Source organism: Vreelandella glaciei, assembly GCF_013415125.1.
Lineage (GTDB): Bacteria > Pseudomonadota > Gammaproteobacteria > Pseudomonadales > Halomonadaceae > Vreelandella > Vreelandella glaciei.
In genome coordinates this window covers 1-55,028 of sequence record NZ_JACCDE010000025.1, presented here as the reverse complement: position 1 = coordinate 55,028, position 55,028 = coordinate 1, and the positions used below count along the sequence as shown (strand labels likewise).

The window sequence follows — 55,028 nt, the reverse complement described above, 5'->3', positions numbered from 1 at the left end:
AAAAATATCCCAACCCATGCCCGCGTCATAAGAGTAAACACGGCGCGGCATACCCAGCAGCCCGGTCCAGTGCATAATCAGGAAGGTGGTATTAAAACCGATGAATGTCAGCCAGAAGCCCCATTTACCCAGCGTTTCAGAAGGCATACGGCCTGAAAAGAGGGGCAGCCAGTAGTAAAGCCCGGCGATCAGCGGGAAGAACATTCCGCCGACTAAAACGTAGTGCATATGCGCCACCACGAAGTGGGTATCGTGCACTTGCCAGTTAAACGGCACCAGCGCCAGCATTACCCCCGTTAAGCCGCCGCACACAAAAATGATCAAGAAGCCTAATATCCATAGCATCGGCAGCTTCATCTTCGGCTTACCCAGCCATAACGTCGCCAGCCAAACAAATACCTGAATCGCCGTGGGCACCGCGACCAGCATACTGGCGGCTGAAAAGAAGGCTTGAGCCAGCTGGGGAATCCCCACGGTAAACATATGGTGGACCCATAATCCAAAGCTGATAAAGCCGGTGGTGACAATGGCAAAAACCACCCAGCCATAGCCCACAATCGGACGGCCAGCGAACACCGGTATCAGCGTAGACACTATCCCCGCCGCCGGTAAAAAGATGATGTAAACCTCAGGGTGACCGAACAGCCAGAAGAGATGCTGCCAAAGAATGGGGTCTCCGCCCCCGGCCACGTCAAAAAAAGGCATCCCCGCGGCACGCTCGAGCTCAAGTAAAATACTGCCCAGAATCAGCGGCGGGAAACCGACCACTATCATTAAAGCCATCGCGAGAATGTACCAGGCAAACAGCGGCATTTTATGCAGCGCCATTCCTTGGGTACGCGTACGCAGTATTGAAACCACCAGTTCTACACCTGCAGAGAGCGCGGAGATTTCAACAAAGGTGATCCCCAGTAGCCAAAAGTCCGAACCTAAACCCGGTGAATACTCGCTACTACTGAGCGGGGTATACATGAACCAGCCACTGTTCGGTGCCATCTCTAACACCAAACTAAACGTTAAAATAATGCCGCCGAACAGATAGCACCAGTAGCCCAGCGATGTTAGCCGTGGGCAGACCAGATCGCGGGCACCAATCATCTTGGGAATCATGTAAATCGCCAGCCCTTCCAGCATCGGGATAGCGAACAGGAACATCATCACCGTGCCGTGCATGGTGGTGACTTGGTTATAGATATCCGGCGTCATGAAATCTTGATCAGAAAGCGCCAGCTGGGTGCGTACCAGCATGGCCAACAGACCGCCGATCAAGAAAAATACCATCCCCGTGACCATGAATCTCAGGCCTAGGGTGGTGTGGTTTACAATGGTCAGTGCTTTTAAGCCGCGCGGGTTTCCCCAGATCTCATGCAGATCGTTGTGCAACCGCTGAGGATTTTCGGGTAAATCGCCCGGTGGCGTCACTTCACGATTAATGGTCGTCATGGTGTCAAGCTCTCCAGCCAAGCACCCAGGGACGCCAAGGTAGCGGTGTCAATATCATCGTGGGGCGGCATTTTATTGCCTGGTTTTAAACGTTGATGGTGTTGCAGCCAGTGGGTCACCGCGCCCTCTTCCATGGCCATAATGCCCGCTCCTAAGCTGGTACGGCTGCCTAAATCAGAAAGGTCAGGCCCTTCTCCAGCCGTTGAGAGCCCGGCTACCCGGTGGCAGCTCGCGCAATGGGTCATAAATGCCTCCCTGGCAGGTTCATGCTGTTGCTCGTTTGTCGCTAGCGACGACAATTCATCCGTTTGACGGTCAGTCAACCAAGCGTCGTACTCGTCGCGCTCGACAGCTTCTACATAGAGCTGCATCTGGGCATGCTGGGCGCCGCAGAACTCGGCGCATTGAGCGCCAAATACCGCTGGCTCATCCGCTTCCAAGCGTATTTTATTGATGCGCCCTGGAACCATATCAATCTTGCCACCTAACCGCGGCACCCAAAAGGCATGGATCACATCGGCACCGGTAACATGAAAATCAATGGGCTCACCCGCCGGCATGATGAGTTGATTAGCAGTCACCACTTCGCCGCCTTCCGCTCCTGGGTAGCGCACTTCCCACCACCACTGATGGCCGATGACTTCAATCACTTCCGGTGGATCGCTTAAAGGCAGCGTTAACATACGTTGACCCGTCGGCACACCAAAAGTTAACAGCGCGATAATACTGGCGACTGGCAGTATTATCCCGCCGCCGACAATCCAACGCCGTGCCACCCGGCGCTCTTCTACCGGCGTGCGTGCCACCTCTTTACGCTTAAAGGTAGACAGCCAAAAAACGGTGACCATGACTAAAACCACGGTGCCAAACCCTAGCATCACCCACCAAATCATCACCACATCTCGCGCAGCTTGGCCTGCTGGGTCTAGAATAGACTTATCGCCCGCGCAGCCGGTTAGCAGTAATCCAGCTAATAGTGCGAGCAGAATACCCAGCCGGTTGACCCTCTGCTGGGTTAAGCGTTGAATACTTGTTAAGCGCTGGATACGTGTTAAACATTGAAGACTAAGCCTCATCCCTGAACCCCCTTTTCTGCCCACAGGAAGTGACCATGGCAAAAACTCGCCAACTCTCGATCGTAAGCCGCGCCTCTATCGCCGGCCACCCATTGCATCCAGTGATGATTCATTTCCCGGTCGCCGCGCTGTTGGCGCTGGTGGCCAGCGATATCGGCTTTTTGCTGAGTGGTGATGAATTCTGGCTGCGCGCCAGCCTGTGGCTGGCTGGCGTCGGTGCGTTTGGGGGCTGGATTGCCAGTACGGCGGGGATTATCGACTTGGTCACCGTGCCGCGTATTCGCCGCCTGGTTACCGGCTGGAGTCATGCCATCGTAGCGGTCGTAATGCTCTCGCTGGCGTCGCTGAACTGGCTGCTGCGCTTTAACGACGCCAGTGCGATTTTGCCCTGGGGATTGGCCGTATCGCTGATCACCGCTGGCTTGATCGCCGTGGCGGGTCTGCTGGGCGGCCAGTTGGTGTATGAACATGCGGTAGGAGTCGACGTTGAGGACTAGAGCCACAGTGTTAGCTCCAATCCAGCGGTTTTGCTAATACAAAGCCTAGCACGCTGAGAATGGCCACTAACGCAACGCATAGCGCTGTCCAGTTGGCTGGCTTCACCCAACGGTAGTGGCCCTGCTCAAGGCGCAGTATTAACCAGCCAAAACAGCCATGAGCGGCCACCATCGCCACCACGGCCCCAAGCTTTAAGATTAACCAGCCGCCCAATATGCCATGAGTGAGAAACAGCAACGTACCCGACGCTATCGCCACCAGGGCGGCTGGAGTAGCAACAGAATTATAAAAAAAACGCGGCATCGGTGGCGTGCCCTGAGCAAAGCCCGAGTCTTTACGTAGCTGCAGCGTTTGGCTGAGCAAAGCGGGCAAATACAACAGCGAGCCGCACCAGATCACTAGCGCGGCAATGTGAAGCAGTTTAAGCCAGGGCATCGGGGCTTCCTTGCATTGCTTAAGGCGAGATAATGCGACCCCCTAACCTTAGCCAACTCACCGCACTCTGGCTAGCCGATTAACTCACCTGGATCTCGTAACCTGTGAATTTGCGGAGATTAATAACGCCGCTATCAAGTAGCAAATACTGGCCTTTGACGCCTTGCAGCACGCCTTCCACCACCGGTTGCTTATCAAAATTATGCGACACCACTTTTTTTGGGAAGACGCTGACCGGGTAGTGAAATTCTTGTGCGGGCTGCTCCAGGGTGCGAATGGCATCTGCCCCATGAGTCTCGCGGAGTTGATTCAGCCCGCCAGCTAAAAGGCTCAGCAGCCGGTCACGCTCAGCGGCTAAATCCATTGCTGTAACATCACCTTTAAGCATGGCCCGCCAGTTGGTGCGATCGGCCACCTGCTCTTTGAACAGCATTTCGACAAACCCGGACTGCTGCCGGGTATCGACTTCCAGAATCGGCAGCGCCTGTATCGCACCTTGATCCAACCAACGGGTCGGCATTTGGGTTTTACGCGTAATACCTACTTTCAAGCCAGAAGAGTTAGCCAAGTAAACGATGTGAGGCTGAAAACAGTGCTTCTCACCCCACTCCGGCTCACGGCAGGTGCCTTGGAAAAAGTGGCAGGTTTCCGGTTTCATAATGCAGGTATCGCATTGTGCTAACCGCTTAAAGCAAGGATAACAATGGCCTTGGGCAAAGCTCTTCTTGGTCGCCCGCCCACAGTGGGTACAGGCAATCGCGCCTGTCCAACGCAAACTAAGCGGCTCACCGATACGCTCATTAAGCGCGACACGGTGCTCCCCTGCACGCAAATGGTAGGCTACCTGCTCATGCTGACGATCAGGCAGCGCTGCCGCCATTTTGCTTAAACAACCTTGCACTACCGCTTCAATCACGCGCGGCATCCCGTGCCAAGCCGGCCATTTCTGGTGTTACACCAGCGCCGCTGGCAGCTGCCCCACAGGTACGCTGCTCTAAATAGCCTACGCGGCTCTCTTCCGGCACGTTATTCTCGGCTTCATAGCGCATCACCGCTTCCAAACAGAGCTCGGTCTGCTCGGGCGTTAAGCGACGACCATCAGGCCATTTGCGCAGCGATACCGCCTGTTTTAGGCTCTCATAGATCGCTGGGGTCATCTGGTTAATCATTTTCTCGAACGTCATTTCGCTCATTGCGGCCTCTTAATGTTTTTTCAAACGGCGGGATGAATAATACCAGCCTGTGATGAGCCCCACGAGTAGGCCACCCAAATGCGCTTCATTAGCGACATTGCCAAAACCAACGCTGCCCGCCATATCGGTCATGGTGAACACCATCCACCCCAGCATGAAGACCACCAGCATTTGCGGCACAAAGAAACCGCTTCGGGGCACCCGCCGCGACATTAACCAAACGTGGGCCAGCAGCGCATAAACCACACCGGACATACCGCCAAACAATACGGTACCGGTCAGGTACTGAGCAATGTTGGCCCCTATGCCCGCCACAATAAGTAGCAGTAGCATAGTGCGGCTGCCCTGCAACGCTTCAATCTGACGGCCGAAGTACCACACCCACATCAGATTAAATATCAAATGCATCCAGCCAAAGTGCAGAAATGCAGGCGATAGTAAGCGCCACACCTGCCCTGACGAGAGCGTTTGCGACAGCTGACCGAAAACCAGCTCACCCCCTGAAATACCGATGGGCACGATGGTCAACGTCACGATCAGTTGATCACCGAACACCCCTATCAGGGCAAACACCACCACGCTTATCGCAATCATCAAGGCCGTCACCGGCACTTGTTTGAGAGAAGTCAGGGAAGAAGTCATGTTCCGTGAACGCTTGGCTGAGTGCTGAAGCTCCAGGGGTTCCCCCTGTTTCCAGCGCTCTACCAGTGATGTTAGTTCATCGTGTTGACGAGGGTCAGCAATCCATAGCAGCTGGCCGTCGGCCTCGTCGGTAATGCGGTGACCAATGCGGTGGCGCCAAAGTGCCTTGCGCAGTTCGCTTGTATCCGCGTGATCGGGCAAAAGCATCACTGGATGCATAACATCCCTCTAATCAATGCGCTAACGGCATGCTGACCGCAGCGAGTAGGTATTGGGCAAGCTATCGGCTGCCAACAAGCAGGCAAAAAAAACCGGCGGTGGGGACCGCCGGAGAATAAAAGCAAGGGATCATTCAAGGGAACACTTACTCTGATAGCCGACAGCAGCGTTAGTTCAGCCGTTTTGCAAAAATTATGTAAAAAAAAGTAACCAAAGAAATAATCACCTAATCAAAATCAATTTCCCAGGGTTTAGGCAATGCCCGCTCCTCTTTCGGCACCTTAATCCATACAAAGTGGTCGGCATTTAGCGTCGTCTCCCCGCTCCAGCGATAAGCGACTAACCGGCCATATTTGACCGCGCTGTAGTCTAAACAGGCGATATTACCAGCAGGAAGCGACGGTATCCCTTCGCACCAGTAGTGACCAATAAATAACGGTGGCTGTTCTGGCCCATAATAACTCAATTGCTGCCGCTCTTCGGCCGTGAGTTCGCGGGTTTCAAGATCGCCGGGCAGGTTATCCGGTTGGAAGACCACATCACCCCACTGTTGCGGGTCTTGAGCCCAAAAGTGAGCGCGAAAACTTTTCCGCGTAAAGCCATCGCCAGAGTGTATCGCAATACCTTCGGGCAGCGAGACATGCGGGCCTCGAGTGAGGCGATCCAGTATTTGATACGCTTGGGTAGTGGGGTCGGTGGATTCAACCAAAAACTCGGTGTCCATACATTGATCAGGACGTCGCTGCTTTAGCTCGTCAATCAGTTTCTGATCCCAACAGGCATGCACCACCCGAATCCCATCTACCTCAAGGCAGAGCGGGATAGTTTTAAACCACGCCAACGTATCTTCCCACTCGTTGGTGTAGTCGCGATACTGCTCTAGGGTGTCTTGAATAATGCGATTATGACGGGGTGTATGCTCACGCAGCCAGCGCTTGTGGCTACCTGCAGGCCCTGGATGGGTATACGCCAGGGCGTTGTACTCATGGTTACCCATCACAATGTAGGCCTCGCCCTGCTCTACCATCCGCCGGGCAATGGTCACAGCCAAGCGAATACGCGGCCCGCGATCAATCAGGTCGCCAAGGAAAATCACCTTGCGGTGTGGATGGCGGTATACACCGCTGCGCTGATGATAACCCAGCTTTTCGAGTAATGCGGCTAACGTAGCGCCACAGCCGTGGACATCACCAATCAGGTCATATCCTTCCAGCTGAGGCCTGCCTTGCGTTTCACGCTGCATGCTTAATCCCCCAACCGGTGGCTCCAGCCTAATTTGCTGCGCAGCACTTCGTAGAAATTATGTCCGATGGGGTGCACCAGTTGAACGCGTTCAGGCTTACGGGTAATCACCAACACATCGTTGGGCTTCGCTACCGCCCGCGTTTGCCCATCGCAGCTTATATGCGGATAGGTTTGGTTAGTTTCGCCAATATGAATACGGATTTCGCTGGCGGCATCAATCACGATTGGCCGACTCGACAGCGTATGGGGAAACATCGGCACCAGCGTCACTACATCAAGTTTGGGGTGCATGATCGGCCCGCCACCCGAGAGTGCATAAGCCGTAGAGCCGGTAGGCGTGGCGACAATCAAGCCATCGCTGCGCTGGCTATAAACAAACTGACCATCAATAAACAGTTCAAACTCAATCATGCGCACCGCTTTACCGGGGTGCAGAACGACCTCATTCAAGGCATCGCCGTTGCCCACCGCAACACCGTTACGGTAGAGCACGGCGTCTAACAGGAAACGCTGTTCAATCTCAAATTCGCCCGCGAGCACTTCACTAACACGGGTTTCCAGCTCATCTGGCGAAATGTCCGTGAGAAACCCTAAGCGGCCACGATTGACCCCTAAAATAAGCGTTCCGCTTCGGCAGAGCGTACGCGCCGCGCCAAGCAAACTGCCATCGCCACCCACCACGATCACCAGATCGCACAGCTCCCCCAACATGCGGCGGCTTGCTTCCGGTTGACCATGGTGCGGCAAGGCAGTAGCCGTGCGGTCTTCCACCAGCACCGAATACTCATGGGCGACGAGATAGGTCACCAGACGCTGCAGAGAATCGATTACTTTATCGCTACCCAACCGACCAATCAGCCCGATGGTTTTAAAGGGCCTGCCTGATTGATCGCTGGAGTGCGACCTAGTCTCTGAAGACATAGCCTCTGAAGATTTGGCATCTGGCGGTAAGGTGTTGCTCATGGGCCGACTCTCGCTAACAGAAGCCGCCATTATGGAGACACCTGAGGTATCGGGCAAATAGGCTTAGCTAACGGCCACTTGACGACGCTGGCACCACCAATGGTTGAGCCACAGCGAGGCCGCAATGATAAGCGCGCCCAGCAGCAAGCGCGGGATATCCGCATCGCGGTTCCAAATTACCAGGTTAACGATAAGCCCTGCTGGCACCAGCGCATTATTCATAATCGCTAGCGTGCCAGCATCCACTTTAGTGGCGCCCTGATTCCAGGCAAAGTAGCCAACGCCAGACGCCACTAACCCCAGCCAGGCCAGTACGCCCCACTGCAGCGATGTGGTCGGTAATGCAGCGCTGTTGCCGAAGAGTAAATAAGCGGGTAGTGCCACTAACATTGCGCCAACGAAGAACCAGCCAAACACATTGTGCCACGCCAGCGTAGGAGGCAAATCAGCCGCTAATCGACGATAACCTACCTGACCAATAGCAAAGCAAAGGTTTGCCCCTTGCACCACTAAAAAGCCCATCCAGAAGCCGCTATCGACACCGTCATAGCGGATAACGCCTGCCCCGAGAACTGCAAGCAGTGCCGTCACGAGATAGATGGGGGTAAAGCGGCCAAACAGAAGGTCATCCAGCAGTGCGATATAGATAGGCGTAAAGATCGTGAACAGCAGTACTTCTGGCACCGACAACAGCAAAAAGGATTGGTAGAAGAAGGTGTACATCACTCCCAATTGGATGGCACCTAATCCCATGAGGGCGAGCCGCTGCTTACCGCGCAGCAGGCTGGGGCGTAAAAACGGCAGGAACACCAGCATGGCAAGCGTTACTCGTAGCAGCACCGCAAAGTAGCTGTCGACCTGCCCAGCCAGATAAACCCCTATCAACGAAAAGGAAAATGCCCACAGGGCGGTAACGCCCATTAGATAACCCATAGTAAACCCCGGCTTATAAATTAGTTTACGAGGATTATACGCACATGGATGAAGCTGCCAAGTCGTAAACGTAATAACAACCGTTGGTTAACGCCGCTGCAACCACCAAACCGCATACACCACACCCGGCAACCAACCCGCCAGTGTCAACACCAACGCGAGAATCACACGCTTTTGGCCGCCCTGTGTTAAGCCGACTGCGAGGGGTGGCAGACATATCGCCAGGGCATAATAGGCGAACTTCAACGCGGCGGGCTCGGGTGTCACTGGTTCTGCCTGGCTCACTGATGCCGTTTTGGATGATGCAGCCGGAGTCGCGTCTAGCGCCGCCTTGGGCGGTGGAGTGAAGTGTTCTACGGCGTCAGGAGCTGACTCTTTAGCGGCCTGAGCTGCCCGCTCCTGGGTAGGATGATGGGCTTCTTTATCGATTTTTTGCTCAAGGGTTTCAGCCCCTTCAGCCAAGTCATCGTGATGGCGCTCCCAGTCTTCCCAATCATGGGGTGTGCCCGATTTAGGCCGTTGGTGACCAGAGCCCCTCGCCCGTTCCCAGGCTTTCTCTTCTAATGTATTGGGTCGATCCGGGTCACGTTCACTCCCCACGCCTTTGCGGTTTAAATATTCACGTGCATCCATGGAAGGCTCCTTGATGCCTTAATTAACGGTCAGGTGATGCCATTAGAAAATTAACAACACAGAAAATTCAGTACTTATAGCGTTGAATAAAGATAGCTTGCAGGACGCACGCCATGAACAAATCACCTACAGTGAAAGAGTTGATATTACCTTAGTGCCTACAACAACGAACAATCAGAACGCACTGCCTGCGACAGCTTTATTATTGTCACAGCGCTGAATACGATGATCGAGGAGTGTCCATGATGAGTAGAGCTGCACCCAACATCGTTCGCGACATCATGTCCCGCGATTGCTACCGTGTTTCACCCGACGCATCAATCACCACATTAGCCAAGGGCCTGGCACTGCACCGCTTGCCAGGCGCACCGGTGGTTGATGCCGCCGACCGCTTAATCGGCTTTATTTCGGAGCAGGATGTATTGGGCCGTGTGCTTGATAGTATCTATCACGATGATGAGGCGCCGCTCGTTAAAGAGTTGATGCGCCACGAAGTACTCAGCGTATCACCGAATAAGAGCATTACCGACTTGGCACAGGAAATGCGGTCAGCGAAACCCAAGGTATACCCGGTCGTGGAGCAACAGCGGTTGATAGGCATCGTGACACGACGTGATATCCTAATTGCGCTGCTAATGATTCGCCGCCATTAGCCGTTATGCTGGCTACGCTTTCTTTAAGCGGCGATATAACAGGCAAGCATCAGGCAAAAAAAAACCGCTACTCAAGGAGTAGCGGAAGCAAGGGATCAAAACAAAGAGCCAGAACAACAACTTTAGCGACTGCTATCGCGCTGTTGTCTGTACATACTCAGACACGCCGCGCTGGAAAAGTTCGCAAAATAGTAAAATTTTCGACCTTGGCGGCGTCAAGCGTATAATTAAATGACAATTTGTGAACTGATGACGCCTAGGAGCCCAGCGAATGGCGCTGTATTTATTGGTATTTGGAGTGTGCTTGCTGGTGATTGGCGCGGTAATGCTGGTGTTGATGACCTCAAGCACGCCGCGCTACCGCACTGAACCTAAGGATTTACTGGCGCTGTTTGATAAAGCGCTCAACAGCCAGGTAAGCGAAACCGAGTGGAACGCTATTATCGGCTACCCTATTCGGCATAATGAGTATTTGGATGGCATTCGTCGCCGAGCCGCGCATTTAATGGAACAGCATGGCCGACGCTGGATGGTAGCCCAGGGTAAACCATTGCTCAATCAAGAGGGCCAGGCTGAACTTAAGGCCCTTCGCGATCATTTGTCCGCACATACAGCCCTCCGCCAGCAGTAGCGGTTCAGCAGACCTATTGCGATTAAGGAGACCTGCATGCCCAGTACCATTCGACAAATTCCGCTAGCCAGCGCAACGCATCATCATACCCATGACTTTCATCAGATTGTGATTACGCTGTGTGGCTCATCAGAATTTGAAATTGAAGGCTTAGGTGGCAGAGTTAATGCCTTTTCGGGCTGTATCGTGCCTGCTAATCACGAGCACTACTACTCGGGTTACGGCCACAATCGGCAATTAATTTTTGACCTCCCCGAAGACGCCCCCGCGCTCACCGGTGAAAACCGCGAACTGGTAGCGCTGTTTGATGCACCGCGTTTTTTTGGCCTAGATAACGCGCTGCAACACTATTTAGCATTTATGCAAAGCGAACTTGCTCAAGGGTTTGACACCTCGACTAACTCCTTTCAGCAAGACCGCTTGGCTGCCACGCTGCTGGGCTCACTGAAAGCGCGATTAGGCACCACCGCCAACAGCAACCAGCAGCGCCTGGACTTGACGCGCATTAACCGCTTTATTCGTCAGCACCTCGCCGAAGACCTGCGCGTCGCCGATTTAGCCCGGCTAGCCTGTTTAAGCGAAGCGCATTTCTCCGACTGCTTCCGCGCCCAAACCGGGCTGTCGCCCTGGCAGTACGTTAAGCGCCAGCGTCTGCATGCGGCCCGCCAACTGGTCCTACAAAGCCGTCTTCCCCTCACCGATATTGCCATTCAAACCGGCTTTGCCAATCAAAGCGCGCTCTCCCATGCATTTCGCCGTAGCTACGGATTGTCGCCGCGCAAACTGCGCCAAGCGGATGTACCACCGATCGCCATGAGCCCGTCAAATGCTGCTTTAGGGCCGCTAGCAGGCCAGCAGAAACTCTACTAAAGTCGTATAATTGCTGCTCTTGCCGCGAAATTGACACGTTTTGCCGCGGAACCAACATACACTCGAGGTGGCGGCACTCTACATTCAGTTATTGGTTTGGGCGAAACGCCTTGTTACTCATTTGTTCTTTATCTGCAACGCTTTATGACTGAAAAAACGATTACTAATAACACCGCTGCGTTAGGCGGGAACGCGTCGCTGTTGGCGCTAGGCGATGAGTGAGTAGCTCATCAACGACAAACCAAAACTCCTGAACAGGGAACTACCACATGGTCGAAAATAATAGTGGGATCATTGCTGATAAACGTGCCATCAACTTTTCTGACACTATCTCTAGTAGGCGCTCGTTAGGCCTCGTAACGTAATAGCAAACGAAGTTAAAAAAATAATGCGGGCCACTACCGGATTCTACACGGTAACGGCGCTAACCGGTCGGAGCTAATTCCGTCCTGACGAACCGGAGAAATTACATGGCTATTGGTGTTTGGATCAGTCTCATAGCGTATTTTGCGCTCATGGTCGCCATCGGTATTTATGCGATGCGCAAATCCACCTCTTCCTCCGAAGATTACATGCTGGGTGGTCGTACCCTCAGCCCAAAAGTAGCGGCCCTGTCGGCCGGTGCGTCGGATATGAGCGGCTGGTTGCTGCTGGGCTTGCCTGGGGCAATGTTCGTATCTGGCTTGGGTTCCGCCTGGATTGGCATTGGTTTGCTCGTGGGGGCGTTATTCAACTGGATTCTGGTCGCCCCTCGTCTTCGTGAACAGACCGTTCACTACGGCAACGCGATCACCATCCCTGCTTTTCTGGCAAACCGCTTCCCCACCCGTTCCATGTCACTGCGCACAGTGTCTGCCATCGTTATCGTGATCTTTTTCGCAGTCTATACCGCCTCAGGCCTGGTGGCAGGGGGCAAGCTGTTTGAAAGCGCGTTTACTGGCATTTACAACTTCGGCGACATGAGCAACTACGCCATGGGTGTCATGATCACTCTGGGCGTGGTGCTTATTTATACGGTTGTCGGCGGCTTCCTGGCCGTGAGCATGACGGACTTCGTGCAAGGCTGCATCATGATGCTGGCACTGGTGATCATGCCAGCGGTGGTGCTGTTTGGCGAAGGTGGCGGCGGTTTATCGCAGGCCACGCAGACCCTGAATGAAGTCGATCCCACCCTGCTTTCCTGGACGTCGGGGCTGACCTTCATCGGGTGGCTGTCGGCTGTGACCTGGGGCCTGGGTTATTTCGGCCAGCCGCACATCATTGTGCGCTTCATGGCGATCCGTACACTCAAGGATGTGCCCATTGCCCGCAACATTGGCATGGGCTGGATGCTTATCTCGCTGATTGGTGCCGTTTCTTTGGGCATCTTCGGCCGGGCCTATGCGATCCGCAACGGTATTGATGTCCAAGATCCGGAAACGATCTTTATCATCCTGGCAGACCTACTGTTCCATCCGTTGATTACCGGCTTCCTCTATGCGGCGCTGCTCGCAGCGGTTATGAGCACCGTTTCAAGCCAGCTTCTGGTGGCGTCTTCGTCACTGACCGAAGACTTCTATCGCCTGTTCCTGCACAAGAATGCAACTGAAGCGCAGTGTGTCGCCGTAGGCCGCGTCTGTGTAGTACTTGTGGGCATTGTGGCAGCGATTATTGCCTCTGACGAAAACTCCCAGGTTCTGGGGCTGGTCAGTAACGCTTGGGCAGGCTTCGGCGCCGCGTTTGGTCCGCTGATTATCTTGTCGTTGATGTGGTCACGCACCAATGGCAATGGCGCCATCGCAGGCATGGTCGTGGGTGCTCTCACCGTCATGATCTGGATCTCACTGGGCTGGAACGGTGAATTCCTGGGTGGCCCTGGCGTGTACGAGATTATTCCTGGCTTCATCGCGTCCTTTATCGCCATCATCGTAGTCAGCAATGCGACTGACGATGCCGGTGAATATCAGCATATCGAACGCAAGTAAGCGCTCAACCACATTGAGCGTATCAAGAGGGCTCCCGCGGGAGCCCTCTTTAGGTTAGTTATTTTGTGTTAACTGCAAAAAGTATGACTACACCCTAACCGACGCGGGAATGCCTAAGTGTCGGCTAGCAAGGAGAGACCCTGTATGAACGACCATCTGCATAGCGACGTGAGTGATCTACGCTCACGCATTCGCACCAACTACGACGCCAACGAGGCAGATGTGCTGCACGGGCTGGTCGAGCGTATCAAGCTGTCGGAGGATGACCGCAAGAAGGTCGCCGCCGTTGGCGCCAACTACGTAGCGCGTGTGCGTAAGGAAAGATCGCCTTCAATGATGGAGGCATTCCTAGCCGAGTACGGGCTCTCGACCACCGAAGGCGTTGGCTTGATGTGTCTGGCAGAAGCGCTGCTCCGCGTGCCCGATGCGGAAACCATCGACGACCTGATCCACGACAAGATTGAGCCCTCCGACTGGGGCGCCCACCTGGGCAAGTCTTCGTCTTCAATGGTCAATGCCTCGACCTGGGCGCTGCTGCTGACCGGTAAGGTGCTGGAAGAAGACCCCAAGGGCCCCACGCGGGCGCTGCGCGGCCTGGTTCGCCGCATGGGCGAGCCGGTGGTACGCAAGGCGGTTGGCCAGTCGATGAAGATTCTCGGCCGCCAGTTCGTGCTTGGACAGACCATCGAAGAAGGCATGAAGAATGCCCGCGAACTTGAGAAACAGGGTTATACCTACTCCTACGATATGCTGGGTGAAGCGGCACGCACCGACGAAGATGCAGTCCGCTATCACCAAGCTTATTCAGAGGCGATCACCGCGATTGCCGAGCAGGCCAAGGGCGACGTGCGCGGAAGCCCCGGCATCTCAGTAAAGCTCTCGGCGCTGCACCCGCGCTATGAATACACCCACCGCGACACGGTGATGGCAGAACTGGTACCGCGCGCCAAGGAACTAGTGCAGCAGGCAGCCAAGGCCAATATCGGTTTCAATATCGATGCCGAAGAGCAGGATCGGTTGGATCTCTCCCTCGACGTGATTGAGGCTCTAATGGCCGACCCCAGCCTGGACGGATGGGATGGCTTTGGGGTCGTCGTGCAAGCCTACGGGCGCCGCGCCGCGCCGATGATAGAGACACTCTACGAGCTGGCCGAGCGGTTTAATCGCAAGATTATGGTGCGGCTGGTTAAGGGCGCCTACTGGGATACTGAGATCAAGCTCTCCCAGGAAATGGGGGTCAAGACCTTCCCGGTCTTCACTCGCAAGGTCAACACCGATGTCAGCTACATGGCCTGCGCGCAGATGCTGCTCGACCGGCGCGACCGCATCTACCCGCAGTTCGCGACCCACAACGCCCACACCTGCGCCGCCGTTGTAGAAATGGCGGGCAGCGACAAGGACAGTTACGAGTTCCAGCGCCTGCACGGTATGGGCGAATCGCTGCACCACATCGTTAAAGAGTCGGAAGGCACCCACTGCCGCATTTACGCCCCGGTCGGCGCGCATCGTGACCTGCTGGCCTATCTGGTACGCCGCCTGCTGGAGAACGGGGCCAACTCCTCGTTCGTCAACCAGGTAGTGGATAGCTCGATTCCACCAAGCGACGTTTCAAAGGATCCCATTGAAGCGTTTAAGCAACTCGGCAACGACGTCTCAAGCCCGCTGATCCGCCAGCCCGGCGAGCTGTTTGAGCCTGAGCGCAAGAACTCCAAGGGCTACCGCATCAACGAACCCGCTTCGATTTTGCCGCTGCTCAATGCCCGCGAAGCATTTGCCGACGCCACCTGGACCGCAGGCCCCATGCTGGTGGGCAGCCCCACTCCCCAGGGCCCAGCGCGCGATGCCATCTCCCCCGCCGACGGCTCACGGGTGATCGGCAAGGTGCATGAGGCCACCCCGGAAGAGGTCGCCACTGCCCTCGACGCCGCCGAGCAAGGCTTCAAAGAGTGGTCGGCGCGCCCGGCAGCCGAACGCGCCGCGGTACTCCGCCGCACCGCCGACCTCTACGAGGAACACATCGCCGAGCTGACCGTGATCACCACCCGCGAAGCGGGCAAGATGATGTTCGATGGTATTGCCGAAGTTCGCGAAGCGGTGGATTTCCTGCGCTACTACGCCAACGAAGGCGAGCGGTTGGAAGCGGAAGAGCCCGGCAGCGCCCGCGGCATCTTCGTCTGCATCAGCCCGTGGAACTTCCCCCTGGCCATCACCACCGGCCAGATCGCTGCCGCCTTGGTTGCTGGCAATGCGGTACTCGCCAAGCCCGCTGAGCAGACACCTCTGATCGCCGCCCGCGCCGTCGAACTCATGCGCGAAGCCGGTTTGCCGGAAGCGGCCCTACAGCTATTGCCTGGCGACGGCCCAACGGTAGGCGGCCCGCTGACCAGCGACCCACGCATCGCCGGTGTCTGTTTCACCGGTTCAACTCCGGTGGCCCAGATCATCCACAAAACGCTGGCCGAGAACGCCGGGCCTGATGCCGTGCTGATCGCCGAGACCGGTGGTCTCAACTCCATGATCGTGGACTCTACGGCACTGACCGAGCAGGCAGTGCGCGATATTCTGATTTCCTCCTTCCAGTCGGCCGGTCAGCGCTGTTCCGCGCTGCGCATGCTGTATGTCCAGGAAGAGGCGCGAGACCGGTTGCTCAACATGCTTTACGGCGCCATGGACGCGCTCACCATTGGCGACCCCTGGAACACCGATACCGACGTATCGCCGGTGATTGATACCGATGCCCAGACCGAGATCAACGACTACGTGGCGGCACACGAGAAGAACGGCAAGGTACTGAAGAAATTGGCGGCGCCGGACACAGGCACCTTCGTTACCCCGGCGGTGATCGAAGTTGGGGGCATTGAAGATCTCGAACGTGAAATCTTCGGCCCGGTTCTGCACGTGGCCACCTTCAAAGCGCGGGATATCGACAAGGTCGTCGACGACATCAATGGTAAGGGGTACGGGCTGACCTTCGGCCTGCATACCCGCATCGACGACCGCGTGCAGCAGATCGTCGAGCGCATCCATGTTGGCAACGTCTACGTTAACCGTAACCAGATCGGCGCCATCGTTGGCTCTCAGCCGTTCGGTGGTGAAGGCCTCTCGGGCACCGGGCCCAAGGCCGGTGGCCCACTCTACGTAACGCGTTTCCGCCGCACCGCGGAGGCTGAGCACGTTGAAGCGCCAGAAGGCAAAGCCGTACCACTTAGCGATCTCCAGTCGGCCCTTGATGGGCTGGACGCCCGTAACTGGGCGGTACGACCCAATCGCATCGAGGTACTGCGCAAGGCACTCTCAGGCAAAAACGGCGTGATCCGCAAGGCGCTCGCCGAAACAGCAGCCTTGGATATGACGTCGCAGACGCTGCCAGGGCCAACGGGCGAAAGCAACCGCCTGGCAATGTATCCCAAGGGCGTGGTGCTGTGCCTTGGGCCAACCCTGGATATCGCCATTGCCCAGGCTGCGCAAGCCCTCGGCGCAGGCTGCGGGGCCGTCGTAGCCGCCCCAGGTGCCGAGCAGGCTGTGAAACCGCTGCTCGATGCCGGTGCGCCGATAGCCGGCCTTGATGGCAGCGTTTCAGCCGAGTCGTTGAGCGAGGTCAAAGGCATTGCAGCGGTTGCCGCCGCGGGTGACAGCGACTGGACACGTGAACTGCGCATTGCGCTGGCCAAGCGCGACGGCGCGATAATACCGCTCGAGACCCAGACCATCTCGCCGGATCGTTACGTGGTGGAACGCCATCTGTGCATCGACACCACCGCAGCGGGCGGCAACGCCAGCCTGCTGGCAACCGCCGAGTAGATCGGCGCTAAGTGTTGGCTTAGGAGGTGAGCGGGCGGATTAATGCCTCTCGCCCTCCTCCTGGGCTAAGCAAACGCTGATCAATGTCTCAGCGATCATTATTTAGCCGCTACTCGTTAGCGGCTTTTTTATTAGGCAGCCGGGTTCTCTGGCTGCCTTTTATTTTGCTAATCGCGTCGCGCCCGTCACTCTCTTGAACTAAGTTCCCTCGCGCATGAATAGGTTTAGAAAGACGCTAGCAGCGCCTTGTTAGGCACCTTGCCGACAGCCCAACCCTATACCATAATCAGGTATATTCTGGTATCACTGGAGACCTAGGACATGGCTAAAAATACAAGCATCACACTTGGTGACCACTTTGAAAATTTTGTTACCACTCAAGTACAAAGTGGTCGATACGGTTCTACGAGCGAAGTCATTCGTTCAGCCCTACGTCTACTCGAAAACCAGGAAACCAAACTACATACACTCAGGCAACTGCTTATCGAGGGTGAGCAAAGCGGTGACGCTGACTATGACCTCAGCAGCTTTATCAATGAGCTTGATAGTGAAAAAAGTAACTAATGACGCTATTCACACTTTCGCTAGCTGCCAAAATGGATTTAAGAGACATTGCTTTGTTTACTCAGCGCCGTTGGGGTAAGGAGCAGCGGGACGTCTACTTAAACCAGTTTGATGACTCATTCTGGTTACTGGCAGAAACCCCTGATATCGGAAAATCGTGTGACGAAATTCGCCAGCATTACCGCAAGTTTCCGCAGGGCAGCCATGTTATTTTTTACCAACAAACCGGAAGCCATAAAATAAGAATAATTCGCATATTACACAAGAGCATGGATGTGAACGCCGCCTTTGGTGCATAGCGCCTAAAGTACGCGCGGGATTGGATATTGAGCTTCCGCCTAGCGCCGCATCATACGCGTGTATTATGCAGGCAGTTAAGTGGTGCCCCAAATAAGGCCTCATAGACCTCATCAATGGAACTGATATTTTTGAACCAACCCTTTGGCAAAACCCTTATGTTAGGGCGCTCGGCTTTGAATCCGCCCTGGTCACCCTTGGTATGTTTTGCAACCTTAAGCTCGTCAAGGCTAGGCAATTTCTCGCCGGGAAGAGAGCCAAAAAAGAGAAATGGCCCCAGCTCCAAGGTATCTTCGTTGAAATAAATCCAAATAACACACCCAGAAGGCTTTCCAAAAAGCCTCGTATGAACTTTCTGGCTGGCTGTTTTGCCACCAACGTATGAAGCTTTAAGCTGTATATGCCTCACGACCCCATTATCTTCCGCTATTAGATCGTAGCCAGCGTTATCAACTTCTGGACTCGCCACCTCTAGCGTGCGGCCAAATCCCTTTCAGGAAAGCTTTAGCAGTTCGCCAATGAAAAGGTGCTCAATGAGCTTTTCTCGAAAAGACGAGTATTCACTATGGTTCAATGCCTTCTCTCTATGTAACGCAGAGCGCACCTGCAACCTTGACGCAGCGGAGACAAGGGCGTCCGAGTGCCGCGTTTGGTTAACTGGTTTGTTCGATATTGGCGCGGCGCTTCCGCTCCTGCTCAGTCATTTGCTCCTGGCGCTCCTCGATGGAGTTCAGCCCAAGACGCGCACGGCGTTCATTAACCGTAGCAGAATCCTCAATAGGAAAAGGTGCTGGCCAACCGTTTTCATCAACATCAAACTGGGTGCCATAGTATTGAGGCTTGCCAGAGAGCGTACGCACTCGATCTTGCAGGAATGCCAACTGCCAGCCCGCCACATCCTCTCTCGCAACGGCATCTTCTAGTAGGGAGACACACCCAGCCATGAACTCGGGATCTGAAACAGAATGCTGAACGACCAGCCATGCAGCTTTGGCACCCTCTACCCCAACTAACGAAATGCTGGGCCAACCGTATGCACCAATAATCTCTTTCAGGCGAGAAGCATTCTGCTCATGCAGGGCTTTCATCCGGGGATGATAAGACTCAGATGGAAGTTCTCCGGAATAGAAGAGTTGCTGCAATAACAGCTGGTCTTCTTTCATCATCGTGACCAGCTCATCCGCAAAATTCTGATTCATGGGCTCCTTTCCAGTTAACGCTCCGCTAATGTGTGCCGCCTGTGGCATCACCATTGAGCGGCTTGTTAGCAGATTCTGCCTGAAGACGCTCCACCAGCCACACCTTGATGATCGATTGGCGAGTAACGCCTATGCGCGCAGCCTCACGATCCAACGACTCGACAACCCAAGCCGGGAAATCGACGTTGATTCGCTTTTGTTCCTGATTAACGCGGCGAGCAGAGGACAGATCGAGGTCATCGACGATATCTTCCTGCCCTTCTTCAAATTTCTTGTCGAAGTCTTTAGCTTTCATAGAGCTCAACCTCCTTCTTACGGGAACGTCTGACTGAAATCAGACGAATACCAGCATCCCTGTATGTGACGACAGCCGACCAGTGCTTTTCACCAATCTTGCCTATCAGCAAAAACCTCTGCTCATCCTCTGATTTAGCGCGGATCTCCAGCAGGTATGGATCTTTCCACAGCCCTTGGGCAGCAACGAAATCTATGCCGTGCTTGTCCAGATTGGCCTTGCTTTTGGCTTCGTCGAATTCAAATTCATCCATGAGTACAAATTATTCCTTTTTTACTCAATGCGCAAGATTTGGCAGGAAGCTGTAGCTGCTAACGCGGAGCTTTGCGGCAATTTTGTAGCTGTGTAGCGGTGAAGAAATTGTCCGACAAAAGCGAATGGTTATACGGTTTAGCCATCAGTCAGCTTCCGTCACTTGATAGTGCCTTTCGACATTCGACGCGACTCTACCCCAGTCGGACAACCTTACGCGGCGCTGATGGGCTTCAAATGCGGCCTGGTCAATAAATACTTCAGAGACAAAAAAGACGTTTCCGGTGCCCGGGCTTTGGGTAACGTCGAAGCGCAAACACCCCTCTTCCTGGCGAGTCAGCTGGATATGGATGGGTAGCTCTGCCTTAACCGCTGGCAGGTCAGCGTCGGAGACCATAATATGGCCTTCCAGAATGATCTTAGACATAGCAGACACTCAATCCGTATAACGCCCGCCATAAACGGGCGAGTGAAACGAGGTCCGGCGACCGAAGGGAGCGAATTTAATGGCTTTGTTAGTCATCTTCGCCTTCGAAGTACAAACGAGATATGGTAAGGATAAAGCCATTTCCCATTCCCCAAGGTCGCTTCCTATCTTCTATTGAATTTCCGATTCGGTTACCCGCCCCCATGTTGGTGACATTTCCGTTTGGTCGAAGGGTAACCCAACCTTTTTGCACATATGGTTGTAGCTCAGACACTGTTTCACCATTCAAAATTACAGGAATGTGAGCTTCTTCTGAGACGGAAGAAATATCTAGGCCTGTTATCTCGCCGATTAGGATGGCAAGGTGAGCTTTTGTCGGTTCCCTGAGTTGGTCTCCAAGCACTTCTAATAACTTTGCAATATCAGTATCAGCTTGGGATGCCCACTCAGTAATTCTCTCATTAAACTTTTGCTGCTCCCTCTCACCCCAAGTACTACCTACGCCTGCTATTGCGCCACCCACAAATGGTATTCCTCCCATTGCATTCAGAAGATACCTTACTGCCTGTTTGCCGCCCGGCTTTTCAATGATCTTGTTTAACTCGTCAATTAGACGGTCTTCTTCCTGCATGGGAATCTTCCTCGTTATCTTGAGTGACTAACAGTTTATTCATGCGCATGCGCGTTTTCCCAGGGAACCCCACATCACCAAAAGCTGCAATGCATTAATAGTAATGAAAAATCATCACCCTTAACTCACAAGCACGCTAGAAAAATGCGCATGCCCATTATCATTTCTGACTATCTTTTCGCAGTGCCTATAAACATGAAAAGATTCTTCACAACTCACTGTTTTAAATTGCTTTTTATAATAATTCCGGAAATCTTGAGCACGCCTATTGTTGAGCGTACCAGAAAATATGCATCACAAACTAAAAGTACTTCATGAGAACGAGTGCACATCGACCCCAAGGGGGCAACCCAAATAGCCAGTAACCCGCTCCTGAATTATGCCTCATCGGTCGGTTCTCCCAATAACATTTGTCTAATAACCTTTGCCCTGGATCAATAATCCACTCCCTGGGTCTCGTTACACTGGCTTCATCGTTAAGCAGCTATCAAAAGCCGTCTAATCTTACTATCTGCTTTAATCTCAGGAGTGATCCCATGCGTAAAGCCGCCCTGCCTACCCTACTTGTATCCACTGTTGCCGCTGCGGCGATGATGACCAGCAGCCAGGCATTTGCCTACGGCGCTGGTGATTTTTTTACCCGCGTGGGTGTTGCCAAAGTCGCCCCTAAAAGCGACAACGGCTCACTGGCCAACGGTGCGTTGTCCGTGGATGTACAGGATAAAACCGATTTCGCGTTCACCTTGGGCTATCGCTTCCACGATAAAGTCGGCGTTGAGCTGCTGGCGGCGCTGCCGTTTGAGCACGACATCCATTTGAACGGCGATAATATCGCCTCAACCAAGCACCTGCCGCCGACCTTAACGCTGCAGTACTACCCGCTGGGCGGCACTCAGTCCCGCGTACAGCCCTATGTCGGTGCGGGCATTAACTACACCCACTTCTCCGATGAAGAGCTGACGATTGGTGATTTAGACCTGGATGATTCCTGGGGGGCGGCGGGCCAGGTAGGTGTTGATCTGCTTATTGATGATCACTGGGCGCTGAACGCCGCGGCTTGGTACATCGATATTGATACCGATGCCAGCGTTAACGGTGCGGGAGTAGGTACCGTTGAGATCGATCCTCTCGTGGTGATGGCAGGCCTCAGTTACCGTTTCTAAGCCGCCTGCAAAACCGTTAGCGGATGTTATACACAAAGCCTGCCTCACGGTGGGCTTTGTGCGTTTAGCCGCATGCCGCTTTAAGTGCTTTCAGTGACGATCTGGTCGACCTTCTCTACCGCACGCACAATCAGCAGCTGGTGGTGAGCGGGTGTTTTTTCCTGCTGCAAGTAGGCTGCCACGGCGGGAGCTACCTCGCACTTTGCGGGCATGGCTGCACGCGCATCCATCAGGGCATTCAAGCGGGCAATAAACACAAAGCGTATCCATTGCGGCAGCGACATGGTGTCGATGCAAAACGGCTGCTGGCTGGCGAATGCTTCTGCATCGGGTGTTGGCATACGCCATAGATCAGCGGCTTTCATCGCGGCTTCAAGTTCTAGAAGTGCTGTCTGTAGCGGTTGAAAAGTACTCATAACGTCGTTTGTAACTACCTCGTAAAATTAAAAATCGTATCTTATTACCATTATCCCCATTCGGCTGGCTGCTTGCCAATCAAGGTTACTTGTAAAGAGTTATCCATAGACCCACAGAAAACCTGCACGAGTCTGTGGATAAACTATGGAAAGGTGTCGCAGCGCTCGCTCTCATGGGCCTTTCACCCAGTTGTTTACTTTTTAACCACACTGTCATGTAAGGCATCCCCATTGGCCGGTATTTATCCGCCTTTGCGGCTGACAGTGACCCATCATCAAGGTAGAGTGCAGGCTTGCAACGCGGAAGGATGTCATGCAACCGATTCAAACCCTTGATGAGTTTTTTACCCGTAGCGGCGCAGAGGTTTCCCTTTACCATATGGGGCGCCATGTGGTCGCCTGCCCACGGGAGTCCCTCGCCGCCTTTGAGCGTGGCGAACTGGCGTGGCCAGAACCTTGGCAAGGCCAAGCACGTTTAGCCATTCTATTCCGTTTGGGGGATATGCCCGAACCTGCCATTTGGTTTTTAGCCCTGCCACTCGATGAACAGGGGATACTTGCCCCAGCTCAGCGTGATGCGTTTTTAAATCGTCTGCTGGAAACATTAGGTCGAGCTGTTTCTCAGGTGGGACGTGAAGAAACAGCGGACGTAGACCACTTAATGAAGGATAATCCCCTCGCCTTTACGCCCAGCGTTACCTTTCAAGCAATGTTCAATGCCCGTGCAACTTATGACGCAGGGCTACCTGCCAGCCAGCATTTTGAGCCGGTTGAGGATTACTTGAGCGGCCAGCAGGCGATTGATTGGCAGGCATTAGGGTTACAGGGAATTGCCGATTACGTCGTTCGTATGGAGTCGCCTGACGCTGACACGTTAGCCCTGAGACTGCCTGACCTACCTACCGCCGTTATTAACTCCGTGTGCTACTGTTTAGAGCACCAGCCATTGCCACAGGCATTAGTCGCCGCGCTGCAACGTCGTGGCGAAGCCGCCGCACAAGCGGGCGATATTGAAACCTTATGTGCTTGTCTGCGCGCCGTGGGTAATACGGATACAACAGCGGTGGGCAATTGGTACTCCGCCTTACTTAAAGACACCACCGTTTGTGGGCCGGATGTGCTGGCTGCCATTGCCGGGCGTGGCTGGGTGTATCTTGAAGACGCGGAACGCTTACCTCTTTTTCTACAGCGTTTGGCGGAAGATGAGCGTACTGATTTTGCCGCGGTAGTGCGTGATCTTGCACTCATCCCACGGCTACGCTTACCGGTCATGATGGCCATGCGTGATGCGCCCGAAGGCTCTTCTATTCAACACCGTTTGAGCATGATGATGTCGCAGAGAAAGGCTTGATTTGATGTTGTCATTTTTAATTGCAAGGAGTGAGCCGTGAAGGAATTACCCTATCAGGCCAAGGCGGTCATTGGACGCCGTGAAATGGTGACGTTACCTGAGCTAGGGCTTCACCTATGCTGTAAAGCGGACACTGGTGCGCGTACTTCTGCCCTGCATGCAGAAGAGATAGAGACACATGAAGATGAACATGGTCAACTATGGGTAAGTTTTATTACCCACAGCGCTGGGCCAACAACACCCGCCCACCGCTACAATCTACATTTGCATGATCGACGCCGAGTCACCAGCTCAAACGGGCATAGCGAGTGGCGCTATGTAATACGTACCCCAATGCAAATGGGTGATTTGAATTTTCCGGTTGAACTGACCCTGACTGACCGCAGCAATATGCGCCACCCAATGCTACTAGGACGCCGCGCCATGCGCCGCCTGCTAATTGCACCTGGTGCGGCATTTTTGCACGGTGAGCCTTAACCCCTTTTATTAACCGCCTTTGTTTAGACTCGGAGTCACCTACATGCATATCGCTCTGCTATCGCGCAACCGTAATTTGTACTCTACACGCCGCCTGGTTGAAGCTGCAGAGCAGCGTGGGCATACCGCTCGTGTGGTGGACACGCTGCGCTGCTATATGAGCATTACCTCGCACCACCCTTCGATCCACTATAAAGGCCAAGAGATTGAGCCTTTCGATGCGGTTATCCCACGGATTGGTGCATCAGTCACCTTTTATGGCTGCGCGCTGTTACGTCAGTTTGAGATGATGGGCACCTACGTTATCAACGATAACGTCTCCATCACCCGCTCCAGGGACAAATTGCGTTCGCTGCAGTTACTATCACGCAAAGGGCTGGGACTGCCGATCACCGGCTTTGCCCACTCGCCGGACGACATTCCCGACCTGATCACCATGGTCAAAGGTGCTCCGCTCGTTATTAAGTTGTTGGAAGGTACCCAGGGGATTGGCGTGGTATTGGCGGAAACTAACCAAGCGGCAGAGTCTGTGATTCAGGCTTTCATGGGTATGAAAGCCAATATCATGGTGCAGGAGTATATAAAAGAAGCGCGTGGCGCCGATATCCGCTGCTTTGTAATCGGCGATAAAGTAGTCGCCTCAATGAAGCGTCAGGCGGCGGATGGTGAGTTTCGCTCGAACCTACACCGCGGAGGCTCTGCCAGCGTGATCCGAATCACTCCTGAAGAGCGTTCAACGGCGATCCGTGCAGCCAAGGCCATGGGCCTGCGCGTTGCTGGTGTCGACTTGCTACGCTCGAATCACGGCCCGGTGATTATGGAGGTTAACTCTTCGCCTGGTTTGCAGGGCATTGAGAACGCCACTGGCAAAGATATTGCAGGAATGATCATTGAACACATTGAAAGAAATGCCACACCAGCCCGTAAAGCGCCGCCCAAGCCTAAAGGCTAAGGCAAAATATTAAAATAATCCGCTTCGGGGGTGGCAAATAGTCGCTGTCACCCCCACAATCTGCGTCACCGAAGGAGGTAGACGCTCATGTTTCTCGATAATCGCCAAGTGGCGATGGACAGCGTATTGGAAGCGCTGGCCGATAGCATTGATTATTTCCAAGACAATATCGAACGCCTGCGGCCCTCGCTGCGTGACGCTTTAAAGCCGCATTACACTGCGCGGCTCAAGCAGATGCGCAAGTTGCAGGAACTTGCCCGTGCGCATTTGAAAATGCTGCCCCGGGATGCAGACGTTGAGCGCGATGATTTCTTATGGCTTTGGAGCCGTCTAAAAAGCTTCGTCGGCAACGATAGCCAAGTACTCATCAATGAGCTATTGGAGCAAGAGCGTGTATTAATGCAGGCGCTCTCCTCGCTGTATACCCACCCGCTACCCGACCCGATCGAACCGGTAGTAGAGGAGTGCATGCAAGGGTGCCGTAAACTAATCCGCGAGCTGTATGCGCTGCAAAAGCGCAAAACCCACCGCTAGGGATTGGTAAAACGATCGTTCAATGACGGCAGAATAAGGTCGATAGGGGCACGTCTCGGTATCTCTATGGGCTCGGGCGTACCCAGGAAATAGGGCTCTCTCTTCCACACGTATAGATCGCCCAGGGTGGCCACCCGCGCCGCCCACTCGCGCAGCTTTAAACGCCATCCCACCGTTACTTTAGGATCATCCGCCACGCAGCCAGTGACATCGATGCCTAGCGCGCGCCCAATATATACCGCGCGGGGGAGATGCCAGCTCTGGGTGACCAACAGGGCTTTATCAAGCTGAAAGACGTCCCGGGCGCGCGCTAGCGTGTCGTAGGTGCTAAAGCCAGCAAAATCCATGGTCAACTGCTCAGGCGCGACGCCGCGACGATATAGCTCGCGCCACATTGCCCGTGGCTCGTTATACGCCTGGGTACGATTATCCCCGGAGAGCAAAAGATGCTCGACCTGGGACTGTTCAATTAAAGTAGCAGCGGTTCGCATGCGTGCATGGAAGTGCGGGTTTCGCACCCCACTACGCGTCCAGTGAGACGTACCGAAGACAATCCCCACCTCTGCTGGACGACACTGCTGCGGCTGACGCTCAATGTAAGCGGCGGTCGTCGCGAGCACCCAAAAATTGCCGCCTATAAACAGCAATGTCGCCAGCAGCGACAGTGCTCCTAGCGACATTAATAAACGCTTCAGCCATTTCAACAAAAGGTTATGCATCCAGCTCCCCAGCCGGGGTTAGAACATGCCGAGTTCAAGCTTGGCCTCGTCACTCATCATGCCACGGCTCCAGGGCGGGCTGAAGACAATTTCCGTGTGAACCTTGCTGATCTGCGGCGCGCCGAGAATCTTATTGCGCGCATCTGCAGCGATCACATCACCCATCCCACAGCCGGGAGCGGTCAACGTCATACGGATAGTAGCGATGCGCTCACCACTGATAAGACGATCAATTCGGCAACCGTAAACCAAACCCAGGTCAACGATATTGACCGGAATCTCCGGATCAAAGCAGGTACGTAGCTGGTCCCACACGAACTGCTCTATCTCCTCTTCGGTAGCCGTTTCAGGCAGCGTAGGACGCGGTAGCGGCTCAAGTCCCAAAGCATCCAAGTTGCGCCCCTCAATCAAGTAGAGGCGCCCTTCAAAACCAACGCTTACCGTACTGCCTTTCGCCTGCATAACACTAACAACGCTATCTTCGGCCAGTGTTTCCGTACTACCAAACGGAATGGCAATAGCCTCCACATCGCGCTGGAGCGGCAACTGTTGACCCCGTTCGAGACTGGCTACTTGCTCAAGATCCATATCTGTCCTTAAAAACGTTCTTCAAAGAGCTGGCCTTAAAGAACCGACCTTAACGCACCATACCAATGACACGGTTGAGTGCTTCAATAAAGCTATCCACTTCTTCGAGCGTATTATACGCAGCAAATGAAGCACGGCACGTCGCATCGACTCCGAAATGATGCAGCAAGGGCTGCGCACAGTGGTGGCCGGTACGAATAGCCACGCCGAGTTGATCTATCAATAAGCCGATGTCTTGCGAATGCGCCCTTTCCACCACAAACGAAAGCACGCCTGCTTTTTGCGGTGCGGTGCCTAAAATACGCAGCCCATCGATTCGTCCAGCTGCTTGCGTCGCGCGGTAAAGCAATTGCCCTTCCCACTCGCCGATGGCATCAACACCAACGCTTTCTACCCACTCAAGTGCACGCCCCAGAGCAATGACTTCCGCAATGGCGGGCGTTCCGGCTTCAAACTTGTGCGGAATATCGGCGAAGGTGGTGCCTGCACCGAAAGAGACGGTTTTAATCATCTCACCGCCGCCCTGCCAAGGCGGCATCGCTTCCAGCAAAGCCTGCTTGCCATACAGCACGCCTACGCCGGTTGGCCCATACACTTTGTGGCCAGAGAAGGCGTAAAAGTCAGCATCAATCGCCTGCACATCGACTACCTGATGAGGGGCAGCTTGGGCGCCATCAATCAGAATCAAGGCACCGTGCTGGTGGGCAAGTGCCGCCATTTCCCGCACAGGGTTAATAGTCCCTAACGCATTAGAGACATGATTGACCGCTACCAGTTTTGTACGCTCACTCAGCAGTGCGCGATAAGCAGCCATATCCAATGCGCCATTGGCTTCAACGGGAATCACCTTAATGGTAAACCCGATCTCGGCGGCCAATAATTGCCAGGGCACAATATTGGAGTGGTGCTCCAACATTGAGATCAGCACTTCATCGCCAGGTGAGAGGGTTTTACGCCCCCAGCTCTGCACGACTAGATTGATGGCTTCCGTGGTGCCACGGGTAAAGATGATCTGACGCGCATCTTCCGCGTTGAGAAAAGCCCGAACCTTGTGACGCGTGCCTTCGAACGCCGCCGTCGCCTCATCGGCGAGGGTATGTAGCCCACGGTGAATATTGGCGTTATAGCGCGAGTAGTAATCGCTAAAAACGTCAATCACCTGTTGAGGCGTCTGGCTAGTCGCCGCATTGTCTAAATAGATTAACGGTTTGCCGTGCACTTCACGGGCAAGCACCGGAAAATCCTGACGCAGACGGGCGACATCAAAGGGTGCTTGCACTTGCGTGGGCGCCTGCTCAATAACGGTATTTGGCATCAATCACTCCTCGTTGAGCCCTTGAAGCTGGTCTTTAACAGCGGGCCTTTAAAAGCTGACCTTTAAAAGCGGGTCTTAAAGAGCTAGTCGTTAATTGCGGCTGCCGCTTCAACAAGCCCAGCAAGATTAAAGCGCTCCGGCAACTTACCCGCAACCGCGAGTTCAACGCGCTCGGCAATCGCATCCAGGCTAACTTTATCCAACACCTCTCCCGCAAAGGCGAGGGTTAACAGGCCTCGTGCGGTGGCTTCATCGATACCGCGCGTGCGCAGGGCATAGATCGCCTCTTCGTCCAGCTGGCCGGTAGTGGTGCCGTGTGAACACTTAACATCATCGGCGTAGATTTCAAGCTCAGGCTTGGCATCGATGTGGGCACGATCCGACAGCAGTAGGTTTTGATTGCTCTGAAACCCTTCAATTTTCTGGCTGTCGCGCTTGACGTAGACCTTGCCGTTAAACACGCCGTGAGCGCGGTCATCCAGAATGCCTTTGTAGTTCTCATTGGAGAACGTCAGCGGCGCATTGTGGTTGACCTTGGTGTGGTTATCGACGTGCTGACGACCCTGACCAAAGAACAGGCCCAGGAAGTTGGTTTCAGCGCCCTGGCCGTTCAAGTCGCTGATCAAGTCGTTACGCACCAGCGCACCGCCCAGGCTCAGGTTGTAGGAGGTATAGCGCGTGTCGCGGCCCTGCTCCACGTGAATGCTCGCCACGTGCATATCACCCAACGGTGCTTCTTGAAGTTTGTAGTGAGCAAGAATCGCCCCACGGTCGAGCATCAGTTCGCCAACCACGTTAGTGAAGTTAGTCGCTTCGCTTTCACCGGTGTAGTGTTCAATCAGCGTGGCTTCGCTGCGGCTACCTGCTTCCACCAGTACGCGCGGGTGGCACATCACTGGCTGGCCAGCGCGGGACAGAAACTGCAGCAGGATAGGTTTCTCAACGACTGCTCCCGGTGCAATGCGAACCACAGCGCCCTCTTCCATAAACGCCGTATTCAGCGCCGCAAACGGTGAGAAATCCACCCCAGTTAAGCGACCCAGCGGGCCACCAACCGCTTCGTGGTTCTCCGCCAGCGCCTTGGAAAGCGGTAACACCTGGACGCTTGACGGCAGCGAGTCCAGATCCGAAAGCGCCGATGAGAAAACGCCATCCACAAAGGTTAAGCGGTAAGCATCAATGGGCAGCGTTAGCGCCGCGGCACTGGCCTGAGAGAACTCGGCGTTGTCAGCTAGCGCAAAGTTACCCTGGGCAATCGAGCGCACGTCGGTGTACTTCCACTCTTCATCGCGACGAGTGGGAAAACCCAGCGCCTCAAAACGTGCGGCACCTGCCTGACGACGAGCGGCAATCCAGGTGGGTTCCGCCGTGTAGTTCGAGCTGCGCGCCTTCAGCGTGTCTAAAAAGGTTTGCGTATCGCTCATGCCACAGACTCCTCGATACCTTCGTACCCATTGGCTTCCAGCTGTTTGGCCAGCTCAGCGTCGCCAGTTTTGACAATACGGCCATCGACCAAGACATGAACCTTGTCGGGAATGATGTAATCCAGCAGACGCTGGTAGTGGGTGACCAGCAGAATGGCGCGGTCTTCAGCGCGCAGGCTGTTGACACCATCGGCGACCACTTTCATGGCGTCGATATCCAGGCCGGAATCGATCTCATCGAGCATGGCAAGCTTCGGCTGAAGCACCAGCATTTGCAGGATCTCGTTGCGTTTTTTCTCGCCGCCTGAGAAACCTTCGTTAACGGCGCGCTGCAGGAAGCTAGCGTCCATTTTCATGTAACCAAGCTTCTCTTTCACCAGCTTCATAAACTCCGGCGCTGGCATTTCACCTTCGCCGCGAGCGACACGCTGGGCATTAAGCGCAGACTTCAGCAGGTAGATATTCTTAACCCCTGGAATCTCGACCGGGTACTGGAAACCCAGCAGCAAGCCAGCCTGGGCGCGCTCTTCAATTTCCATCTCAAGCACGTCTTTGCCTTCAAAGGTAACCGTGCCCTGAGTGACTTCGTAGCCATCTTTACCGGCAATGACTGCCGATAGCGTCGATTTACCCGCGCCATTCGGCCCCATGATGGCGTGCACTTCACCCGCGTTGATAGTCAGGGTGAGTCCTTTCAGAATTTCATTGCCTTCGACGGTGACGTGTAAATCATTAACTTGCAACATATTGATTACCTTATAATTCTGGCGAGTCGCTACGGCGACACTAATAAAATGAGTGACTGAACGGCTAGGGATTAACCTACCGCACCTTCCAGGGTAACGTTGAGCAGCGCTTCCGCTTCCACGGCAAACTCCATCGGCAGCTCTTGGAAGACGTCTTTACAGAAGCCATTCACAATCATGCTGACCGCGTCTTCTTCCGAGATACCGCGGCTCTGGCAGTAGAACAGCTGGTCTTCACCGATTTTAGAAGTGGTCGCTTCGTGCTCAATGGTCGCCGTACTGTTGCCAATTTCTTGATAAGGGAAGGTGTGCGCACCGCACTTATCGCCAATCAGCAAAGAGTCACACTGGGTAAAGTTACGTGCCCCTTTGGCGCGCGGGGCGATTTTCACCAAGCCGCGATACGACTGATTGCTGCGACCGGCAGAGATACCTTTAGCAACGATATACGAACGGGTACCTTCGCCAATGTGAATCATCTTGGTGCCGGTATCGGCCTGTTGGCGGCCATTCGTGACCGCAACAGAGTAGAACTCGCCGATACTGTCTTTACCCCGTAAAACGCAGGAAGGGTATTTCCAGGTAATCGCCGAGCCGGTCTCTACCTGCGTCCAGCTGATGCGCGAGCGGTCGCCACGGCAGTCGCCACGCTTAGTAACGAAGTTGTAGATACCGCCCTTGCCATTCTCATCACCGGGATACCAGTTCTGTACCGTGGAGTATTTGATATAGGCGTCGTCTAGGGCGACAAGCTCTACCACCGCGGCGTGCAGCTGGTTTTCATCGCGCATTGGCGCGGTACAGCCCTCCAGGTAGGAAACCTGGGCGCGGCTTTCGCAAATAATCAGCGTGCGCTCAAACTGGCCGGTATTGGCCGCGTTAATGCGGAAGTAAGTGGACAGCTCCATCGGGCAGGTCACGCCTTCCGGCACAAATACAAAGGAGCCGTCGGTGAATACCGCTGAGTTCAGCGCCGCAAAGTAGTTGTCTGCCACAGGCACTACGGTGCCCAGATACTGCTTGATCAGTTCCGGGTAGTCGCGGATAGCCTCGGAGATAGAGCAGAAAATAACGCCTGCCTCACCCAGCTGTTTTTTGAAAGTGGTCGCAACCGACACCGAGTCGAATACTGCGTCTACTGCCACGCCTGCCAGCGCCGCACGTTCGTGTAGCGGAATGCCCAACTTCTCATAGGTTTCCAGCAGCTTGGGGTCGACTTCATCCAGGCTCTGCGGGCCGTCTTCCGGGCGCTTCGGCGCACTGAAATAGGAAATCGATTGGTAATTGATCGGCGGATAGTCAAGATGCGCCCAAGATGGTGCCTCCATCTTCAACCACTGACGATAGGCATCCAGGCGCCACTCCAGCATCCACTCGGGTTCGCCCTTCTTCTTGGAAATAAAGGCGATGGTGTTTTCATCCAGGCCAGGTGGCAGGGTGTCGCTCTCAATATCGGTTACGAAGCCGTCTTTGTATTCGCGACGAACCAACTGTTCCATTTCTTCGCTTGCCATGGTGATACCCTCCGGGCAGTTGGGTGGCGAGGTTATCGCCTTTAATAATAAAGTAGGCCTGCTGTACTTGTGCCGCTATTAGGCCGACACCGCCGACAGGCTGATCGTTTGAATTGGCAATTGCACCGGCAATTTAATCGGCGCTGTATCGGCTAAATGCGCTAAGGTCACGCTTTCAAGCAGCGTTCGCATCGCCAATGAAACCCGCTGCCAGTTGTCAGCCACACCGCAGGTAGCCACAAGCTCACAATCGCCTTCCGCTTGGCTACACTCGGTCATGGCAACAGGGCCTTCAATCGCCGCAATAATGTCGGCTGCCGTAATCTGTGATGCTGGCCGCGCCAAGCGATAACCGCCTTGAGCACCACGTTGGGAAACCAGCAGCCCCGCACGTGCCAACATTTTAAGTGTTTTACTTACCGTGGGGTGTGGCAGCTGCACAGCCTCAGCCAAGTCGGCCGCTGCATGTGATGTTTGGGAGTGACGGGCAATTTGTGCCATCACTACAGCGGCATAGTCTGTCAGCCGAGAAAGCTTGAGCATGTCGACTCCCCTTTTATGTGCTTGGTACGCAGTCATTCAATTAGTTGGCTGCATCAATTGAGTACCATTTTAGTCCTGTATAAATTTGATGTGAAGCCCTTGAGCTAAATGGTTGGCAATTTGAGCAAAATAACAGCACGATCGACGCTAATCGCATCAAAAACAACAATCATTATCATTTGAAAAAGCTATTACGCGCATTTACCTATTACCTATCGCTTTAGACAGATTAGCGGCCTCTGATAATTTCGACTGAGTATTGAGTGCCATCACTGCGGATGGCGGCTTGCTATTCGAGGATTAAAAGATGGATTCAGCAGTCAATAATATGATCAGCGCATTAATGGCACTTCAGCAAGCGCAAGTAGCCCAGCAGGCTCAACTGAGCTTTTTTTTAAAGAGGCGTTAGACGGGCAAGCAGCGCATATTACTGCGCTAATGGACAGCGTTGCGCAGGCGCCACAAGTGGAAGCGTCGGTACGCAAATCAATACCACTGTGTAAAAATAGACGACTAATAAATCAATAGCCCCCTGATGTCAGAGGGCTATTTTTTTGGAGTGTCTGCTTTAACGCTAGGCTTTCTTAACAAATTCAGATTTAAGCTTCATCGGCCCGATGCCGTCTATTTTACAGTCGATATCGTGATCGCCGTCCACCAACCGGATGCTCTTCACTTTGGTGCCTACTTTAACCACCAATGAACTGCCTTTAACCTTCAAATCCTTGATTACCGTTACGCTATCGCCGTCGACCAACATGTTGCCGTTAGCATCGCGCACGCCTGAAGCTTCTTCAGCGCTCTCCTCGGCTACCTTTGACCACTCGTGGCCACACTCTGGGCAAACGTATTGAAGCCCATCATCGTAGCTAAATTCGGAAGCGCAGGCAGGACAGTTAGGCAGATCACTCATGGGATGGCTCCATCGCTTGGCTAATAGAAAAGGTTGATTCAAGGCCTAAGAAAGCGATGGAGCCTACACGGATTATTCCGCTTGTCTACTTTTGCAGATGCGATCAATCACGCTGATACGTGCCTACCAAACGATTCATGCCTAGCAGATTAGGCTCTATTTCTTTGAGTAACTCGGCAAGTGTCAGTCCTTCAGGCAGCGAGGTTTGATGGTCCAGCGCCAGCACCCAGAAGTAGTAAAGATGCTTACCATGCCCTTCAGGGGGCATCGGACCAAAGTAACCCACTTCGCCTTTATCATTGGCGCCAGCAGTGCCCACAACACTCTTTTCAGTTAACTCATGGGTATCAGCGGGCAAGTTATAGAGCACCCAATGTACAAAGCCGTAGCTGCCATCCTTGACCAAAGGAGCATCTGGGTCGTGACAGATGACAGCGAAACCCTGGGTTCCCTCGGGGGCATCTTTCCAAACTAGGGGAGGCGAAACATTTTCCCCCTCCCCTGTGTGCTTGGAAGGAATGGCTTGATGATCGGCAAACGCTGGACTGGTAACCTGCATTGATGAAAGTGCAAATGCCATGTTTCTCTCCTTGGTTTATCTGATGGGCCTTGGTTTATCTGGTGAGCCGTTACTGAGCATGAAGTCCATTCATCATCGGGCCACCTGCTCAGCGTATTGTTGCCACCACTGCTGAGCAGACGCCACATTCTCAGCATTATGCGCAGGGTCAAGTACTACCCCTAACTGAACGTAATCGCCACCTGTTCTGACCATTAGCTGAGGATCTTGAGTGGCTAGCTGTAGCGCGTAGAGCACCAACATTTGTTCATACGCATCGCTGGTGTTCAACCGAGCAAACAGCAGTGGAACAGCAGGAAGCCCTATTTCGCCTAATCGTTCAGCGGCAATGTACCAGGGACGACGGTTGTCACGATCACCGTAGCTGGTCACAAAACGCCGATCGGCCAAACGGCTAACATAATAGGACGCTTCCTCTTCCGGACTGATAAACAGCGGCGGCACCCAGTCACTCGCCATAGCGGTCTCCGGCGCTGTCGTGGCGGCAGGGGCGGATTGCGAGCTGGGTAACGGTGCTTCAGCCGCTGCCTGGCTAGGGGTTGGCGAAGGACGCTGCCCACCGCCGGCACAGCCCGCGAGCAATAGGCTTACGCCTACTACTACCCCTAGATATAGCGCACTTCGCTGCATTGTCAGGCTTCCTTTGCTAGACGTTAAAGAGGCCATCGGCCCTGTTTCTTTAGGCGACGCTTTACCCACACATCATAAAGGGTTCGCAGTGCTGGTTTAATCCCAGGCAAGCCGATCAGCCAAGCGACCGGGACCAATAACGGAATACGCTTCATCAACAAACGGTAGGCGTCGATACCTTCTATTAATTGACCTTGCGCAGTTTCGATATGCAGAGAGCGCAGCGCTACTGCAGGGTCAACACCCTTTGCACGTAGGGTTTGCTCATGTTCGCTTACGTCAAGCCAACCGATATCTTTTGCATGGCGCCCCGACCAGCGCTCATAGCGCCGACGCTCTTGGCGACAAAGTGGGCACTGGGCATCGTAATAGACATTGATCAATGTCTTACTGGACATATTGCTTCTCAACTTTAAGACTCTTAAGCAGTGTGGCATTTTCATTATGTGGCGCAACCCCTTGCTGCCCCACGTTTCCATTAGGTCTTTGCTATGAATGCTGAGCTTAGTAATGAATTTAGTAAACAACTGTTAGTGATTGCTCATGCCCCGTCAGCGAATACCCGTCTTCTGCGCGAAGCGGCCGCGCGGGGCGCTAGCCATCCCGATCTTGAGCAGGTGCAGTGTGTGGTGAAAGCGCCTTTGGAGGCAGGCCCAGAGGATGTACTAGCCTGCGATGCCATCCTGCTCGGTACCACGGAGAATCTGGGCTATATGAGTGGCGCGCTAAAAGATTTCTTTGACCGCACCTACTATTCTGTTCTAGAAAAAAAGCAAGGATTGCCCTGTGCGCTCTATATCCGCGCAGGACATGACGGCACGGGCACCCAACGCGCAGTAGAGAGCATCGTGACCGGCTTACGCTGGCGCTGGGTGCAGGCACCGCTCATTTTAAGCGGTGAATGGCAGCCAACGTTTGCAGATCAAGTAGAAGAACTTAGCATGACCTTAGCGTTTAGTGTTGAAAGCGGCATTGTATAACCACGCGCAGCCTGCCTTACTGTAGGTAAGCACTTCGTGCATTCAGTGCGATTGAGAGTCATCAACGCACATCTTTCAGGTAGCCATTATGCACAATGTCATTGCCTTCTATGATGATCGCGTACTCGCTCACGAACCCAATATCGACGCTGACTTTTTACCCCAGCGAATCGATAAGCGCATTCGCCATCTGCTTGCAGGTCTTCCTGTGCCGTGGAAATACCCTGAACACCCAGGCCGCTTGCAAGCGATTCAACAACTGCTTGAAAAAGCGCCGATTGAGGGGCTACACATTGAAGGGGGCAAAGCAGCTACCCATGAGCAGTTAGCGCGTGTGCATACCACTTCCTATCTAAGCGACATTTTCAGCCTGCGCGGCAAAAATGCCTGGCTGGATGTGGACACCACGGCGGTCTCACCGGGTAGCGTTGATGCTGCTGAAGTCGCCGCTGGAACGGCTATTGCCGCAGTGGAAGCGGTGATGGAAAAACGTACTAAAAGCGCCTTTGCTCTTGTGCGCCCGCCAGGGCACCACGCAGAGCCCGTTCGCGCCCGCGGCTTTTGCTTGTTTAACAATGTAGCTGTGGCGGCAGCCCATGCCCGCAGCGCGCTAGGTTGCGAAAGAGTGCTCATTGTTGATTGGGACGCCCACCACGGCAACGGTACACAGGATATTTTCTGGGCAGAGCCCGATGTGATGCTTTTTGATATTCACCGCGCCGCCCCCTTTTACCCCGGCTCTGGCCACCTGGAAGAAGTAGGCGCCGGTTTGGCGGAAGGCACCACCATCAACGTGCCGCTACCTGCTGGCGCCGGTGATGAAGCGTATTTGAAAGCCTTTCGCGACATCCTGGCGCCAGCAGCTGCCTGGTTTAAACCTGATATCATTTTAGTATCAGCAGGCTTTGACCCCCACTGGCATGACTTGGCGCTCAACGTCTCCTACGAAGGGTTTGGCGCGCTAACCGGCTTTATGCAACAGCTGGCCGAACAGCATTGCGAGGGCCGTTTGGTATTCGTATTAGAGGGCGGCTACAACCTTGAGTCACTGGCCAACGGTACAAGGGCGGTACTCGCGGTTCTGGCGGGCAACACAGTTCCGGTACCCGATACCTGCGGCATTGCGGAAGTACAAGCCGCAGCGGATTTTCACCGCACTGCTTTTCAGTCTGAATAGGGCTATTCGGAGTAGTTTTTTCTGAGCAAAGGCCTGACAAATAAAAACGGCACCTCGAAGGATGCCGTTTGAGTAGCTAAGGCTATGGTTATTTCAGCCGTTCAAATACCGTTGCAACCCCCTGTCCCATGCCGATACACATGGTCGCCAAGCCCAGGGTAGTATCGCGCTGCTGCATAACGTTCAACAGCGTGGTGCAGATGCGTGAGCCCGAGCAGCCCAAGGGGTGCCCAAGGGCAATGGCCCCACCGTTGAGGTTAACCTTATCGTCCAGCGCATCCAGGAAGCCTAAATCTTTCAGCACTGGAATCCCCTGAGCGGCAAACGCTTCGTTGAGCTCAACCGTTTGGATATCAGCGGCAGAGAGACCAGCGGCTTTTAGCGCTTTCTTGGACGCAGGCACTGGACCATAGCCCATGATAGACGCATCGCAACCTGCCACACCGGTCGAAAGCACTCGCGCTATGGGCTCTAAGCCCAGTGCTTGAGCACGCTCGTAACTCATCACTGCCATTGCCGAGGCACCAACAGAAAGCGCCGAGGACGTACCTGCGGTCACGGTACCGTTGCGCGGATCAAATACCGGTTTGAGGCTCGCCATAGACTCCAGGGTAGAGTCGGGGCGAATAACCTCATCGCGCTGAACCATCACCCTGAAGCCGCGCTGATCGTGGCCTTCAATACCGATAATTTCATTATCGAAGTAGCCCTTCTCCATCGCCGCTTGAGCACGCTGGTGGGAACGCACGCCAAACTTGTCCTGCTCTTCTCGGGAAACGCCGTGCATTTTGCCCAGTAGTTCAGCGGTCAAGCCCATCATCATCGCCGCTTTGGCCGCGTATTTGCTGGCTGCCGGGTTGACGTCAACGCCGTGGGCCATGGGTACGTGCTCCATATGCTCCACGCCACCGATGATAAAGAAATCACCCATGCCCGCTTTGATATTGGCCGCAGCGATATGCAACGCAGTCATCGAAGAACCGCACAAACGGTTGACCGTTTGCGCAGGTACCGAACGGGGAATACCGGTCATAATCGCCGCGTTGCGTGCAATATTCATTGATTGCTCAAGCGTCTGATTCACACAACCCCAGATCACATCATCAACTTCCGACGGGTCTAGGTTTGGGTTACGAGTAAACAGCGCCTGCATGGCCGCAGCAGAGAGGTTCTCAGCGCGAACGTTACGAAAAGCACCATTCTTGGCTTTCGCCATGGCGGTACGGACACCGTCAACCACCACAATATCTCTCGGACTCAAACTCATCTCTTATCTCCTATGCGTGGTGGTTAGGCTTGGTTGGCAGACTTATCGCTGGAATAAAATAACTCGCCGTTTTGAGCCATCTGACGCAGCTTATCGGTGGGCGCGTATAGCGGCCCCAGCTCTTCGGCTAGCCCTTCAGCCAGTTTCACAAACTCAGCCAAGCCCATCGCATCGATGTAGCGCAGAGCGCCACCGCGGAATGGCGGGAAGCCGATGCCATAGATCAATGCCATATCGGCTTCAGCTGGCGTCGCCACAATGCCATCTTCCAAACAGCGTACGGTTTCCAAGCAGAGCGGCACCATCATGCGCGCGATGATGTCTTCGTCGGAAAACTCTTTGTGTTCCTTCACCACCTCTTTGACCAAAGCGTAAGCCGCTTCGTCGGTCACTTTCTTCGGCTTACCCTTCTTGTCCTCTTCGTAGGCGTAAAAGCCCTTGTCGTTCTTCTGGCCTAAACGGTCATTCTCATACATGACCTGGATCGCGGTTTTGCCCTCGCGCGCCATGCGTTCAGGGAAGCCTTCGGCCATGACTTCATTGGCGTGTACGGCGGTATCTAGACCGACCACGTCAAGCAAATAGGCAGGCCCCATCGGCCAGCCGAATTTCTCCATCACTTTATCAACGTGCTGGAAGTCAGCGCCCTGCTCCATCAGGAAGCTAAAGCCACCAAAGTAGGGGAACAGTACTCGGTTGACCAAGAAGCCGGGGCAGTCGTTAACCACAATCGGCGTTTTGCCCATGGCCCGGGCGTAGGCCACGGTGGCAGCAACGGCGGCGTCCGAGGTCTTCTCACCACGGATAACTTCCACCAGCGGCATACGGTGCACGGGGTTAAAGAAGTGCATACCGCAAAAGTTTTCCGGCCGTTTTAGGTTTTGCGCCAAACGGTTGATCGAGATGGTTGAAGTATTGGAGGTGAGAATAGTGTTCTCGCCCACCATGCCTTCCACTTCGGTCAACACAGCGTCTTTGACCTTGGGATTCTCAACAACGGCTTCGACAACGAGGTCGACGTTACCAAAATCGCCGTAAGAGAGTGTCGGGCGAATGTTGGTGAGTTTTTCAGCCATTTGCTCGGTAGTGAGCTTGTTACGCTCTACCTGTTTGGCAAACAGTTTGCGGGCTTCTTTCAGACCTAACTCTATCGCGTCGTCCTTAATGTCTTTCATCAGGATCGGCGTGCCTTTAGAAGCACTCTGATAGGCGATACCGCCACCCATAATGCCAGCCCCCAGCACCGCCGTTTGCTTCACCGGCTGTGCCTGTTTTTCGTAGTTGCTGGCCTTCTTTTTGACCACTTGATCATTGAGGAACAGACCGACCAGGTTGAACGCTACGCTGCTTAGCGCCAGTTTGGCGAAAGCTTTGGCTTCAATTGCCTGAGCACGGCCGCGCTCTTCACCAGCGCCTTTCTGTATCACTTTGATCGCTTCAACCGGCGCGGGATAGTGCGGCCCAGCCTTACCAGCGACATACCCTTTGGCGGTTTCAAACGCCATCATCTGCTCAATCGGGTTGAGCTTCAGCGGGCTGGTCTTTTCAGCACGACGCGCCTGATAATCCAGCTCACCTGCATTGGCGCGATCAAGGATATCCAGCGCGGCGGCTTCCAGTTGCTCGCCGGTGACTACCGCATCGACGGCGCCCACTTTTAGCGCAGCATCAGCGCGGTTTTCGGTACCACCAGCAATCCACTCGATAGCATTATCGGCGCCAATAAGTCGCGGCAGGCGCACACAGCCGCCCCAACCGGGCAGAATGCCGAGCTTGGTTTCTGGCAGACCAATTTTGGCTTTCTCGCTCATCACGCGAAAATCGGTGGTTAGCAATACTTCACAGCCGCCCCCTAGGGCCAGCCCGTTAATCGCGGTAACGGTGGGGAAAGGCAGGTCTTCGATGGCGTTGAAAATATCGTGTACCTTGAGATTCATCTCCACCAGGTACTCTTCGCCCTTATCGAAAAGCGTGTGAAACTCGGTGATATCAGCACCGACGATAAACACTTCTTTACCACTGGCAATCAATAAGCCTTTTAAACTATTTTCAGCTTGGATTGCTTTGACGGCTTCACCCAGCTCTGTCACCACAGCGCTGGAGAGCTTGTTGACGGACTCACCTTTCAGATCGAAAGTGAGCATAGCGATGTCATTGCCACTCGGGGTGTCACGACGTGTCACCGTGATGGCGTTGCCTTGATAGATCATCCGCGCTCTCTCCACAATTCGGGTTGGTTCCATAAAAGGAACCCGCCACACTTTATTCGGCCAATTCCATTATTCGATCAATACAATCCAATCGATTTCATACGGTCGTTTGATTGCTTTAGCTTGGTTGAGTTGCCTGTGTACGTCAAGCCCTGACTTTTGGCTAATTTACCAATCTACTGAGACCAGTACTCCCCTGTGTGCGTTCATACTGCTAGGATCACGCTTCCTTTTATTTTGCAGGTTAACTTTATATGGGCGCACTGCTCACGCCATCGCGCATTGCCACCGTTCAGCGACATATAGAAAGTATTGTCGAGCGATTAAAGCCATGGAGCTGGCTATGGCCGCCCATGGCATTTACTGCCGGGTTAGCCAGCTTCTTTCTGGTCGATCGTCAACAGTGGCTGGGAGCCGCGCTAGCATTAGGATTATTGTTCGCCTGGACGCTACTGCTTTCCGAAGGATTAATTAGCCGCTGGTTGAAACGTCGTGGTCACCCTACTCCGCCAAGAGGCGTAACAACGTTTATTGCCCAGATGATTCATCAGGAAACGCTTTTTTTCACATTGCCGTTTATTTTAGTCACCACGGTGTGGAATAGCGGCCAAACACTGTTTGCGCTGCTAGTGGGCGTTATGGCACTACTTTCTATCGTTGATCCCATCTATTTTAAAATTGCTGAACGATGGCGCAGTCTTTACTTTTTATTTCACGCGATGTGCGTGTTTCTCGTATTGCTCGTGACGCTGCCTATTATGGTACACCTCACCACAGGGCAAAGCTTACTCTTAGCGCTCGGGATCACGGTCGTTGTCGCCTTACCCAGCTTTTGGCACCTGTTAAAGCAAAGTTCGCTCAAACGCTGGTGTGCTTTTTTTGGATTAACGCTGATCTTAGCCTACGGCGCTTGGCTTGGACGTATTTGGGTGCCACCTGCCAGCCTATGGATGACCAGCAGTGCTCTTTCTCCTGGGTTTGACGTTGAGCGGCGCATTCCTCAAGGTTCTATGGCGCTAACGCCCCAAGCTATCAGCGCAAATGGCCTTTATGTGTACACTGCCATCCGGGCGCCGCGTGGACTGAGTGAAACCATTACCCACGCTTGGCATCATAATGGTGAGCCAATGGACGTAGTGGAATTGAACATCAACGGCGGACGCGAGCAGGGATACCGCGCATGGAGTCATAAGCAAAACTTTCCAGAAGATCCAACCGGACAGTGGCGCATCGACATTATGACAAGCACTGGGCAGCGCTTAGGATTAATACGCTTTGAGGTGGCAAAGGATAGCCAGCAGGCTTCACTAGCCGATGGAGAAATACACGCCAGTGGCTTAAGCGGATTGAACTTACGGCGCTTTTTACCGGGCCGCACTAATGATGCAGAGGCGCAACCGGATGACTGAATTGTTAATCGCCTTGCATTCAGTGGCGCAGCTTATGACAATTCGCCTACTCACACTTATTGGTAGCTAGTTACTTATGGCTTCAACGATTGGTTTTCGTATCGCACGCTTGCCACATCTATGGCGTTCAATTCTAGATCGACGACTTGCCCCCTTAGGCTTAACGCAAACGCGTTGGGTCACGCTCTATCACTTGTGGCGTATGGGCGAGGGGCACCCACAGTGCGATCTTGCCCGCGCCATTGGTGTTGAGGCACCTTCCTTGGTGCGTACTCTCGGTCAGCTTGAAGAGCAAGGTTTGGTGGAACGCCGTGCCTGTGATAATGACCGCCGTAGCAAACGTATTTATCTAACGCCAGCTGCTATGCCGTTGTTGGAAAAAATCGACAGCGTTGCCCAGCAGGCGCGCAAGGAGATGTTTGCGGGCTTGAGCGAGGAGAACCTTGAACAGCTCAATGAATGGCTGGCGGTGATTGAAGCCAACGGGTTAGCAATTCAGGCACGGGATCAAGACGGTCCAGCCTCATGATCGCTCTTTGAGGTTGGCACAGTCTGCTCTGTCCCTTTGAGCGGTTGACCGTTGGGCCGATCGACATGGCCCTGAAGAGTATCAATCAGTTGCTTAAACTCAGGTAAATATGTCGTGAATCGTTCAGCGGTTTGCGACTCCCACCACCATAGGGTCAGCGCGTAGGGAGTCGACTGTATCACCAGCGCGTCTTGTGGCAAACGCTCAAGCAGTGCTTTTAACGGTATCTCGGCATTACCCGGAAGCGGCCGCAAAGGGGCTATTCGCCAACGCCAGCCCGCATAATACGGTGCTAAAGCTTCACTGGCATTGCTGTCTCTGACCAAAAGGAAATCCGGCCCAGGTGCTGGCTGAGGATAGTGCCACCGGTAGGCAGGCATCGTCCCTTTAAAATGGTGAAGCGGTGGTTTTTCCAGTTTGATAATTACGCCTTGCTTGGCAATTTGCGTGCGCAGCGTCTGCTGGCGTCTCTGACGTGGACTGGGCTTTAGCCACATCACCGGTGCGATGACAAACATCGAAATTGCTATAATAATTAGCCATTCCATCTCTACATTTCCTTTAACGTGAGCCACACTGTATAAGCTATTCTAACCATCACGACTCAGGACGTTGTTTTGATACACGTCATGGTTAAAACACTGATCATTGTTAAAATAAGGCACGCCATCTAAAGTAACGGTCATTGAACAAAGAGCCTCCATTATTCTTTGTGAACTAGTGTTATCCACGCTAAGGAGATATGCCATGAGCTATCACCACATTTTAGTTGCCGTTGACTTAACCAAAGACTCCCACAAGATCCTGGAACGTGCCGTGGCAATCGCAGCACGCAACGATCAAGCCAAAATTTCCATTATGCATACCCTGGAACCGCTTGGGTTTGCCTATGGTGGCGATATACCGATGGACTTGACCAGCATCCAAGACCAGTTGGATGAACATGCCAAAAAACGTTTAGCCGAAATTGCCGCACCGCATATTGCCGAGGCTGACCAGCATGTTGTCGTGGGTATGCCCGATACCGAAATCCACCGGTTTGCCGAAGAGCATGATGTGGACTTGATCGTAGTGGGCTCCCACGGTCGTCATGGTTTTGCGTTACTACTAGGCTCAACCTCTACCGGCGTGCTGCACGGCGCCCAGTGTGATGTTCTTGCGGTACGCGTGGGCAAAAAAGGCGAGAAAAGCGACGAGTAAACCCTTTTTTTATATCGCTACGAAAAAGGCGCCCATTCGGCGCCTTTTATCGTTGCTACGTCTATTCCCCAGCGGCCATCGCCTCTAGCTCCATCCAACGCTCCATGGCCACTTCTAGCGCTTTCTGCACTTTCTCAAGGGATTGTAGTTTAGCCGTAACGGCTTCTGCTTCTTGCTGATAAAACGCTGGGTCACCAATCTCGCTCTCTAGCGCCTCTACTTCACTCTCAAGGCGTTCTATTTCAGCGGGCAGCGCATCTAACTCACGCTGCAAGTTGTAGGAAAGCTTAACGCTTTTCTTAGCCGGGGCAGCCGGAGCTTCGACCACCTTTTTAGGCGTTTCTGAGGTGGGTTCAGTACGCTGACGCGCCGCCCCTTCCCAAGGCGCTGGAGGCAATTTTCCGCCCTGGCGAATCCAATCGGTATAGCCACCCACGTATTCACGCACCACGCCATCGCCTTCAAAGGCGAGCATGCTGGTGACCACGTTATCCATAAAGGTACGGTCGTGGGAAACCAGCAGCAGCGTGCCATCGAAATCGAGAAGCAGCTCTTCAAGCAACTCCAGGGTTTCCATGTCGAGGTCGTTGGTTGGCTCATCGAGTACCAGCACGTTAGCTGGCTGAGTGAACAGCTTGGCAAGCAGCAGGCGGTTGGACTCGCCACCAGAGAGCGCTTTCACCGGTTGGCGTACCCGCTCAGGTGTGAACAGAAAGTCCTGCAGGTAACTCATCACATGGCGATCTTTACCCCCCACGCTGACGCGATCACTGCCCTGAGCAACATTGTCATACACGGTTTTATCCAGCTCCAGCCCGGCACGCAGCTGATCGAAATAGGCCACTTTTAGATTGGTGCCCATCTGCACCTTGCCTTCAGTGGGTTCCAGCTCGCCCAGCAGGATTTTCAATAGGGTTGTCTTGCCCGCGCCGTTGCGCCCCAGGAAACCGATACGGTCGCCGCGCAGTACTTCAAGGTTAATATCACGCAGTATTACGTCATCGCCAAAGCGCTGGGTGACGCCTTGCAGCTCCACCACGCGCTTACCGGTGCGCTCGCCGCGATCTACCGTCAAGTTGGCATTACCCTGGCGCTCACGGCGCTGGCTACGCTCGTTACGCATCGCTTCCAGCGCACGAACCCGGCCTTCGTTGCGGGTACGCCGTGCTTTAACGCCCTGACGAATCCAGGCTTCCTCTTGCGCGAGTTTTTTATCGAACTCGGCGTGCTCCCGTGCTTCTACTTCAAGCTCATGCTGCTTGCGGGCCTGATACTCTTCGTACTTACCGGGGTAGCGCCCTAGCTGGCCACGGTCCAGCTCCAGAATATTGGTGGCCAGCTTGGAAAGAAACGCCCTATCGTGGGTAATCAGCAGCACCGCGCCGTTAAACGCCAGCAGTTGCTCTTCCAACCAGGCAATGGTGTCTAGGTCCAAGTGGTTGGTAGGCTCATCGAGCAGCAGCAGATCGGGCTCGGCAACCAGGGCGCGCGCCAGCGCTACTCGGCGGCGCCAGCCACCGGAGAGCGAGCTCATTTCAGCTTCAGGGGGCAAGCCTAAGCGCGTGAGCACCGTATCGATACGCTGGTGATACGACCAGCCATCAATGGCTTCCAGACGCGTTTGCAGGGTCGCCATGCGATCCATATCGGGGTCGGGATCATTGATAAGATGATCGTACTCGGAGAGCAGCTCTCCGGCTTCTGGCAGGCCTTGGGCGACCATGTCGAAAATGGTCAAGCCAGATGACTCGGGTAACTCCTGAGCCAACACGCCAATCTTGAGACCAGGTGCGCGCCAGATGGAGCCATCGTCGGGCAGGATATCCCCTGCTACCAGCTTCAGCAGAGTGGACTTGCCGGTGCCGTTGCGCCCGACCAGCGCCAGCCGCTCGCCTTTTTCAACCGTCAGGTCGGCGCGATTGAGTAGTACATGGGTGCCGTAGGCGAGTTGCAGCTGTTCGAGTCGTAACAGGGTCACGCGGTGTCCTCCTTAATCGTGAGGCGCATAGTGTAACGCATGAGCGCGCTGGTAGGGGGAACGTTGATGCATTAGTCGATGCTCGCGCATACCGTTACAATGATGTCTTTGCATATTGAATGGGAGACACCTTTGACCACTGCGTATGCCGATGATTTTTTGCCCGAAGCACTACAGTTTCGGCCTAGTACCCCATTGGTGGACATCGGCGCTAACTTAACCCACGAAAGCTTTGGGCGTGATCTTGAGGCGGTTATACAACGTGCCCAGGCGGCGCAGGTAACTACCATGATCGTTACCGGTACCGATCTTGCCCATGCTGAGCAAGCCGTCGAGTTGGCCAAACAGTATCCTGGCTTGTACGCCACGGCGGGTGTACACCCTCATGACGCCAGCCATTGGGACGCAGGTCTGGAGCGGGCCATGGCGGCCCTGCATGCCTTACCGGAAGTAGTGGCTGTGGGCGAGTGTGGGTTGGATTTTAATCGCAACTTCTCGACGCCTCAGGAGCAGGAGCGTGCATTTGAAGCGCAGCTGGCGCTCGCGGTCGAAAGCGGTTTGCCGCTGTTTTTACACGAGCGCGATGCAGGCCAGCGGATGCGAGAAATCCTGCATGCATGGCGAGACGACATCAGTCACGCAGTGGTGCACTGTTTTACCGCCGATCGCGATACGCTGTTTGGCTATCTCGACCTAGACTTGCATATAGGCCTAACCGGTTGGATTTGCGACGAGCGACGCGGACATCATCTACGCTCATTAGTAGGTGATATTCCATTAGCGCGTTTGATGGTAGAAACCGACTGCCCGTACTTGCTGCCCCGCAACCTCCCGGCGAAGCTAAAGGGTCGTCGACACGAACCGGCGTTGCTGCCGTGGATTGTCCGCGAGATTGCCCAGTGGCACGGTATTAGCGAAGCTGAGTTAGGGGCGGCAACCACACTGACCGCCCAGTGTTTTTTCCGTCTACCCACGGAATCTTAACAGGAGTATTAGCGTGGCCGATTATCCAGGATTTATAGCCATTGAAACGGGCGAAGACGATGGCTTACCGCTCGCCATTGCCTGGTCGCTGCCCGATGGCCGAGTAAAGCAAACATTGATTCAGCCAGACGATAGCTGGATCAAAGAAGATACCAATGCCATGGGCGCCTACAGCATGGAAGAGCTGGAGAGCCTGGGGGTTAGCCCGCTAGAGGTAATCCGCGAGCTGGAGAACGATCACTTCTCCGCTACCCTTTATACCAGCGACAACGGCGACGACGAAGCGGCGCTGGCGCGGCTGTTTGACACCTATGGGTTAGACCCTTTCGTGGAGTTAGCCCCAGCCTCGGTGCTTTACCCTTCAATCACTCCTGGCGAATGGCATCGCCAACGGCGTGAAACGTTCAGCGAGCTGGGCTTGGAGCCGATGCGTCCAGAACATGAGCTTGAGGTTATGCTGTCGATGCACCAGCGCCTAACCGAAGAGGACTAGGCATTAGCTACCAATAGCCTAGGATACGTTTGCACGAAGGAAAATCCTCTGCTAACCCATAATGAGGCTTTGTTTAGAAAGGTAGCTGTAGGACACGCTTTTGAGGACTCCATCTTAACGACATAGCCATTTCTACACAGGAGGTGACAGATGAAGGATTATGTTGAAAAGGGAGATATCTATTTTTTCTATCGGCCCAAGGTCAATACACCGCGGGTCGAAAACATTGAAGACGTTCAGCGCCTTTACTTAGTGCTAGCGCCAGACGATAAAGACACCGCTCGATTATTTCTGGTGGGCAAAAAGCGCATGCCTGAAATTACCCATGGCAAGCCTTCGTCTACCGCGCGCGAGTGGATGATGAACGACATGACAGGCAAGCCAACAAACATTGGCGAGGCGCTAGCGCCGCTCGAATACGCTACCAAGACCCGTGGCGAGCAGGAACAGGGCGAGGCCATTCCTGTTGGAGAGGGGCGCTACGCTATCTTTGAGCGTCACAACAGTTCGCGTTTGGCTTATCGGCTCACCAACCCCACGAAACCCGGCAAAGCGCAGGCGGAACTGGGGATTCTTGCCGAGGCAAGTTATATCATCTTGGTGCGCAACCCCTCCCTTGATGTACCCGGTTTTCCAGACGCTAAACCGAACTACCCCAAGCGCTTAATAGAGAAATTCGCCGACCAACGCTGGTTGGATATTGACGATAGCAAGCTGCTTGACTACGAAGATGCTCAACTTCTGCTCATCGGAGCGCATGACAACCTCGCCGAAGAACAAATTTCCATCACCGGCAAGGCATCCCTATTCAAGACGTTAGGGCTGAAAAAGCGCGAGTGGCCCAATGAAGCGCTGGAAGGTGGCGAGCTCACCGAGCCGCACATGCAGCCAGAAGCCAAGGAACCCGAAGGCGATCGCAGCAAAGGCGGTGAGCGCGGTGGCAAGGCAGCCACTGATTCGACATCGGCGGCTGGCATTACCAAGGCACTCAAGGGCATCGATTTACCGAGCAGCAAGGCGGACCTGATTAAACAGGCCAAAACCAACCATGCCAAAGATGACGTTATTAATGTATTAAAGGAATTTCCCAGCCGAAAGTACAAAACGATGGCAGATATCCAAAAAGCGCTGGGGGAGATACGCTGATGGCACAGTTTACTTGCGAAATATGCGGGGCTGAGTTCGAGCAAAAATCCCTTTACGAGCGGCATATGCTCACTTCTCATCCAAAACAGGTGGTCTCTGCGGCTGATATTGAAAAAGCGCTGAAAGGGGTTGAAGCAGGTAAACTAAAGCGCCACTTAGTGGCGCATTGCCCCCTCACCTTTTCAGAAAAACTTTTTCAGGAAAACTATCTAGCAAAAGCCGTCTAAAAAACTGTCTGCGGTCACCAGCGCCTAAATTAAGCTTGTATAAATCCTTTACTTATTTACTTCGTTTTCCGCCCCGTGAGTTTGTCACTAAGCCTGTCAACCATGCCTACAGACGCACCCACACTCTTGTGGAAGAGTTCTGAATGAGGAGCGCTGGGATGCGGATGCGTCGAGGCCAGTGTTTTGGCCTGCTCTACTTTTTCACCTAGTTCAATAAGTTGGTCACCGGACATATGGGTGCGCATCTTAGGAAATTGCTGTGACTCCTCGTCGTCTGCATGGTGACTTAACAATCCTTTTAGCTTTTCGAGCTGCGCCATGAAAACCGGAGCGACAGCGTTACAATCTTCCAGCTGTTTCATTACTTGAACAATTTCATCGTGCTCTTGTTTGTCGTGCTCAACCTCTTCGGTTCCATTCGGTATGTATTTTTCTATTGCCGGATAAACGTACATTTCCTCGGCAACGGCATGGCGCATTACCTCAGCGATCAGGGTATCCGCCGTATCTCTACGCCATTGTGGGTCATTTGAGCCTTTAATTGGCCTGCCAGCGCCATCATTTCCTGATGATCTGTGGTTAGGATATCAACCACATCCTTGGCTGATCCGTTTGTATTGTGCTGAGTCATGAGATTCCCTCCTTATGATTCGTAACACCTACATAGTAGACAACTTCAACATAGTCGTGTGCATAGCAACCTATCAAGTCCTTGAGCAATGGCTGTTTCAAGCTTCAGCCCTTGTTGATAGTAAGCGTTCAATGCATGGCAAAACGCTTTGGCACGTAGGGGTAAGCCTTCATCTTGGTAGCGCGCTGCCCGAACCATAACGCGCTGCTGGAAAGCGTCCCGATCCACGTTTGTATCGCCCCCCAGATTGTCCACGCTGACATGGAAATGACGGCCACACGCCTGGGTAAATAGGTACTCTAACGCTTGGGGAGCAACCTCTGCGCTCTCAAAAGCAGCTTGTTGCTCAGCATTACGCCCATCCGGCGAATACCAATAGCCGTAATCTTCTAATTGACGACGCTTTTCACCCGCAATACACCAGTGGCTAATTTCGTGTAACGCACTGGCATAATAACCCCGCGCAAAAATAATTTGATGATACGGTGTTTTGCTATCAGCAGGCCGATAGAGGGGTTCATCGTCCCCCCGAATTAGGCGTGTTTGATAATGCTCTGCAAAAATGCCATCGAAGAGCGCGGCAATATCGGCCAGCGTCCATCGATCCTGCAAGTGATTCAAATTGACCTCGTTTATCATTGCCGTTTGAGAAAGTATAACTGCCTCACAGAGGCAAACTAAATACAGGGCAGCAAGGCATAGGCTTCCCTGCTAACCTATCGCTTTTTTATAGCTTAATTCGTCGATCAGGAGCCTTCTCATTGGGCGATTTCACTCAACAAGTTAAATCGGTGTATTGGCCAGAAACTCGCGCGCTGGTCTACTTGGCATTACCCATTTGCGGAGCTCAGCTGGCTCAAGCAGGGATGAGTGTTGTTGATGTCATGATGACAGGCCGACATGATGCAACGTCACTCGCAGCCGTCTCGGTAGGCTCCAGCCTCTGGATGCCATTGATGCTATTTATGACGGGCACCCTGATGGGGCTCACACCAATTGTGGCACATTTGCTGGGTGGACAGCGCCAAACCGCTATTCGCCCAGCAGTGCACCAGGCGCTCTGGGTTGCCCTGCTGCTAGGTGTTGTCGCGGCCTTACTGCTCTGGTCGGCCGTCATACCGATTTTTGAATTAATGAATGTGCCCCCTGCCGTTGCCAGCCAGTCTGCCGCCTATCTGTCAGCTGTCGCCTTTGGTATGCCGGGGATCGCCCTTTTTCAGGCGCTTAGAGCGTTTTCCGATGGCATGAATCACACCCGCCCGGCGCTATGGATAAGCTTGGTCGGTTTAAGCGTGAATATTCCTGCCAACTACCTCTTGATCTACGGCGGCGATGGCTTGATTGATTTATTTGGCGCCTGGATTCCCACTAGCTTGCAACAGCTGCCTGCCTTGGGCGCTCTTGGCTGCGGCATTGCGACGGCGCTCTCCATGTGGACGATGGCGCTGGCGATGGCCTACTACACGCGCAGGGGAAATACTTATAAAAGCGTTGCGATTTGGCACAAACTGACACCGCCCCAATGGCTAGGTATACATGAATTAGTGGTGGTGGGCGTTCCCATTGGCGTGGCTATTTTTGTTGAAGTGACCCTGTTCACGCTTATTGCACTCTTTATTGCCAGCTTTGGTGAAGTCACGGTGGGTGCCCACCAAATAGCGCTAAGTTTCACCTCCATTCTGTTTATGCTGCCCCTGTCGCTGAGCATGGCGCTGACCGTACGAGTCGGTAATACGCTGGGTCAGCAGCGCTTGGCACACGCCCGTAAAGTTGCCTGGAATGGCATTGTGATTAGCGTCATCATTGCCGCTATTAACAGCCTCGTACTGTGGGTTAGCGCCGAGCCAGTAATCGCACTTTATACTTCCAATAGTGAGATACAGGCGTTGGCACTCTCAATCATTGCTTTAGCCGTTATTTTTCAGCTCTCAGACTCGTTACAGGTTAATTTAGCGGGTGCTTTACGCGGCTATAAAGATACCCGCATTGTGATGGTGATTACGGTACTCTCCTACTGGATTGTAGGCTTGGGCGGCGGCCACTGGCTGGGCTCCTATGGAGTGGGCGATAAGGTCGCCCCGCTAGGGGTTCATGGCTACTGGATTGGCTTGATTGCGGGCTTAAGCACTGCGGCATTGCTACTTGGCTGGCGTTTACAGCGTATTAGCATTAAGGGATAAACATGGCTTGGCGGGGCAATCTTTTTATAACACTAACCCTAAGTACCTTACTAGCTGGCTGTGGCGATCACCCTGCTGAGCAGCAGTGGCAGTCCTACCATCAGCAACTTGCGAATGACCTCGACCAGACAGGCATTGAGCGGGCCGCCCCCATGAATATTGGCGATTTCCCGGAGCGCTCTGCTCGGCTTATTAATATCCCCGAAACAAGGGATAGCATGCTGAATATTTATGCACTACGCGAATGCCAAATTACTTCTCTTATAGCGGCACGTAACAATCAACTCGGCCGAGTAGCACCTCCTAGCCAGCAGTGGTTATATGAGCGAACACTATGGCAACGGCTAAACACCTGCTGGAACAGCGATGTTCCCGAAAAGTTAAGCGATGAAGACCGAATGCGCCTGCAACAGCTGACGGCCACTAAAACAGCTCAGTTACCCGCCGTCAGTTGGAACGCTATTTTTGATTCCAGCGAATGGGTGAAAAGCTTTGCGCGCGCAAGCCAGCCTTTAGCTAACGTCGATGAAAACGCTATTGCAAACCAGCTTGAAGCCATTAATTATCTTCAGCAAATGACGGATCACCAGTTTGACCTCGATTGGCAGCAAGACTCCTCAGCCCTCGAAAATCATTTAAAAACCCTACAAGAGCAGCCATTGACCGCCGAAGTGTTGCGCGCCCTGCTACTAGCCACTCAACGCTTAACCGAAGCGAATGCATTATTAGCTCAGCAGAAAGATGCCACACACTGCTTGAGGCGCGGGGAACCACAGTCGCTTGAACGCTTGGCAAACACTGCCCAGCAGTGGCTAACAGCGATCAACCGCTTAATTGACGCGCAGCCGGTAGACAAGCCAATAGCGATTCAGCGCTATCAGGCACGCTGGCTTTCGCTGGAAAACGCCCAAGCGCCCTGGGGCCAGTTCCAGCAAGCGCTCACCGAGCATCATGCGCTACGAGCTCGCTTTCCAACTTGTTCAGATAATTAAAAAGCGTAGAACCCTTAACCTTATGAGCAACTTGTGCTATTGGTTGATAGGTAAGGTGGATAAGCAAGGATAACAATGAAGCAAGCCAAACTTGCTTCGCCAATGTCATGACCACGCAGCATAAGGAGGGACATAATGGGCGCATCCCTGTCACCCCGCTCTGCCCAGGTCATCGACCTGGAAACTGTGCGTCAGCGTCAGCAGGCGCAAAAGTGCCTAGTTCGTTTAGCTCCGGAGCTAGATGGACTAGAGATGGTGTACCAACTCGCTGCGAGTCCCGACACTTACTACGGCATGCCTATTTTAGCCTGGGGACTAAGAGAAGATGGTAGCGTCTTTGGCATGGTGCCGTGGATGGAAACGTTGGCGGCCTGCCATGATCTGAACAGCCAGGAGAATGGCTACTTCGTGGGTTACCGCGACCCTGAAACGGAGGAAATTTTCGATTCACCACCGGACCATAAGTACCATGAGCTAGTCGCCGCAGCTGAATATTTTGATTATGAGGCTTCCGGAGAAATCACTCTCATTCAGCAAATACCCGACACTCTGGGCACCCACGCGCTGTGCATGAATCACCCCAACACTCCTTGGCATATGAAGCCTGTTTACGGCTGGCGTCTCTACAGCGACGGTAGCCTTGACGCGCTCCTTGCCGACGAGAACAAAGCGGCGATGACACCGATTTTGTTAGGGGACAAGTGCCTTTACGGCGCTCACGCTCGCCATCAAACCGTTTACTTTTTCCAGCGCCATATCGCCAATCGTATATTGGAAGAAGATCCGGCAACGCTTGAGGCGCTAGCCATGATGGTCGTGGCAAGCGATTAGCCGAGTGCCTTAGTGCTGCCTTGTGAGCGAGGCCAACATCAATGATGTTGATTTGAGCCTCGCTTGGGTTCCCGCGCTATTTCTAAGGGTTATGCTAAGCGAATAAAGTAGAGGTAGTTACTCGCAGAGGCGGTGTCCTGCTCAAGCAGTTCGTGCCCTAAAAACTGACAAAACTTGGGCACATCTCGTGTAGTGGCGGGATCGGTGGCAATCACTTTGAGCACTTGGCCTGATGTCATGTCGCGCACTTTATTATGCATTAGCATAATCGGCTCTGGGCAGTAGAGTCCTGAGGTGTCCAATACCACGTCAAAGCTGGGTAACGTACCCGTATTATCAGCCATTAATATTCTCGATGTAGGAAACAGAAAGTATGATTAAAGTTATCATCGAACGGCGAATTATGCCTGGTCTTGAAGAAGAATTTGAGCAAGCAGCGCGGGAGGCAATGCGCGTTTCCCTAGGCGTAAGGGGCTTCATCGGTGGTGAAACACTGGTAGAACTGGGTCATACCGATCGGCGACTGATGATTACTAAATGGCGTGACATCCGCGCTTGGAAGGAGTGGCATTCAAGCGAAGCGCGGGCAATGGCCATGCAGCGTATTTTACCGCTATTAACCGAAGATGAAACTATCCGGATTTACGAGCCTGGCTATTAAGCCTGAGGTTTCACTCGCGCTAATCCCTAAGCCTTACATGCACCGTTACCTCTTCCCTATCGTGATAGAGGTGACGGCATGATACGTTGGCATGCACACCCGCTTTTTCCAGCGACTCTTCCAGCGCCGTTAGACAACGTGTCACCTCATCCCAGCGCTTTTTCATGGGCAACTTGAGGTTGAAGATCGCCTCTTTGCACCATTTACGAATCAGCCACCGCTCCACCATGGCTAGCACTCTCACTGGTTTATCAACAATGTCGCAGACCAGCCAATCCAAGCGCTGTGGTGGCTCCCAGGTAAAGCCATCCTCTTTGAGATGATCAATCTGCCCAGTCTTCATCAACTGTGATTCCATCGGGCCATTATCGATGGCATACACGTACATGCCGCGCTGAACCAACTGCCACGTCCAACCTCCTGGGGCGGCCCCTAAGTCAGCTGCTTGCATATGCGGTGCTAGCCGCACATCCCACTCATCCCTAGGAATAAACTCGTGCCACGCCTCTTCCAACTTCAGCGTTGAGCGGCTAGGTGCACGGGAGGGGAAGCGCAGCCGCCGAATACCATTAATCAAATCGCTACGATTGCCTGGGAAGCTCATCGCCAGCTGCACTTGATCACCGTCAGTCCAGAAAATATGTAAACGTCGTGCGCCCGCGCTGCGCCTTAACGCACCACGTTTTTTCAACATACTTTCCAGCGGCTTGGTAAGCGCCTTAATCAGCCCGGCCAGCGCTTTGCCATCGTTGGTATCCGGCGTTTCATGCCAAATCTCTTCAAAACTCCAACGGCTGGCTTTGACCTGTTCCAAGATAGCGGTAAGACGGTCGTCACGTGAAAGAGTGAGCGCAGGCAAGGCCGCTAAGCTCTGGCGCGCGAAAATCAGCTTTTTAAACGCTGCCTGGCGGTGCAAATCATTCACTGCTTCGCCATCGACACGCGTTAAGCTTACCCACCCTTCCCCATGAGATGATTCACAGGCAATGCCCTGCAATGCGGCGTGATGCTGTAGCTCTGCCAGCACATCACTCTCAAACCCAGGACGGCAGTAAACTAACCATGACGTAGGTACCGTTTCACTCACCACTTCACCTCAGTTCCTCCAGCCATCACAAACGGTGACGGCTGCCTCATTAATTGGGCCGCATCATAGCACTTATCCAGGCACTTTTTATTTTCTTCCTCACAACAAAAAACCCCGAGCACAGACTGCAATTTGTCGAAGGCAGCGTTAGCTCGCGATACCGTGGTGTCATCGCGTGAAGCAACACGATCTCTTTTTTGTCATTGCGTATAGGGACTCCTCCCCGGTTGCAAGCTCCGATGATGAACAACATAAGCCGATGCGTGCGTATAGTCGGTCTCTTAATGGGGACGCTATCCCCTGACCCTGATGAACGT

The 55,028-nt window shown here is 53.8% G+C and carries 63 protein-coding genes and 1 pseudogene (1 of these 64 running past the window's edge); 27 read left to right on the top strand and 37 right to left on the bottom strand.

From position 1 onward, the window contains the following. Together ctaD and coxB are read right to left on the bottom strand one after the other, a co-directional pair. On the bottom strand, positions 1–1,443 hold the 5' portion of the coding sequence (gene ctaD, locus HZS80_RS16285) for a cytochrome c oxidase subunit I (protein ID WP_179916658.1). The gene continues 1,098 nt to the left of window position 1, outside the view; 1,443 of the gene's 2,541 nt are visible here — the first part of the coding sequence; the start codon lies at positions 1,441–1,443; its stop codon lies off the left edge, out of view. Beyond that, positions 1,440–2,519: a cytochrome c oxidase subunit II gene (gene coxB, locus HZS80_RS16280; protein ID WP_179916657.1), complete on the bottom strand. Its 1,080-nt coding sequence runs from the start codon at positions 2,517–2,519 to the stop codon at positions 1,440–1,442. The genes ctaD and coxB overlap by 4 nt, the downstream gene beginning before the upstream one ends. A gap of 35 nt (positions 2,520–2,554) precedes the next feature. Between coxB and HZS80_RS16275 the strand changes: the two genes are divergently transcribed. After that, on the top strand, positions 2,555–3,016 hold the full coding sequence (locus HZS80_RS16275) for a DUF2231 domain-containing protein (RefSeq protein WP_179916656.1): 462 nt from the start codon (positions 2,555–2,557) through the stop codon (positions 3,014–3,016). A 10-nt stretch (positions 3,017–3,026) separates the two neighbouring features. Here the strand turns inward: HZS80_RS16275 and HZS80_RS16270 are convergent, their stop codons facing one another. The 8 genes from HZS80_RS16270 to HZS80_RS16235 all read right to left on the bottom strand — a co-directional run bounded on the left by HZS80_RS16270 (position 3,027) and on the right by HZS80_RS16235 (position 9,280). Next, positions 3,027–3,452 (bottom strand): CopD family protein, encoded by a 426-nt coding sequence (locus HZS80_RS16270; protein ID WP_035557020.1) that lies wholly within the window; start codon positions 3,450–3,452, stop codon positions 3,027–3,029. A 79-nt stretch (positions 3,453–3,531) separates the two neighbouring features. Next, positions 3,532–4,377, bottom strand: a complete 846-nt coding sequence (locus HZS80_RS16265) for a DUF2797 domain-containing protein (RefSeq protein ID WP_179916655.1) — start codon at positions 4,375–4,377, stop codon at positions 3,532–3,534. Further along, positions 4,361–4,645: a YeaC family protein gene (locus tag HZS80_RS16260; RefSeq protein WP_035556998.1), complete on the bottom strand. Its 285-nt coding sequence runs from the start codon at positions 4,643–4,645 to the stop codon at positions 4,361–4,363. Before HZS80_RS16260 ends, HZS80_RS16265 begins: the two co-directional genes overlap by 17 nt. A 9-nt stretch (positions 4,646–4,654) precedes the next feature. Further along, positions 4,655–5,506, bottom strand: coding sequence for a rhomboid family intramembrane serine protease (locus tag HZS80_RS16255; protein WP_035556996.1), 852 nt, complete (start codon positions 5,504–5,506; stop codon positions 4,655–4,657). A 226-nt stretch (positions 5,507–5,732) separates the two neighbouring features. Next, positions 5,733–6,749 (bottom strand): metallophosphoesterase, encoded by a 1,017-nt coding sequence (locus HZS80_RS16250; RefSeq protein WP_235272535.1) that lies wholly within the window; start codon positions 6,747–6,749, stop codon positions 5,733–5,735. Positions 6,750–6,751: 2 nt separating this feature from the next. Beyond that, entirely contained in the window at positions 6,752–7,672 is a 921-nt protein-coding gene (locus HZS80_RS16245; protein ID WP_179916675.1) for an NAD(+) kinase, read from the bottom strand. Positions 7,673–7,777: 105 nt separating this feature from the next. After that, a complete protein-coding gene (locus HZS80_RS16240; protein WP_035556992.1) occupies positions 7,778–8,647 on the bottom strand; it encodes a carboxylate/amino acid/amine transporter in 870 nt (289 codons plus the stop codon). 87 nt (positions 8,648–8,734) lie between these two features. After that, complete coding sequence (locus HZS80_RS16235) at positions 8,735–9,280, bottom strand: YqaE/Pmp3 family membrane protein (protein WP_179916654.1); 546 nt, start codon at positions 9,278–9,280, stop codon at positions 8,735–8,737. Positions 9,281–9,525: 245 nt separating this feature from the next. Between HZS80_RS16235 and HZS80_RS16230 the strand changes: the two genes are divergently transcribed. From HZS80_RS16230 to HZS80_RS16200, 8 genes and pseudogenes are all read left to right on the top strand, one after another. After that, entirely contained in the window at positions 9,526–9,933 is a 408-nt protein-coding gene (locus tag HZS80_RS16230; RefSeq protein WP_035557597.1) for a CBS domain-containing protein, read from the top strand. Positions 9,934–10,204: 271 nt separating this feature from the next. Next, positions 10,205–10,564 (top strand): hypothetical protein, encoded by a 360-nt coding sequence (locus HZS80_RS16225; protein WP_008957014.1) that lies wholly within the window; start codon positions 10,205–10,207, stop codon positions 10,562–10,564. 36 nt (positions 10,565–10,600) lie between these two features. Next, positions 10,601–11,434, top strand: coding sequence for an AraC family transcriptional regulator (locus tag HZS80_RS16220; RefSeq protein WP_179916653.1), 834 nt, complete (start codon positions 10,601–10,603; stop codon positions 11,432–11,434). Positions 11,435–11,563: 129 nt separating this feature from the next. After that, a pseudogene (locus tag HZS80_RS24155) lies at positions 11,564–11,656 on the top strand (1-pyrroline-5-carboxylate dehydrogenase); the annotation flags it as partial. Between the two features lie 248 nt (positions 11,657–11,904). After that, positions 11,905–13,398 carry a sodium/proline symporter PutP gene (putP, locus tag HZS80_RS16215; RefSeq protein WP_035580246.1) on the top strand — a complete coding sequence of 498 codons (1,494 nt, stop codon included), beginning with the start codon at positions 11,905–11,907 and terminating at the stop codon, positions 13,396–13,398. Positions 13,399–13,542: 144 nt separating this feature from the next. Further along, complete coding sequence (gene putA, locus HZS80_RS16210; RefSeq protein WP_179916652.1) at positions 13,543–17,199, top strand: bifunctional proline dehydrogenase/L-glutamate gamma-semialdehyde dehydrogenase PutA; 3,657 nt, start codon at positions 13,543–13,545, stop codon at positions 17,197–17,199. Between the two features lie 321 nt (positions 17,200–17,520). Continuing rightward, entirely contained in the window at positions 17,521–17,763 is a 243-nt protein-coding gene (locus tag HZS80_RS16205; protein WP_035580249.1) for a type II toxin-antitoxin system ParD family antitoxin, read from the top strand. Then, on the top strand, positions 17,763–18,062 hold the full coding sequence (locus HZS80_RS16200) for a type II toxin-antitoxin system RelE/ParE family toxin (RefSeq protein WP_179916651.1): 300 nt from the start codon (positions 17,763–17,765) through the stop codon (positions 18,060–18,062). The genes HZS80_RS16205 and HZS80_RS16200 overlap by 1 nt, the downstream gene beginning before the upstream one ends. 50 nt (positions 18,063–18,112) lie before the next feature. Here HZS80_RS16200 and HZS80_RS16195 read toward each other — a convergent pair whose 3' ends face one another. From HZS80_RS16195 to HZS80_RS16170, 6 genes are all read right to left on the bottom strand, one after another. After that, positions 18,113–18,469: a hypothetical protein gene (locus tag HZS80_RS16195; RefSeq protein WP_218927743.1), complete on the bottom strand. Its 357-nt coding sequence runs from the start codon at positions 18,467–18,469 to the stop codon at positions 18,113–18,115. Positions 18,470–18,713: 244 nt separating this feature from the next. Further along, positions 18,714–19,259, bottom strand: a complete 546-nt coding sequence (locus HZS80_RS16190; protein WP_179916650.1) for a DUF6624 domain-containing protein — start codon at positions 19,257–19,259, stop codon at positions 18,714–18,716. Positions 19,260–19,284: 25 nt separating this feature from the next. Then, complete coding sequence (brnA, locus tag HZS80_RS16185; RefSeq protein WP_179916649.1) at positions 19,285–19,554, bottom strand: type II toxin-antitoxin system BrnA family antitoxin; 270 nt, start codon at positions 19,552–19,554, stop codon at positions 19,285–19,287. Then, positions 19,544–19,807, bottom strand: coding sequence for a BrnT family toxin (locus HZS80_RS16180; protein ID WP_179916648.1), 264 nt, complete (start codon positions 19,805–19,807; stop codon positions 19,544–19,546). Before HZS80_RS16180 ends, brnA begins: the two co-directional genes overlap by 11 nt. Positions 19,808–19,951: 144 nt before the next feature. After that, positions 19,952–20,233, bottom strand: coding sequence for a putative quinol monooxygenase (locus tag HZS80_RS16175; RefSeq protein ID WP_179916647.1), 282 nt, complete (start codon positions 20,231–20,233; stop codon positions 19,952–19,954). 88 nt (positions 20,234–20,321) lie between these two features. Continuing rightward, the gene (locus HZS80_RS16170; RefSeq protein WP_179916646.1) at positions 20,322–20,864 is read right to left on the bottom strand and encodes a hypothetical protein; all 543 of its coding nucleotides are present in this window, start codon (positions 20,862–20,864) and stop codon (positions 20,322–20,324) included. Between the two features lie 536 nt (positions 20,865–21,400). Here HZS80_RS16170 and HZS80_RS16165 point away from each other — a divergent pair. Next, positions 21,401–22,027, top strand: a complete 627-nt coding sequence (locus tag HZS80_RS16165; RefSeq protein ID WP_179916645.1) for an OmpW/AlkL family protein — start codon at positions 21,401–21,403, stop codon at positions 22,025–22,027. Between the two features lie 80 nt (positions 22,028–22,107). On the opposite strand, the gene HZS80_RS16160 is transcribed toward HZS80_RS16165, so the two are convergent. After that, positions 22,108–22,443 carry a YqcC family protein gene (locus HZS80_RS16160; RefSeq protein ID WP_179916644.1) on the bottom strand — a complete coding sequence of 112 codons (336 nt, stop codon included), beginning with the start codon at positions 22,441–22,443 and terminating at the stop codon, positions 22,108–22,110. A 313-nt stretch (positions 22,444–22,756) separates the two neighbouring features. On the opposite strand from HZS80_RS16160, the gene HZS80_RS16155 reads away from it, so the two are divergent. From HZS80_RS16155 to HZS80_RS16140, 4 genes are all read left to right on the top strand, one after another. Further along, positions 22,757–23,794, top strand: a complete 1,038-nt coding sequence (locus HZS80_RS16155) for a DUF3549 family protein (protein WP_179916643.1) — start codon at positions 22,757–22,759, stop codon at positions 23,792–23,794. A 36-nt stretch (positions 23,795–23,830) separates the two neighbouring features. Then, entirely contained in the window at positions 23,831–24,271 is a 441-nt protein-coding gene (locus HZS80_RS16150; RefSeq protein ID WP_008957021.1) for an ATP-dependent zinc protease family protein, read from the top strand. Between the two features lie 43 nt (positions 24,272–24,314). After that, a complete protein-coding gene (gene rimK, locus HZS80_RS16145; RefSeq protein ID WP_035556974.1) occupies positions 24,315–25,223 on the top strand; it encodes a 30S ribosomal protein S6--L-glutamate ligase in 909 nt (302 codons plus the stop codon). Between the two features lie 87 nt (positions 25,224–25,310). Then, complete coding sequence (locus HZS80_RS16140; RefSeq protein ID WP_035556972.1) at positions 25,311–25,757, top strand: hypothetical protein; 447 nt, start codon at positions 25,311–25,313, stop codon at positions 25,755–25,757. On the opposite strand, the gene HZS80_RS16135 is transcribed toward HZS80_RS16140, so the two are convergent. The 11 genes from HZS80_RS16135 to HZS80_RS16085 all read right to left on the bottom strand — a co-directional run bounded on the left by HZS80_RS16135 (position 25,754) and on the right by HZS80_RS16085 (position 35,127). Beyond that, positions 25,754–26,476 carry a SanA/YdcF family protein gene (locus HZS80_RS16135; RefSeq protein WP_035556970.1) on the bottom strand — a complete coding sequence of 241 codons (723 nt, stop codon included), beginning with the start codon at positions 26,474–26,476 and terminating at the stop codon, positions 25,754–25,756. The two genes, HZS80_RS16140 and HZS80_RS16135, sit on opposite strands and share 4 nt — an antisense overlap. 18 nt (positions 26,477–26,494) lie before the next feature. Next, on the bottom strand, positions 26,495–27,064 hold the full coding sequence (gene sufT / locus HZS80_RS16130; protein WP_179916642.1) for a putative Fe-S cluster assembly protein SufT: 570 nt from the start codon (positions 27,062–27,064) through the stop codon (positions 26,495–26,497). Positions 27,065–27,113: 49 nt separating this feature from the next. Then, the gene (locus HZS80_RS16125) at positions 27,114–28,379 is read right to left on the bottom strand and encodes an aminotransferase class V-fold PLP-dependent enzyme (protein WP_179916641.1); all 1,266 of its coding nucleotides are present in this window, start codon (positions 28,377–28,379) and stop codon (positions 27,114–27,116) included. Between the two features lie 83 nt (positions 28,380–28,462). Beyond that, the gene (gene sufD, locus HZS80_RS16120; protein WP_035556962.1) at positions 28,463–29,803 is read right to left on the bottom strand and encodes a Fe-S cluster assembly protein SufD; all 1,341 of its coding nucleotides are present in this window, start codon (positions 29,801–29,803) and stop codon (positions 28,463–28,465) included. Then, positions 29,800–30,549, bottom strand: coding sequence for a Fe-S cluster assembly ATPase SufC (sufC, locus tag HZS80_RS16115; RefSeq protein WP_035556959.1), 750 nt, complete (start codon positions 30,547–30,549; stop codon positions 29,800–29,802). The genes sufD and sufC overlap by 4 nt, the downstream gene beginning before the upstream one ends. Positions 30,550–30,620: 71 nt before the next feature. After that, positions 30,621–32,063, bottom strand: coding sequence for a Fe-S cluster assembly protein SufB (gene sufB, locus HZS80_RS16110; RefSeq protein ID WP_179916640.1), 1,443 nt, complete (start codon positions 32,061–32,063; stop codon positions 30,621–30,623). A gap of 78 nt (positions 32,064–32,141) precedes the next feature. After that, positions 32,142–32,606 (bottom strand): SUF system Fe-S cluster assembly regulator, encoded by a 465-nt coding sequence (locus HZS80_RS16105; protein WP_035556952.1) that lies wholly within the window; start codon positions 32,604–32,606, stop codon positions 32,142–32,144. Positions 32,607–33,180: 574 nt separating this feature from the next. Further along, positions 33,181–33,519: a zinc ribbon domain-containing protein YjdM gene (locus tag HZS80_RS16100; protein ID WP_035556949.1), complete on the bottom strand. Its 339-nt coding sequence runs from the start codon at positions 33,517–33,519 to the stop codon at positions 33,181–33,183. 103 nt (positions 33,520–33,622) lie between these two features. Next, positions 33,623–34,099 (bottom strand): YbhB/YbcL family Raf kinase inhibitor-like protein, encoded by a 477-nt coding sequence (locus HZS80_RS16095; RefSeq protein ID WP_035556946.1) that lies wholly within the window; start codon positions 34,097–34,099, stop codon positions 33,623–33,625. A gap of 72 nt (positions 34,100–34,171) precedes the next feature. Beyond that, positions 34,172–34,729 carry a hypothetical protein gene (locus HZS80_RS16090; RefSeq protein WP_179916639.1) on the bottom strand — a complete coding sequence of 186 codons (558 nt, stop codon included), beginning with the start codon at positions 34,727–34,729 and terminating at the stop codon, positions 34,172–34,174. Between the two features lie 23 nt (positions 34,730–34,752). After that, a complete protein-coding gene (locus tag HZS80_RS16085) occupies positions 34,753–35,127 on the bottom strand; it encodes a thiol-disulfide oxidoreductase DCC family protein (RefSeq protein ID WP_035556942.1) in 375 nt (124 codons plus the stop codon). Between the two features lie 93 nt (positions 35,128–35,220). Between HZS80_RS16085 and HZS80_RS16080 the strand changes: the two genes are divergently transcribed. Both HZS80_RS16080 and HZS80_RS16075 read left to right on the top strand, forming a co-directional pair. Further along, on the top strand, positions 35,221–35,709 hold the full coding sequence (locus tag HZS80_RS16080) for a flavodoxin family protein (RefSeq protein ID WP_179916638.1): 489 nt from the start codon (positions 35,221–35,223) through the stop codon (positions 35,707–35,709). An 88-nt stretch (positions 35,710–35,797) separates the two neighbouring features. Next, positions 35,798–36,886 carry a histone deacetylase family protein gene (locus tag HZS80_RS16075; protein ID WP_179916637.1) on the top strand — a complete coding sequence of 363 codons (1,089 nt, stop codon included), beginning with the start codon at positions 35,798–35,800 and terminating at the stop codon, positions 36,884–36,886. Positions 36,887–36,974: 88 nt separating this feature from the next. Here the strand turns inward: HZS80_RS16075 and fadA are convergent, their stop codons facing one another. Further along, on the bottom strand, positions 36,975–38,153 hold the full coding sequence (gene fadA / locus HZS80_RS16070) for an acetyl-CoA C-acyltransferase FadA (protein WP_179916636.1): 1,179 nt from the start codon (positions 38,151–38,153) through the stop codon (positions 36,975–36,977). A gap of 23 nt (positions 38,154–38,176) precedes the next feature. Further along, positions 38,177–40,363 (bottom strand): fatty acid oxidation complex subunit alpha FadB, encoded by a 2,187-nt coding sequence (gene fadB / locus HZS80_RS16065; RefSeq protein WP_035556931.1) that lies wholly within the window; start codon positions 40,361–40,363, stop codon positions 38,177–38,179. 254 nt (positions 40,364–40,617) lie between these two features. On the opposite strand from fadB, the gene HZS80_RS16060 reads away from it, so the two are divergent. Continuing rightward, positions 40,618–41,772, top strand: coding sequence for a DUF5924 family protein (locus HZS80_RS16060; protein ID WP_035556928.1), 1,155 nt, complete (start codon positions 40,618–40,620; stop codon positions 41,770–41,772). 76 nt (positions 41,773–41,848) lie between these two features. Beyond that, on the top strand, positions 41,849–42,301 hold the full coding sequence (gene slyA / locus HZS80_RS16055; protein WP_035556925.1) for a transcriptional regulator SlyA: 453 nt from the start codon (positions 41,849–41,851) through the stop codon (positions 42,299–42,301). Here slyA and HZS80_RS16050 read toward each other — a convergent pair. Beyond that, positions 42,280–42,849 carry a hypothetical protein gene (locus tag HZS80_RS16050; protein ID WP_035556922.1) on the bottom strand — a complete coding sequence of 190 codons (570 nt, stop codon included), beginning with the start codon at positions 42,847–42,849 and terminating at the stop codon, positions 42,280–42,282. The genes slyA and HZS80_RS16050 overlap by 22 nt on opposite strands. A gap of 199 nt (positions 42,850–43,048) precedes the next feature. On the opposite strand from HZS80_RS16050, the gene HZS80_RS16045 reads away from it, so the two are divergent. Next, a complete protein-coding gene (locus tag HZS80_RS16045; protein ID WP_008959936.1) occupies positions 43,049–43,501 on the top strand; it encodes a universal stress protein in 453 nt (150 codons plus the stop codon). A gap of 61 nt (positions 43,502–43,562) precedes the next feature. Here HZS80_RS16045 and HZS80_RS16040 read toward each other — a convergent pair whose 3' ends face one another. Beyond that, on the bottom strand, positions 43,563–45,479 hold the full coding sequence (locus HZS80_RS16040; protein WP_035556919.1) for an ATP-binding cassette domain-containing protein: 1,917 nt from the start codon (positions 45,477–45,479) through the stop codon (positions 43,563–43,565). A 102-nt stretch (positions 45,480–45,581) separates the two neighbouring features. Between HZS80_RS16040 and HZS80_RS16035 the strand changes: the two genes are divergently transcribed. The 4 genes from HZS80_RS16035 (at position 45,582) to HZS80_RS16020 (ending at position 48,329) form a co-directional block, all read left to right on the top strand. Beyond that, positions 45,582–46,463, top strand: a complete 882-nt coding sequence (locus tag HZS80_RS16035; protein ID WP_374730591.1) for a TatD family hydrolase — start codon at positions 45,582–45,584, stop codon at positions 46,461–46,463. A gap of 13 nt (positions 46,464–46,476) precedes the next feature. Beyond that, on the top strand, positions 46,477–46,956 hold the full coding sequence (locus HZS80_RS16030; protein WP_035556913.1) for a hypothetical protein: 480 nt from the start codon (positions 46,477–46,479) through the stop codon (positions 46,954–46,956). Positions 46,957–47,106: 150 nt separating this feature from the next. Next, complete coding sequence (locus HZS80_RS16025) at positions 47,107–48,102, top strand: DUF2795 domain-containing protein (RefSeq protein ID WP_179916634.1); 996 nt, start codon at positions 47,107–47,109, stop codon at positions 48,100–48,102. After that, positions 48,102–48,329, top strand: a complete 228-nt coding sequence (locus tag HZS80_RS16020; RefSeq protein ID WP_035556910.1) for a C2H2-type zinc finger protein — start codon at positions 48,102–48,104, stop codon at positions 48,327–48,329. The genes HZS80_RS16025 and HZS80_RS16020 overlap by 1 nt, the downstream gene beginning before the upstream one ends. Before the next feature lie 56 nt (positions 48,330–48,385). Here the strand turns inward: HZS80_RS16020 and HZS80_RS16015 are convergent, their stop codons facing one another. Genes HZS80_RS16015 through HZS80_RS16010 form a run of 3 tightly spaced genes read right to left on the bottom strand, consistent with a single transcriptional unit; the run spans position 48,386 to position 49,599 of the window. Further along, positions 48,386–48,808 (bottom strand): hemerythrin domain-containing protein, encoded by a 423-nt coding sequence (locus HZS80_RS16015; protein WP_235272534.1) that lies wholly within the window; start codon positions 48,806–48,808, stop codon positions 48,386–48,388. 11 nt (positions 48,809–48,819) lie between these two features. Continuing rightward, the gene (locus tag HZS80_RS23585) at positions 48,820–48,960 is read right to left on the bottom strand and encodes a hypothetical protein (RefSeq protein ID WP_235272533.1); all 141 of its coding nucleotides are present in this window, start codon (positions 48,958–48,960) and stop codon (positions 48,820–48,822) included. A gap of 45 nt (positions 48,961–49,005) precedes the next feature. After that, on the bottom strand, positions 49,006–49,599 hold the full coding sequence (locus tag HZS80_RS16010) for an elongation factor P hydroxylase (protein ID WP_179916633.1): 594 nt from the start codon (positions 49,597–49,599) through the stop codon (positions 49,006–49,008). A gap of 122 nt (positions 49,600–49,721) precedes the next feature. Between HZS80_RS16010 and HZS80_RS16005 the strand changes: the two genes are divergently transcribed. The 3 genes from HZS80_RS16005 (at position 49,722) to HZS80_RS15995 (ending at position 52,963) form a co-directional block, all read left to right on the top strand. Then, complete coding sequence (locus HZS80_RS16005; protein ID WP_179916632.1) at positions 49,722–51,140, top strand: MATE family efflux transporter; 1,419 nt, start codon at positions 49,722–49,724, stop codon at positions 51,138–51,140. Positions 51,141–51,142: 2 nt separating this feature from the next. Further along, positions 51,143–52,132, top strand: a complete 990-nt coding sequence (locus tag HZS80_RS16000; RefSeq protein WP_179916631.1) for a DUF3080 family protein — start codon at positions 51,143–51,145, stop codon at positions 52,130–52,132. A gap of 135 nt (positions 52,133–52,267) precedes the next feature. Next, on the top strand, positions 52,268–52,963 hold the full coding sequence (locus HZS80_RS15995; protein ID WP_035556895.1) for a hypothetical protein: 696 nt from the start codon (positions 52,268–52,270) through the stop codon (positions 52,961–52,963). A gap of 89 nt (positions 52,964–53,052) precedes the next feature. On the opposite strand, the gene tusA is transcribed toward HZS80_RS15995, so the two are convergent. Further along, positions 53,053–53,307 (bottom strand): sulfurtransferase TusA, encoded by a 255-nt coding sequence (gene tusA, locus HZS80_RS15990; RefSeq protein WP_179916630.1) that lies wholly within the window; start codon positions 53,305–53,307, stop codon positions 53,053–53,055. A 29-nt stretch (positions 53,308–53,336) separates the two neighbouring features. Between tusA and HZS80_RS15985 the strand changes: the two genes are divergently transcribed. Beyond that, the gene (locus HZS80_RS15985; RefSeq protein WP_007113141.1) at positions 53,337–53,624 is read left to right on the top strand and encodes an antibiotic biosynthesis monooxygenase family protein; all 288 of its coding nucleotides are present in this window, start codon (positions 53,337–53,339) and stop codon (positions 53,622–53,624) included. Positions 53,625–53,643: 19 nt separating this feature from the next. Here HZS80_RS15985 and rlmM read toward each other — a convergent pair whose 3' ends face one another. Further along, the gene (rlmM, locus tag HZS80_RS15980) at positions 53,644–54,714 is read right to left on the bottom strand and encodes a 23S rRNA (cytidine(2498)-2'-O)-methyltransferase RlmM (RefSeq protein ID WP_035556887.1); all 1,071 of its coding nucleotides are present in this window, start codon (positions 54,712–54,714) and stop codon (positions 53,644–53,646) included. Between the last annotated feature and the right edge of the window lie 314 nt (positions 54,715–55,028).

Excerpts from the sequence above, each read along its gene's own strand:
- HZS80_RS16165 (WP_179916645.1), top strand. The coding sequence starts at position 21,401 with ATGCGTAAAGCCGCCCTGCCTACCCTACTTGTATCCACTGTTGCCGCT.
- HZS80_RS16140 (WP_035556972.1), top strand. The coding sequence starts at position 25,311 with ATGTTTCTCGATAATCGCCAAGTGGCGATGGACAGCGTATTGGAAGCG.
- fadB (WP_035556931.1), bottom strand. The coding sequence starts at position 40,363 with ATGATCTATCAAGGCAACGCCATCACGGTGACACGTCGTGACACCCCG.
- HZS80_RS16105 (WP_035556952.1), bottom strand. The coding sequence starts at position 32,606 with ATGCTCAAGCTTTCTCGGCTGACAGACTATGCCGCTGTAGTGATGGCA.
- HZS80_RS16010 (WP_179916633.1), bottom strand. The coding sequence starts at position 49,599 with ATGATAAACGAGGTCAATTTGAATCACTTGCAGGATCGATGGACGCTG.
- coxB (WP_179916657.1), bottom strand. The coding sequence starts at position 2,519 with ATGAGGCTTAGTCTTCAATGTTTAACACGTATCCAGCGCTTAACAAGT.
- HZS80_RS16000 (WP_179916631.1), top strand. The coding sequence starts at position 51,143 with ATGGCTTGGCGGGGCAATCTTTTTATAACACTAACCCTAAGTACCTTA.
- HZS80_RS16060 (WP_035556928.1), top strand. The coding sequence starts at position 40,618 with ATGGGCGCACTGCTCACGCCATCGCGCATTGCCACCGTTCAGCGACAT.
- HZS80_RS16270 (WP_035557020.1), bottom strand. The coding sequence starts at position 3,452 with ATGCCCTGGCTTAAACTGCTTCACATTGCCGCGCTAGTGATCTGGTGC.
- HZS80_RS16190 (WP_179916650.1), bottom strand. The coding sequence starts at position 19,259 with ATGAATCAGAATTTTGCGGATGAGCTGGTCACGATGATGAAAGAAGAC.
- sufD (WP_035556962.1), bottom strand. The coding sequence starts at position 29,803 with ATGAGCGATACGCAAACCTTTTTAGACACGCTGAAGGCGCGCAGCTCG.
- rimK (WP_035556974.1), top strand. The coding sequence starts at position 24,315 with ATGCATATCGCTCTGCTATCGCGCAACCGTAATTTGTACTCTACACGC.
- sufC (WP_035556959.1), bottom strand. The coding sequence starts at position 30,549 with ATGTTGCAAGTTAATGATTTACACGTCACCGTCGAAGGCAATGAAATT.
- HZS80_RS16170 (WP_179916646.1), bottom strand. The coding sequence starts at position 20,864 with ATGCAGGAAGAAGACCGTCTAATTGACGAGTTAAACAAGATCATTGAA.
- HZS80_RS16245 (WP_179916675.1), bottom strand. The coding sequence starts at position 7,672 with ATGTCTTCAGAGACTAGGTCGCACTCCAGCGATCAATCAGGCAGGCCC.
- HZS80_RS16135 (WP_035556970.1), bottom strand. The coding sequence starts at position 26,476 with ATGCATAACCTTTTGTTGAAATGGCTGAAGCGTTTATTAATGTCGCTA.
- HZS80_RS16240 (WP_035556992.1), bottom strand. The coding sequence starts at position 8,647 with ATGGGTTATCTAATGGGCGTTACCGCCCTGTGGGCATTTTCCTTTTCG.
- HZS80_RS16085 (WP_035556942.1), bottom strand. The coding sequence starts at position 35,127 with ATGTCCAGTAAGACATTGATCAATGTCTATTACGATGCCCAGTGCCCA.
- HZS80_RS15985 (WP_007113141.1), top strand. The coding sequence starts at position 53,337 with ATGATTAAAGTTATCATCGAACGGCGAATTATGCCTGGTCTTGAAGAA.
- sufB (WP_179916640.1), bottom strand. The coding sequence starts at position 32,063 with ATGGCAAGCGAAGAAATGGAACAGTTGGTTCGTCGCGAATACAAAGAC.
- HZS80_RS16275 (WP_179916656.1), top strand. The coding sequence starts at position 2,555 with ATGGCAAAAACTCGCCAACTCTCGATCGTAAGCCGCGCCTCTATCGCC.
- putP (WP_035580246.1), top strand. The coding sequence starts at position 11,905 with ATGGCTATTGGTGTTTGGATCAGTCTCATAGCGTATTTTGCGCTCATG.
- HZS80_RS16175 (WP_179916647.1), bottom strand. The coding sequence starts at position 20,233 with ATGTCTAAGATCATTCTGGAAGGCCATATTATGGTCTCCGACGCTGAC.
- HZS80_RS16025 (WP_179916634.1), top strand. The coding sequence starts at position 47,107 with ATGAAGGATTATGTTGAAAAGGGAGATATCTATTTTTTCTATCGGCCC.
- HZS80_RS16265 (WP_179916655.1), bottom strand. The coding sequence starts at position 4,377 with ATGCCGCGCGTGATTGAAGCGGTAGTGCAAGGTTGTTTAAGCAAAATG.
- HZS80_RS16095 (WP_035556946.1), bottom strand. The coding sequence starts at position 34,099 with ATGGCATTTGCACTTTCATCAATGCAGGTTACCAGTCCAGCGTTTGCC.
- HZS80_RS16015 (WP_235272534.1), bottom strand. The coding sequence starts at position 48,808 with ATGCGCCATGCCGTTGCCGAGGAAATGTACGTTTATCCGGCAATAGAA.
- HZS80_RS16225 (WP_008957014.1), top strand. The coding sequence starts at position 10,205 with ATGGCGCTGTATTTATTGGTATTTGGAGTGTGCTTGCTGGTGATTGGC.
- tusA (WP_179916630.1), bottom strand. The coding sequence starts at position 53,307 with ATGGCTGATAATACGGGTACGTTACCCAGCTTTGACGTGGTATTGGAC.
- putA (WP_179916652.1), top strand. The coding sequence starts at position 13,543 with ATGAACGACCATCTGCATAGCGACGTGAGTGATCTACGCTCACGCATT.
- HZS80_RS16020 (WP_035556910.1), top strand. The coding sequence starts at position 48,102 with ATGGCACAGTTTACTTGCGAAATATGCGGGGCTGAGTTCGAGCAAAAA.
- HZS80_RS16205 (WP_035580249.1), top strand. The coding sequence starts at position 17,521 with ATGGCTAAAAATACAAGCATCACACTTGGTGACCACTTTGAAAATTTT.
- HZS80_RS16250 (WP_235272535.1), bottom strand. The coding sequence starts at position 6,749 with ATGCAGCGTGAAACGCAAGGCAGGCCTCAGCTGGAAGGATATGACCTG.
- HZS80_RS16235 (WP_179916654.1), bottom strand. The coding sequence starts at position 9,280 with ATGGATGCACGTGAATATTTAAACCGCAAAGGCGTGGGGAGTGAACGT.
- HZS80_RS16045 (WP_008959936.1), top strand. The coding sequence starts at position 43,049 with ATGAGCTATCACCACATTTTAGTTGCCGTTGACTTAACCAAAGACTCC.
- HZS80_RS16035 (WP_374730591.1), top strand. The coding sequence starts at position 45,582 with ATGTCTTTGCATATTGAATGGGAGACACCTTTGACCACTGCGTATGCC.
- fadA (WP_179916636.1), bottom strand. The coding sequence starts at position 38,153 with ATGAGTTTGAGTCCGAGAGATATTGTGGTGGTTGACGGTGTCCGTACC.
- HZS80_RS15995 (WP_035556895.1), top strand. The coding sequence starts at position 52,268 with ATGGGCGCATCCCTGTCACCCCGCTCTGCCCAGGTCATCGACCTGGAA.
- HZS80_RS23585 (WP_235272533.1), bottom strand. The coding sequence starts at position 48,960 with ATGACTCAGCACAATACAAACGGATCAGCCAAGGATGTGGTTGATATC.
- HZS80_RS16220 (WP_179916653.1), top strand. The coding sequence starts at position 10,601 with ATGCCCAGTACCATTCGACAAATTCCGCTAGCCAGCGCAACGCATCAT.
- HZS80_RS16255 (WP_035556996.1), bottom strand. The coding sequence starts at position 5,506 with ATGCATCCAGTGATGCTTTTGCCCGATCACGCGGATACAAGCGAACTG.
- HZS80_RS16260 (WP_035556998.1), bottom strand. The coding sequence starts at position 4,645 with ATGAGCGAAATGACGTTCGAGAAAATGATTAACCAGATGACCCCAGCG.
- HZS80_RS16100 (WP_035556949.1), bottom strand. The coding sequence starts at position 33,519 with ATGAGTGATCTGCCTAACTGTCCTGCCTGCGCTTCCGAATTTAGCTAC.
- slyA (WP_035556925.1), top strand. The coding sequence starts at position 41,849 with ATGGCTTCAACGATTGGTTTTCGTATCGCACGCTTGCCACATCTATGG.
- brnA (WP_179916649.1), bottom strand. The coding sequence starts at position 19,554 with ATGAAAGCTAAAGACTTCGACAAGAAATTTGAAGAAGGGCAGGAAGAT.
- HZS80_RS16200 (WP_179916651.1), top strand. The coding sequence starts at position 17,763 with ATGACGCTATTCACACTTTCGCTAGCTGCCAAAATGGATTTAAGAGAC.
- HZS80_RS16050 (WP_035556922.1), bottom strand. The coding sequence starts at position 42,849 with ATGGAATGGCTAATTATTATAGCAATTTCGATGTTTGTCATCGCACCG.
- HZS80_RS16075 (WP_179916637.1), top strand. The coding sequence starts at position 35,798 with ATGCACAATGTCATTGCCTTCTATGATGATCGCGTACTCGCTCACGAA.
- HZS80_RS16230 (WP_035557597.1), top strand. The coding sequence starts at position 9,526 with ATGAGTAGAGCTGCACCCAACATCGTTCGCGACATCATGTCCCGCGAT.
- HZS80_RS16090 (WP_179916639.1), bottom strand. The coding sequence starts at position 34,729 with ATGCAGCGAAGTGCGCTATATCTAGGGGTAGTAGTAGGCGTAAGCCTA.
- HZS80_RS16160 (WP_179916644.1), bottom strand. The coding sequence starts at position 22,443 with ATGAGTACTTTTCAACCGCTACAGACAGCACTTCTAGAACTTGAAGCC.
- HZS80_RS16155 (WP_179916643.1), top strand. The coding sequence starts at position 22,757 with ATGCAACCGATTCAAACCCTTGATGAGTTTTTTACCCGTAGCGGCGCA.
- HZS80_RS16180 (WP_179916648.1), bottom strand. The coding sequence starts at position 19,807 with ATGGATGAATTTGAATTCGACGAAGCCAAAAGCAAGGCCAATCTGGAC.
- HZS80_RS16080 (WP_179916638.1), top strand. The coding sequence starts at position 35,221 with ATGAATGCTGAGCTTAGTAATGAATTTAGTAAACAACTGTTAGTGATT.
- sufT (WP_179916642.1), bottom strand. The coding sequence starts at position 27,064 with ATGGATCTTGAGCAAGTAGCCAGTCTCGAACGGGGTCAACAGTTGCCG.
- HZS80_RS16125 (WP_179916641.1), bottom strand. The coding sequence starts at position 28,379 with ATGCCAAATACCGTTATTGAGCAGGCGCCCACGCAAGTGCAAGCACCC.